We start from the raw sequence: 57,671 nt of genomic DNA on the forward strand, positions 1-57,671 counted from the left end.
GATTGGGGTGGCAAAGATCAACAGAGAAGCCAGTAAAGCCAGAGGAATTGCTTTAAATATCCAAGAAATTAGCTGTTGTTTATTCGAGGAATGATGTAATCGCAACCAGACAATTCTGAAGGCAATAAATACTAAAGCAATAAACACTAAAGGCTCTAGCTGCGGTTTACAGTTTGATGAACCAACCCCAGCCAAAAAGATAATTAATAAATCTCTGATACTGGGTAAATCTCGCTGCTTGAAAAGTAGATAAGCCATCATAATGATCATTGCCAAAAATATATTAGCAATCAGATCTACATAGCTATTGACCGCATGAGCCTGAATTAAAGGCACGGCTAAAAAAGCGATCGCCGATAGATAATAAGCAACCTGGAAATAACGCTTAAGAAAATAGCTATATAAAACTAAGCTAAAAAACCCGACTAAGTTGGCACTTTGGACTCTTTGAGTAATTAACCACAAAAAACCCTGAAAAAACTCGCCTAGCAGAGGAAAACCGCGAAATCTCTCTTCCATATTGATAAACTGCTCTGCTGGGACAATGCCCCAAATTCTCGCAGCATAAGGCAGATGATAACCCCAGGTATCAAAAGTACCGTCAACATCAATCATTCCTTTGAGAAATACAGAGATAGTTAAAATACAAGCGATCGCTTTTAAAACAGTTTCTAGCCTCAGTCGTGATTTTTGAGGCTTAGAAGTTTTGTTTCTAACATTCAAGTTCATAGCTGTAAGCCTTATCAAGTTTTTGCTATTAAAACAATACCCGTACCTATCATCACGCTACCAGCGGTAAGGTTTATTACTTTTTTAGCTTTAGCCCCTAGATATGCATAACCAATATAAAAATTTCTGAAAAGCTAAAAGCTAAAAGCTAAAAGCTGAGGCAAAACCCCTTTATTGATTATCAATTTGTCGATCGATAAACTCTTGAGCATTGGGGGGAATTACTTTCAAATCACCACAGTCTTTAGGATTTAGCGCAACTTTGATAGCATAGTCATATTTGATTTCAGGATGAAAATAAGAACTGTAATAAAAAACGTTTTGAATTTGAGCATAAGGCACGCTTTTTGGATTGGGGATGGCATGACGAGCAATTATACAGGTGCGCTTATTAGGTGTCATCTGCTCTAAAAGCTCTGGCTTGGCGATTCTAACTACAAACTTGTCTAATGATGAAAAGCTTGGTTTGAGGTAATAAGGTGTAATTTTGGTAAAGGCGATCGCCATAAACAATAAACAAACTAAACCTAGGTACTTTGGCTGCAACCATTTTGAGCTTTGATTTTGTAACGAGGTAACAACGCACAAGTTTAAAGAGACTAAAGTAATCATCCAAAACATGAAGTAGCGCAACTCGTGGGATTGAGGAAAATTTGCAGGTACAAAAGACACCAGCAGCATTACTACAAGTGCAGTAGTAGCATTGACAGATTTATCTTGAGTCGGCGATCGCTTGTTTTTTAATTGCTCACGAATAGTTAAACTCAATAGTAGCAACAGGTTAAACACTACGTAAGCACCAAAAAATCCCCCTGCTCGATCTAGATACTTTTTATCACCACCATTCCATTGATCCGCCGACCAATTAGGAGTATTAATTTCCAAGATTGATTGCAGCCATTTCTGAGGTCTATTTCCTTCACTATAGGTTTCAGGAGTCAGTTTATGGTTTAAAACAATTCCTGCAACTTCAATTTTGATCGGGTAAAAGGGATTGCCATAGAAAGCAACGTTTTTAATTGGGGTGGCAAAGATTAAGCCTGAAGCGACTATCGCTAGAGGCACAGTTAGCCACAGTCGGCGTTGACCAGATTTACTATGTTTAAAGTACAGCCAAACCAATCTAATTCCGACTATCCAGTAAAGTAAAAATACTAATGGCTGTAGTTGAGGTTTGATATTTGCTGCTGCTGCTGCACCTAAAAAGGTAACTAGCAGTTCATTTCTGTTGGGTAATTCAGACTGCTTAAAAAATCGATAGGTCATCAGCATCACGACCGAAACCCCAATGTTTCCTGGCAAATCTACAAAGCTAGTAGCAGCATGAATCAGTACCACAGGAATGGTAAAGAGCGCGATCGCTGACAGATATAGACGGACTTGGAAGTAGCTTCTTAGAAAAAGAAAATAAATAATCAGACTTAGATAGCCAACTAGATTCGTGGACTGAATTCGCCCTGTAATTTTCCAGAGAAAGCCCTGAAAAAAATTCGCCAACAAAGGAAAACCATCATAGCGATATTCAAAAAGAGATTCTGAGATAAAAGACTTTTCTGGAACTATACCCCAAATTCTGGCAGCAAAAGGCAGTTGATACCAACCAACATCATAGTTACTGTCAATATCCATAATGGCTTTGAGAAATATTGATGTCGCCACGACTATGGCGATCGCACTGAGAATTATTTCTAATACTTGCCTCTTATTTTTCTGCACTGCTCACCTCTTACCAGAATGGCTACTTTAAATTACTTGGTATCCTAGGGCGATCGCCACAGGCTTGGGGATCAAACGCCGTTTGAATCGAGTAATCATAATCTAATTCAGGATGAAAGTAAGAGCTATAAATAAAGGCATACTTTAAAGATGCTGTAGGTGCGGTTTGAGTATCTTCTCCCATATGTCTAGCTAACAAACAAACCTGTTCATTAGGCTTTATTTGTTCGATAAATTCTGATTTAGCCCCATGGACAACGTATTTGTCTAAGGACAAAAACAATGGTCTGGCGTAGAAGCTACCGATTTTGACTAAGACTATGATTAGGAAAACAACATAGACTAATCCCATATATGTTGGCTGTAGCCATCGTCCTAAAAGCTGTCTATTTTTGGGCAAAGAAATTAGATAAAGGTTGAGAGATACCAAACAGATCATCCAGTACATAAAGTATCTCAGTTCATGAGATTGAGGAAAATTCAAAGGAACTATAGAAATAACAAGTAGCGTCAAAAAAGCAACGATAGCCTCTCTAGATTTAGCCAAATTGCCTTGTTCAGTTTTTAATTGTGTAAAGTCAGTTCTGTTTCTATTAATTAACAGATATTTATTGAAAGTCATTTCTCTAAGCAGAAATCCTGCCAGCAGCAGTAAATTAAATACTACATAAGCTCCAAAGAAGCCTCCACGCCGATTTCTTTCAGGAAAATCGCTCCATTGATCTGGTTTCCAAAAATAAGGCGCATTTATTTCTAGTACTGAAGTAATCCAGTTTATTTGACGATTGCTTTCTTCAAAAGCTTCTGGATCTAGCTTATGGTTTAGTACAATTCCCGCTACCTGAATTTTGATGGGATAAAGAGGATTAGCGTAGACAACTGTGTTTTTGACTGGACTCGCATAAATAATTACGATCGCCAGTAAAGTAACTAGCAGAGTTTTGACTATTTGTTTGGCTGCTGGTTTTTGTTGCCAATAAAGCCAAGCAAGTCTAGAAATGGTAAAAATTAAAATAAATAAAACTAAAGGCTGTAGCTGAGTTTTAGTATTAACAGCGATCGCCGCACCGATAAAGGCAATCAGTAATTCTTGGAAATTTGGTAATTGCTTATTTTTATAAAAGCTATAGGTCATCATTACCAAAATAGATGTACCAACATTCCCAAATAAATCCACATAGCTAGTGGTAGCGTTAGTCAAAACTAAAGGAATCGACAATAAAGCGATCGCCGATAAATAAAAAGGAACTTTAAAATAAACTCTAAGAAAAAAGAAATAGCCAATAATACTCAAAAAACCAACTAAGTTAGTTGATTGAATTCGTCCTGTGATTTTCCAAAAGAAACCTTGCAAAAAGTGCGCCAACAAAGGAAAACCATCAAATCGCGGTTCAAACCATTTTTCATCTCCCAGAAACATTTCTCTAGGCAAAATGCCCCAAATTCTGCCAGCAAAAGGTAAATGATACCAGCCAGGATCGTAGTTGTTATCAATATCAATGATTGCCTTGAGGAAAAGAGAAATAACTAAGGGTATAACAACTAAATATAAGATTGTCTCTATTCCTATACTTGCTACTTTTTCTAGCTTGTATGACTTTGATTGTTCTTTTTTACTAACTAAATTCAACATCGGTAATGATTTTAAGGGATGAGGGATAAAGGATGAGCATGAGGAACAATCGCCCCACTAGTATTCATATCATCTATAACTGAAAGAATTTATGTGCAATATTGCTGATAATTGATAATTGACGAGCGACCCCCTAAAGGGTTCAGCAGTTCCTTCAAGTCGGGAAACCCGCCCAACGGACTGGCTTGGGAAGGCGCGAGTTTGATAATTGATTATTGGTTTTCCTTTGGTGTAAATAGAGCAAATCGCTCAACTAAAGCAACCACTGCAAACACGGCTAAGACAATTACTACCGCAACGATGTAAAGAAATCTTTGCATCAGAGAAAATTGAACTGCCATAGCGTCTGGTACATCAAATAGTCTTAATAAACCAATCCAGCTAAATTCCATTAGTCCCAAATTAGCTGGGGTAAAGCTGAGTAGCATTGCCAACTGCACAATGGGGGAAACAAACGCTACTGCCCAAAGCTTAATTTTAAAGCCTCCTGCGATCGCAATAAAAATTCCCCTAACAATCCAGACAATATAGCGAACTACCGAAATCCAATAAAGATAGAGGGTAAAGTCTTTGCCTAAAACAGAATCTTTTTCTGTTTCTACAGCAGGCTGGTTAGCAGCTTTGGCTTTGCCTGGCTTAAGTTTTTTAACCCAAGTCAAAGCCTTAATCACAAAAGTTATTAGGCGACGATGCCATCTATTGATCGCAAAATGAACCGCAATAATAGTGGCAATCCACATCCAAACCGCTACAGATAAAGAGATGTATTTGAGAACAAAAAGAATTGCAGCGGGAAAAAGCAAGAAAGGAATTAAAAAATTAAAAAATTGATCGTAAACAACTAATAAAAAACCCTTAGAAATTGAACTAACTTTATGAACTCTTAAAGCTAGGTTTTGTACCATCACCATGCCCAGATATTGAGGCATAAACTGCATGGTCAATGAACCTAAAGTTGTGTAAAAAAAATAAAACTTTAGAGGCTGTTTGCTTTCAGGAGTAAGCTTTTGGGTAACAAGACCCCATTTATATGCCGATAAAAAAGTATGTACGATTAATGCCGTAATTGCCAGTCCAGCATAAAGAGGATTTAAGCTGTAAAAAGTATTAACAACTTCCTCTACATCTACATTGGTAAAGCGCAGAATCAACCAGATTAAGAAAAATCCTAGACCCAGCGATAAGATACTAGATATAACGTTTTTCTTAGTTAACATTTGTCTTTTATTAGTTAATATTTGGCTATTGACAAAAACTGCACTGCGATTAAATTAAACACTCAAATATTACTTTAACTTAGAATCAAGACCGCTTTGAGCAACGGCTATATCGTATCCCCATTTAGCTTCTAAGTCTAAGCCAGTTAGTGCCGATATCTTGGCAACCTCTGGCTGATATTGCTGCATTAATTTAAGTTTGATTGCTTCAGGCATACTAGCTTTGGGTGCTTGATGCCAAAAGAACCTTTCGACGATATTATCCCGTATAAAATCATTAAATTCTTGAGAAAGCAGGTTTTTGGAAATGTTTTTAACCAGAGGATTATTAACTAAATTGTTGATTGCCTGAAACTTAACTTCTTTGTTGACATTAACTGCACCATATTCGGGAGTAAAGCTGGGATTTACGCCGAGAAATTCTAAAATTTCTCGATAGATACGCTCATTTTCTGACTTAAATTCCTCAAAAATTACTATTTTGATTTGCTCTGGTTTAAAGCGATCGCAATATCTTTTTACCTGCTGATAATATTTAACTCTTTGATCGTAGTAAAGATAGCTAGGGCTGGTAACTCTAGGACTAGGATACTTTTCCTGTTTACGCTCTTCTTCCTTTGCCAAAGCGGTCAGAAAGTCTGGCTCGTTTTCTTCTGTAAACTTGACGTAGTGGCTGTGAAGAGAATAAAGATATTTAGCTGGTTCACGCAGAATAATAATTATTCTAGCATCGGGATTAAAATTGTGAATCTTCTCTGCTGCTACCTGAGAATAGAGATAGTTAGTCGAAGATTCCCCGACAATTTTCGCTTCGTCTGTCCGTGCAAAAAGCTGTAGATAAGCCGACTCACTTCTAAAGTCAAAAAAACGCCGTTTGCCATAAAAGCGATCGCTTTCTAAATGAAAGTCAGAGCAAAAAAAATGTGGCTCTTTGATACTCGACATAAAGATCTCAGGATGCTGTCCTAAAAACTGATGTAAAGCCGTTGTACCAGATTTTGGTTGACCGACGATAAATAAATTAGGCTTCATGGATTTTGACAAGTTATGAGTAGAAAAGCTTATGTTTGGGTCTGTAGTTTCGCTTTCAGTCTGGCAGATACTCGCTCTTGAATCCGAGAATCTTGCCAATATCTGCGCCATCCCAGAGGACCTAATAAAACAAAATCAGTAGCTAGCTTAAATAGCTGAGTCGATTCACCATGAACCATTGCTGCTAAGGTAGTGTTGACCTCTGTGGAGAAGAAGGCTACTTTGGCAACTTGACTGGCTGATTGTGACTGAAGATATTTGTCTACTACCGAGCGCATCTGTTGACGAAACTCGGCTACGCTAGAGCTTCGACGAATGGTTTGAGAATCACCATGTACCCTAAAAGCTGCTAGAGGTTGAGAAATATGGTAAGTTTCTCCCGCTGAAGCAAGCTTGAGCCAAAAGTCCCAGTCGGCGGTATACCAAAGCTCGTTATTTAGTCCACCTAAATCAAGAGCAGCTTGGCGATTAAAGACGGGAGAAGGGATGGCAATAAAGTTTTGAATTACCAGCTTCAGGATCATTTCTTGAGCAGATACTACTTGGCTATCTTTGAGGGGACATTGCCAAAGACCCAGGGGTTTACCTTCTCGATCGATAAATATTGAGTCATGGAGGTAAAGACTGGCTTGGGGATAAGTGGCGATCGCTTTTTTAATAGCGTTCAAACGTCCTTGCAGCCAAAGATCATCCTGATGCAGAAAACAGGCATATTTTCCTCTGGCTACAGAAAGAGCATGGTTAGTATTAACTACCCAGTTACCCTGTCTGGCCTTAGTAATCAGCTTGATATTGAGCTTATCCTTGAAGCTCTCAACAATATCTAAGGTATTGTCTGTCGAGCCATCATCAATAACAACACATTCTAGTTCAGGATCTTGCTGCATCAATATAGAATCAAGTGCTGCTGCTAAATACTTACTACCGTTGTAGGTAGGAACAATTACCGATAACCAAGGCTCTTGAATCATCGTTTTAATCCTAAAATGCTTAAGAAAAAGCTAGAGAAGATTGTTTGGATACCCAAAGCTAAACAGGTTACCCCAGGAATGATAATAGGCATGGTTTCAGTGGGGTTTAGTGAACCAAAATTATTTTCTCCCCAAATACCAAAGGCATATACTGAGGCTGCTGTACCTATTAAAAAGAGAGCGCAACCAGCGATCAAACCTGTTTCAAGGTTGAGGTATTTTAACAGTCTGTTTAAGCGTCTATCTTCAGGTAATAGTCCTTCACTAATGCCAAATACTTTAGTAAACAAAGCAAACGTGACAATTTGAAAACCAATAGTCATTGCCGTGGAGGAATATAGCAGGCTATGCACTTTGGGACTTGGCAAAAGGGATAGAGTTGCTAGCAAACCACCCAAAATCAAAAAGATACCAGGATAGAAAAACAACCAGCGAGGGCTATACATTAATAAGAAACGTAGATGTCTCCAACCATCCCGCCAAGTATTAAGGTGAGGAGGGCGACTACGACCATCGGGTGATAGAGTAGTAGGCACTTCGGCAATCTGCATTTTATAGAGAGTAGCTTTGACAACCATCTCGCTGGCAAATTCCATGCCTGTAGTTTGCAAATCTAAATTAGTAATTGCATCCTTGCGAAAACCTCTTAAACCACAGTGGAAGTCGTCACAGGGACTATTAAACAAAAGCTTACCAATACCAGTTAAGACGGGATTTCCTAAATAGCGGTGAAGAAAAGGCATTGCGCCTGATTCGATACCACCTTTAAAGCGGTTACCCATTACTAGGTCATAACCATTACGTAACTTTTTGACAAAAGGATTGAGATTGCTAAAGTCATAGCTATCGTCGGCATCACCCATAATGATGTACTTACCTTTAGCCGCTTCAATGCCACCTTTGAGCGCGCTACCATATCCTTTTGTAGGGATATTAACTACTCTGGCATTAAGTCTTCTGGCAATTTCTTGAGAGCCATCGTCGCTACCGTTGTCAGCGATAATTACTTCTCCTGCAAGGTCGTTTTCAGCAATAAAACGCTGAGCTTTTTTAATGCAAGTTTCTAGGGTTTCTGCTTCATTCAAGCAGGGCATAATAATGGAAACTTCGATCGCATTGGCTTGCTCAATACGATTTATACGTCCACTAACTGGTGTTTCTCTTGTGCTTACGTTACCCAACATGATTAATCCCCTTGGTGATAATTATTAAAAAATCTTAGACTGAACTGACAATTTCCCTGGTAAATACTCGTTGTTTCAATGCACTTGATTTAATAGCTAAACTCAAAAAAATAAAATATGAGATAACTAGTAAATACAAAAAAGTAATTAATTGAAGTATTTGTTTGCAAAGGCTTGTTAGACAAGGTTTGTAGTAAACAATAGAGTTTGTTATAAAATCAGTACAGTTTATATCTAATTAGAATAAGAGCTAATCTAATCAAGACTTTTACATTTGCCCAGGTCAAAATGCTTTTATCAATGAGATTCATTGTCATTTTGGTAAAAAGGTTTTTCAACACAAAAAGTAAAAAAATCGGGTAATGAATAAGTTTGAGATAGTAATTAAGCTTCTCTTAATAAAGTACCTAATTAGTGTAAAAGTCTGGTGAATGAAATTTAAGTTAATTTGCGGTAATGATTGAGATTAAATCAGTCTATAAACTGGAGCAAATTTTTTCTTCTGCTCTTTTTGACAGTTGTAGATCTACCCAAAGGAAATAAAAGAGAATCTGGACGTTGCTATAAAAAATATAGTTGTGTACACAGGCAATGTAGATTAGAAAAATTGAGCAATAAAATATAAAATATGATGATTCTGATTTAGAGATATGTTTAGCATTGGCGCATTAATAAGCAATAAAACTGAACTACCTGTTGATAGTTGATGTTTAACTCACCTCTTACTAAATCTACCCAATCGACTAGGCATAGATTTTAATCAATAACTAACTATTGAGCAACAACATTCTTCAATGCAATTTAAGCAAAAGATAATCGTCACGCTGATATTTATAGCGATCGCAATTCTTACCTTAGTTTCTACCGCAGTCCACTTATTAACCGAGTCTTGGTGGTTTGCAGCAGTAGGTTTTGAGTCGATTTTTTGGCAGCGTATTATTTGGCAAGTAGCTATTTGGCTAGTCACTTTTACGGTTTTTGTAGGGTTTTTAGGCTTTAATTATTGGCTAGCGTTGAAATTTACAGGCGATCGCAGGTTTAGATTTCTAGAATCTAATGAATTTGAACCTTATACAGCCAAGATTGCTAACTACACCGCCACGCTGCTTATTTTCTTAACTTCTCTAACTATTGCTAATCTTAGCGCAGCATATTGGGAACAGATTCTGCAATTTTTCCATGCCTCTAAGTTTAATCGTCTCGATCCAATCTACCAAAAAGATATTGGCTTCTATTTATTCCGTTTACCTCTTTTAGACAATTTAGAAAATTGCTTTCTTACCCTGTTGATTTCAGGCTCAATCTTAGCAGCCTTAGTTTATGTATTTAAAGGAACTATTCGCTTTGATTGGCAATGGAAAAGCTTAATCGTTGAGGACAATTGGCAAAAGCTCTTAACTAAACCAATCAAGGTTCATCTGAGTTTTTTACTGGCAGCGATCGCTCTTGATATTGCCGTTGATTTTTGGCTAGAGCGTTATGAACTACTCTATTCTTCTCAAGGCGTAGTTTGGGGTGCAGACTATACCAGTACCCATGCTCGCTTGCTGGCATTTTGGGTGATGATTATCGCTTCGGTGTTATTAGGGCTATGGTTAATTATTTCTACCTGGTCTGATAAACTCCAACTTCCCGTATACGGTATTGGTATATACGCCGTAGTTCTAATTCTTTTTAATGGGATCTATCCTGAGTTGCAGCAGCGTTTTGTGGTCGAACCCAACGAATTAGCCAAGGAGATGCCCTATATTAAGCATAATATTGAGTTTACGCGCTCGGCTTATGACTTAGACAAGATCGATACAAAAGATTACCAACTAAATTTAGCAGGCAACTCTAATCCTAATGTTCAGCAAGAAAACCAAGCCACCATTGATAATATTCCCCTGTGGGACTATCGCCCCTTACTAACTACCTACAGACAGCTACAGGAAATCCGTTTTTACTATAGATTCCTTGATGTTGATGTCGATCGCTACACCCTCAATGGCGATTATCGTCAGATAATGCTTTCTCCTAGAGAATTTGATTATAGTCAAGTTCCCTCCTCTGCCAAAACTTGGGTCAATCGCCGACTCAAGTATACTCATGGTTATGGCTTAGTCATGAACCCCGTCAATGAAGTCACTACCGATGGTCTGCCAGTCTTATTTGTCAAAAACATTCCTCCCGTCTCCCAAACAGATTTAGCAATTAAAGAGCCAGGTATTTACTATGGTGAGTTGACTCAAGACTATATCTATACGGGAATGAACACCGCCGAGTTTGACTATCCCCGTGGAGATGAAAATGCCTTTACAAAATACGATGGTGTAGGTGGTGTCCCCATTGGTAATTGGTTACGTAAGCTGGCATACGCCTATGACCAAGGCAGTTTAAAAATTCTCATTTCTAATTACTTCACCCCAAATTCTCGCATCCACTATCACCGACAAATATCAGAGCGAGTGCGCCATGTTGCTCCTTTTCTGCAATTCGACAATGACCCCTATATGGTGGTGGTAAACGGTAGACTCAATTGGATTATTGATGCCTATACTACAAGCGATCGCTATCCCTATTCCGAGGCCGTGGCTCATGAACAAAAAACAGAATTAATCACCGATAAAAATATTAACTACGTTCGTAGTCCCGCTAAAGTAGTTGTGGATGCCAAAGATGGCACAATGCAGTTTTACGTTGTCGATGAAAACGAGCCTGTCTTAAACACCTACCGCAAGATATTTCCCAATCTATTTAAGGGCAAAGATACTATTCCTCCAGAAATTCAGGCTCATTTTCGTTATCCCCAAGATTTATTTAAAGTTCAAGCTAGGATGTACTTGAGCTATCACATGGAAGATCCTCAAGTATTCTATAACCGTGAAGACGACTGGCGTTTTGCTACCGAACTTTATAATGATCAACAACAGCAGGTTGAACCTGATTATCTAATCATGAAGTTACCAGAAGAAACTAAAGAAGAATTTTCCTTAGTTCTCCCTTTTACTCCCGTCAACCGCGATAATATGATCGCCTGGATGGCTGCTCGTTCGGATGGCGATAATTACGGCAAACTTAGCCTTTATGAATTTCCTAAACAAGAATTAGTATATGGTCCTTTTCAGATCGCAGCCAGAATCGATCAAGATCCTGAAATTGCCCAACAAATAACCCTGTGGAGTCAAACAGGTTCTAGGGTAATTAGAGGAGATATTCTGGTCATTCCCATTGATGGTTCAATACTTTATGTCCAACCTTTATATCTTCGCGCTGCCAAAGGTCAGTTACCCGAACTCACCCGCATTATCGTCTCCTACGACAAACAAATCGTTATGACTCCCTCTCTAAGTCAATCTCTAGCTGCGGTATTTAAACAAGTCCCCACCCAATTAAATCCCTCCATAAATCCTGCTACAGTAGATCCTCCCCAGCAATCTGCATTAGAAATATATCAGCAAGCTCAACAAGCTTTACAAGAAGGAAACTGGGTAGAATATGGACGCTATCAACAACAGCTACAGGATATTTTACAAAAATCAAATTGATTAAATATTAACCAATATCTTCTGTTGGCAGACCAGCATCTCTTAAAATGCTTTTTAGGATGCCAACAGGCAAATCTTGATTACCGTCGTGAACAACATCATCAGGATGACTGCCATTGCTCCAGAAAACAATCCCAGAGTACTTTGGGAAAAAATAAGTTTAGCGCGATCGATTAAAATCAAGACAATACACATATAGGGTAAATACCAAAGATGTGGTGATGGAGTCGAAAAAATGCAGCTTACAAAACTGTAATTTTCAGGACAAATTTGCCCAAGTCTCACAAAATTTAACAAACTGTAGGGGATAGTCCAGATAAGGCAGGGAACAATTAGCCTTTTTATTCTTTCTAAAGGCTTGTTCTGACGGTTAGATATAGTAGCAAAATAGGATGAAATAATAATAAAAAAGATTAATCCACCATAAGCAATCTCTCGTCCAGGTAAGTTTCCTGAATGAAACCAAACAATTCCTAAGGCACTAATAATCCTTAATGATTCAATGTCATTCCTCATATATGTAAAGCAGTTATATCTTGAACATATTCTTCTGTGCTTCCAAACTATAAGTGCTTTTTTCTCGATTTGGGCGTATCGTCAATGACAAGAAAGCGATCGCTGCTCTCAGTTCCTGATGATTAAAAGAAATCATTTCAGCTTTTTACTTTATGTTGTGGCTATAGAGCAGATCCAGACATTAAAAAAAATTAACCCCTCTTCAAGTAGAATTTTTTTATGTCGAATATCTGAAATATTAGTTATAAAGGACTAGTTATGTTAAATATTAAAAGTTATTCTGATGCATTCAATTCGTAAATTGCACCAAAACTTGGTAACGGGTGCTGTGTATTAGTATATTTTTTTCAAAATAGTATTAATTTATAAGATCAAAACTAAAGCCAAAGTGCTTAAAAATATTCTGTGTGACCTAGCTAACTATAATTACTGTTTCTTTTAGCAGCTAGCCCGAAACTTAAAACTGACACGAAGTTACTAATTATTTAAACTATGAACTCATCCAGCAATAGTAGCAGCGAGTACCTTTCAAGCAATAGCTTACCTCAACCCAAACGGGATAAATTGCTTAATCAAGGGCAATCTAATTATGAAAATGATCGGGCTGCCGATTCTTCTGATAGTGTAATTCGTGTTTTAATCGTTGACGATCAAAAAATGATTAGGGAAGGATTAAAAGCCCTAATTAAAACAGAAACAGATATTGAAATAGTTGGCGTTGCTGAAAATGGCGAACACGCTGTAAAACAAGTAGAGTCGCTCGAACCTAATATTGTCTTAATGGATATGGAGATGCCTGGAATGAACGGCATGGAAGCAACTAAAATCATTTGCCAAAAATTTTCTGACGTTAAAGTATTGGTGCTTAGTACCTTTGATACTGAGGAATATGTGGCTCGCTCCCTTAGCTCTGGAGCAATGGGGTATTTACTCAAAGGCACTCCCGCCAAAGAACTGACCGATGCGATTAGGTCGGTACATCGTGGTTATGCTCAAATTGGTCCTGGAATTTATCGCAATATAGCTTTGCCTCAAACACCAGAAGCTAATAAGCTCCCTACAATGTCTCCGCAGGCAACCAAAAGTCAGGCAGAAATCAAAGAACGCTCTTATCCCTCTGGACAACTTGTTACCACAGCCTCTGGGAACAATGGTTCTAATTTAGTTAAGCCGGGTCCTGCCTCAGCTAAATCTCGTAAGTTTGAACAAACAGTAATTTTGCGTCCTTCTCCTAGATGGTCTAGAGCCACTATGGCGGGAATCATGGGAGTCACTATTTTTACCATTGTCTGGTCTTTGGTTGCCAAGATTGAACAGGTAATTCCTGCTCAAGGTATAATTCAGCCGACTAATAAGCTACAGGAAATACAGGTGCCTACCAATGGTGTAGTCCAAGAAGTAAAGGTAGAAGAAGGGCAACGAGTAGAAAAAGGTGATGTTTTACTGGTCTTAGACTCCACAACCTCCAAAGCTCAGGTTGATTCTCTGGGTAAAGTGCGGCAGTCTTTGCAACAAGAAAACAAATTTTATCGCGCCTTGATGTCAGGAAAGCTCGACCTCGAAGATATTAACAAAGTCGCCACATCTTTGAATATTCCTAGAGAAGTAGCAGAACTCACTCGCAATAGAGCCGGGCTAAAAGCAGAAAACGAGATGTTTAATGCTCTTTTAGGCAATTCTAGTCAGAAACTAGCTCCAGAACAACAGGCTAGACTAGAGGCATCAAGAGCGGATTTGCAACAAAGAACCGCTTCAGCCAGACTAGAAGTTGAACAATTAGAAAAACAGTTAGAACAAACCAAAATTCAGCTAGGGGATAATCGGGCGCAGTTAGCTACAGGTAAACAAAATTTAAAAGAAATTACAGATCGTAACATTGAAGCAAGACAACAGTCTGAAGATAGCTTGAAAATTGAAGAAGGAACTTTAAAAGCTATTGTTCCTGTCTATAAACAAGGAGGAATTGCCAAACTTCAGGTAGACCAGCAAAGACAAAGAATCAATGACCGTAAGCAGACAATGGTTGATGATCTCAAGCAAGGTAATCTAGAGCGCGATCGCCAGCAACAGCAAGTAACAACCTTACAATCAGAAATCAATCGCCTATTGCAAGAAGAGCAGCGATTAAGCTTAGATATTTCTCAAGCTAGAGAGCAGTTAGATAATACGGGTACTCTCTCGACCAAAGATTTATACGATCGACGAGCCGAAAATAGCAAACGACTAGCGGATATTGACAGCCAACTCAATAAGACAATTGTTGAAAACGATAAACAAATGGCTGAAATCGATAGTCAAGTCAGCAGTGCCGCACAAAACCTCAAATATCAAACCATAAAAGCTCCTGTTACAGGAGATGTTTTTGACCTGAAGGCATATCCAGGATATGTTCCCCCTTCTGGTCAGGCAGCTAGTCCAGTATTGCAAATTGTGCCGACAGACAATTTAGTCGCCGAGATCTTTATTACCCCGAAAGATATTGGATTTGTTGAAAAAGGAATGTCTACAGACGTGCGGATTAGTACTTTTAACTATAGTGAGTATGGGGATATAAAAGGCAAGGTCAAGTTTATTAGTGCTAGTGCCTTAGAACCCGAACCTCCCTATGATTTTTTCCGTTACGTAGCCAAAATTGATTTAGACAAAGACTATCTCAATGTCAAAGGCGAAAAGAAATATCTTCAGCCTGGGATGGAAGTTCAGGCTAATATTCGTATCAATGAAAATCGTACTGTTTGGAACCTTCTAACCGAGCAATTCCTGGGAGGATTGGATAAATTCAAAGAATTGGAATAATTTCCATCATACAAATTGTGTTTGGGAGAAAATAAATCTTCAGGACGTTTGGCGATGCCCCTACACAAATTTTTAAAAAAAAGAATATCAATTTGTTAAATTATCTACTTACTTTGGGAACTATAGGGTTGTTAAGTTGATTTTATTAATATGGAAACAGCCCTCAAGCTTGATGTTAAAAAGCTATTAGAGCAGCTAGCGCAATCCCAAAATTCAGGTTGTCTGGAATTAAAGGAAGAGTTTGTCTCATGGAAAATCTATTTACAACAGGGAAACCTCAAGTATGTAGACTGTTCTATAGAAAACTTAGAGCAGCTTAAGTTCTATCTTCATTATCTCCAATTAAAAAAGGCTATAAAAGCTTTAGAAAGGCTACCAGATTTATTGGTCAAGCCACAATCTTCTGTAGAAAAAGAGTCAGATAGTCAAAATCTTTACGGTAATGTTATTCCTTGGCTGCTATCAGCAAAACAACTCGATTTATCTGAAGGTATTAAGCTGATTGAACAAATTTCCCAAGACGCATTAAGCTTTTGTCTTTGGCTTGATCGCGGAACTTCGTCATGGCACGCAGGACATTCTTTGCCTGCTTGGATTCCCTTACAGCTTCAAAATGCTATATCTTTGAATGTGCCAGAATTTTTGCGCTCAGAGCAAACTAGACTAAAACAATGGCAACAATGTAGTCCTGAACTACTTTCTGTTCATCAACGCCCTTATTTTGCCCCTGGTTGGGAAAATAAGTCTTTGCCAACTTCAGGCTCGTTAAATCTTAAAACTCTTCAAGAACTAACTCAAGTATTAAGAGGACGGACTAGCATTCGTCAGCTTTCAGTCTTGCTGCGTAAAGATGAGCTTAATGTAGGAAAAATTCTCTCACCATATATCGATTCTAAGATCGTTTACTTACATCATGCGCCAACGCCTTTGGACAAGTTACCAAGCATTCCTAGATTAGAGAATGATGCTGAAAATTTACTGTCTGGTAATTTGTTCAATGAAAATAATGCCCAAAAAACTGAGCTTAAAACCTGGAAAATAGTTTGTATTGATGATAGCCCGACAATCTTAAGTGAAATCAAGCGTTTTCTGAATCAAGAAAAGTTTGCCATTACAGCTATAGATGATCCTGTGCAGGCTGTATCGCAAATTTTTACGATTAACCCAGACTTGATTTTGCTCGACATTACTATGCCCAGAATTAATGGCTACAAACTGTGTGGGCTATTAAGAAGCAGTGGCAAATGCGATCGCATTCCCATCATTATGGTTACGAGCAATACTGGCTTAATTGATAAAGCCAGAGCCAAAATAGCTGGGGCAACTGATTATTTTACCAAACCTTTTACCAAAGAAGGTTTAACCCAAATTATTGAAAAGCATCTTAATTAATTTGCTTTTTTCAATTACTAATTACTAGTTAATTTTATTCACAATCATCAAATTAAACCAATGAAAACTATCCTAATTGTTGACGACGTACAATCTGAATTAGACATGATGGCAAATTACTTAACCAAAGCTGGTTATAAGGTCATCATAGCGATTGATGGCGATGATGCGATCGCCAAAACCATAGCCAACAAACCCGATGCCATTGTCACAGATTGGATGATGCCTAAAATGGGTGGCTTAGATATCTGTCGCCAACTGAAAAAAAATCCAGAAACGGCAAATATTCCTGTGATTACCTGTACTGCAAAAGACAGAGACGTAGATCGGATGTGGGCAACCAAGCAGGGAGTCAAGGCTTATGTGACTAAACCCTGTACTCAAGATCAATTGGTCAGCGCAGTTCAGATAAATACCAATGTCAAATCAGAGTGTAGCTGCCAAAGTTCAAGCCAATCTCCCAGAGCTATTTAAAAGTAATTTAGCTCCTGGTAATGCCTATATAAAATTTCAACTGACATCAGACATAACGGCTTTGCTATCGACGGATCGAGTAGAAGAATCTTTAATTGTCAAAGCAGAGCAAATAACTACTTTACCAAGTATGCCAAAGTCGGCAATCGGCATGATGGCTTCACGCGATCGCGTTTTTTGCGTCTTCGATCTGGCTCAATTATTAACCTTACCTTCTAAATTAATTACCCCTCGGCAATACCAAATTATCGTGCTGCAAACCACTGACCAAACACCTATTCAGGTTGGTTTAGCCGTTAATAGTGTCCAGGGAATTATGCGTTTGGCAACAAAACAAATCTCCTCATCCACAGATGCTGTTTCTCCTCAGATCGCTCCTTATATATCTGGGGCGGTCAACGTAGAGCAAACCACGATCCCCGTGTTGGAGTTTGAGCGCATCTTACAAGCTTTAGAAACACTATTGTAAGGTGAGAAAATTTATCTTTGTAGTGCATCTATCTTAGTTTTCAATAGCTGAACCCCAGCAAAATTTCCTGCCGAATAAATATAAATTATTTCTCATTATGAATCAGCAATCTCCAAACTATTCTACTTCTGACCCTAGTAAACTTGAAATGCCACGAAAAGAGCAGTCAAGTTCTTTCTGGCAGAAAATAACGCAAAAATGGAACAATATCCCTCTTAGAACTAAAATATCGCTTTTGTTGGTTACTGGAGCAACTATTCCTGTGGTAGCAGCAACTCAGGGAATTGTTAAATTTACCCAAAATGAATTAATCAGTAACTTGCAAAATACCTTAAATACTGAGTTAACTCTAATAGAAGAAGAAATTACGCTAGAAAGAGGAAAGCTAGAAGACAGCGCGCATAGTCTGGCACTAGCAGTAGAGGCTGCGGAAATTAATCTTAATAATACCGACAGCGTGCAGTCAAACAACCAAAAACTAGAATCTTTCATTGTCAAGACTCAAGCTCAAGCTCCAGATGCTAATTTTTACATTATTACTGATTCTCAGGGTCGAACGGTTGCCCAGTCATTGCAACAAGTAAATCATGATGGTGAAGAATATCCTTTACTTCCCGCAGAAGCAGACATGGATCGTACTGCCAGCAATACTTCGACTCAATTTAAATCAATCCAACTAAACAAGGGCATCAATCTTAAAAAACTCGGTATTATTAATGATTCTCTGCAACTATCCCGTCCCTTATCTGGTTTTGAATTATTATCTAATGACGTACTAAAATCTTTAGGACTAGCTCAACAAGCTGATATTGGCATCAGAGCGCAGAAAATAGAAGGACTAGCCGAACCAGAAAAGCCATATCCAGAGGCAGAGTTTAAGATCGACCAGGGAAAAGCTGGTCTGGTTCTGATGGCGGTAGAAACCATTGAATTAGGCAATAATGAACTAGGTACGGCGGTAGTTGGTACTTTAATCAATCGCAACTTTGACATAGTAGACCGCCTAAAAAACATAGCCAACGTTTCTACGGCAACTATATTTGCCCAAGATTGGCGGGTCAGTTCCAACGTACCTTATACCGACAAAAAAACTAGAGCAATTGGTACTAGAGTTTCTCGCGCTGTTGCTGATGTAGTACTCAAGCAAGGAGAAGTTTATCGAGGTAACGCCAACATCATCGGTACTGAATATCAAACGGGTTATGCCCCTATCTTTAGTTACCTGCAACAAATAGATAATGAGTCAGCCAAACCTATTGGCATTGCTTATGTTGGTGAACCTATGACTAAAATTAATTCTAATTTGGCAAGGATTGCTTTAATTGGTTATGCAATTGGCGGAATTATTTTAATTATTGTTGTTGCTATCATCCTTTTATCTCCTTTAGTTAAGTCTATTTCTCGTCCTATTAAAGAATTAACCGAATTTGCTACCAAAATTACTAACGGAAATTCTAAAATCAGACTTGAATCAAACCCTCGTCGAGATGAAATTGGAGTTTTAGCTCAAAATCTCAATGAAATGGCGCAAAGTATTGATGCCAACTTAGATGCAAAACAAAAGGAAGCTGAAGAACAACGCCTCGAAAAAGAAAAGTTAGAGTTAGCAATTTATACTCTGTTAGATGAAGTTTCTGAAGCCACAAACGGAGATTTGACCGTCAGGGCTAACTTAGACTCTCTAGAACTGAGTACGGTAGCCGATTTATTTAACGCCATTATTGGTAACTTACAAGACATTGCCATCGAAGCAAAACAGTCTACTGGTCAAGTAGGTTCTTCCCTCAAGCAAAACGAAGCAGAAATTCGGCTGTTAGCCGAACAAGCGATCGCCGAAGCTCAAGAAACTCGCGACACCTTGATGTCAGTCGAACAAATGTCTCAGTCGATTCAGGAGAGTTGCAGCCAATGCTAACCAAGCAGAACAAATTGCCGACGATACCTACAATACGGTGGTTAACAGTACCAATAATATGGACTTAACCGTAAGCAGTATTCTCGAACTGCGGACAACTGTTGGGGAAACAGCCAAGAAAATGAAGCGATTGGGAGAATCTTCCAGAAAATTTCTCAGGCAGTTTCGTTCATCGAAGAAATTGCCCTTAAAACCAACGTCTTGGCAATCAATGCTTCTGTTGAGGCTGGACGTGCTGGGGAGTATGGTCAAGGCTTTACTATCGTAGCAGAACAAGTGGGTGCATTAGCAGAACAATCGGCAGCAGCAACTAAAGAAATTGCTAGCATTGTGGCAGCAATTCAAGCCGAGACTCAAGAAGTAAACGAAGCGATGGAATCGGGGACAATTCAGGTAGTAGAAACCACTCGTTTATTTGAATCTACCAAAGCAAAGCTTTGGACTGGTACTAGAAAAATCACAAACAGATTAACCAATTGATGGAATTCTATTTCCCAAACTACCGTATCTCAAGCAACTACTTCCCAAAACGTGACTAATCTGATGCAGAAAATTGCCAACTTGTCTGAGGCTTCATCTCAATCTTCTACTAAGATTGTGCAGTCAATTTTGGAAACAGCCCTAGTTGCTCAAAAACTAGAATCGACTGTAGCCCAGTTTAAAGTCGCTGAATCAGTCTAATCATTTATCATTTACAACCGACATGGATATAGAACAACAGATTCGCCTCAATTTTCTTGATGAAGCTGAAGAACATTTTAATGCAATTGAATCTAATCTTCTGGGATTAGCCGATACTGAGATCGATACCCAAAAAGTAGATATTATATTACGTGCTGCTCACTCTGTCAAAGGTGGTGCGGCGATGATGGGTTTTGATATTCTTAGTCGAGTTGCTCACCGTTTAGAAGATTTTTTAAAAATTTTGCGGGTTCGCTATGCTGCTATTCGTATTGAGGCGGAAGTAGAAACACTATTGCTACAGAGTTCTGATTCTTTGCGTCACATTGGCGATCTTCATCGTCAGGGAAAAGAAGTTTTAGAGTCGGATATCAATCAACGCACCCAGCCTGTTTTAGATAAATTACGAGAACACTTAGGTGATTTAGAAGTTGCCGACGAAAATGCTTTGTTGGCACAGGATGAAGATATCGATCCTGCTGTATTAATCTTTGAAGAAGGAGTTGATGGGGTTTTAGATCGCTTTGAAACCAAATTACCAGCATTAGAAATTGATGAGTTGGCACAGGAACTATCTGCCACGGCTCAAGAATTAATTGGCTTTGGTTACATGGCAAGTCTCGATCCTTTTATCCAACTTTGTGAATCGATCCACCAACAGGCTGCAACTCTAACTTCATTAGAGATCGCTCCTTTTGCCGATCGCGCTTTAAAAACCTGGAGGCGATCGCACGCTTTAGTTTTAAGAGGCAGCATTGAAAAACTACCTTCTTATTTAGAAGGTTATGAAGATGTGGGTCAACAATCGAGTATTAGTAATGATACTGAATTTGAAATTGAACAGCTTGCTGCTGATAGTTTCTCCGAAGCAGATTTTGCTCCTGCAAGTGCTTTTGAGCTAAATGAATTGCAGTCAGCTTTTGAACCAGATACAGAAGATGAACAAGAATTTGACCCCTTAGCAGCATCTTTAGAATTAAGTGAATTACAATCTGCTTTTGACCTAGATATATCTGAAGATTCAGAGACTTTCGATCCACTTGCAGTAGATAGTTTAAAACTTGGTGAATTACAATCTGCTTTTGACCTAGATATACCTGAAGAAATACCCGTCAAAATTCAGCCAGAAGTCCAAAATCCTTCTCCTCTGCCAAAAAACGTTTCATCTGCCGAACAAGTAGAGAAAATGGTCAGAGTTCCCGTTTCCCAACTCCAACAATTCAATACCCTTTTTGAGCAGCTAGTTTTGAACCGTAACAGTATTAATTTGCGCGTAGATCAATTGCAAATTGCCATGTCTTTGATGGGTCAAAGAATGTTGCAAATGGAACGTTCTAATACTCAATTACAACAGTGGTATGGTCGTGCTTCGGTTGAAGGGCTTTTGAGCGAGAAAGAGCAGCTAGTATCGAGTTCAGTTGATACCGTAAACCAAAAGCCGAATCGCTTTGATAGTTTAGAAATGGATCGCTACAGTGATATTCATCTTATCTGTCAAGAACAAATAGAAACTATCGTTCAATTACAAGAGGTGGCAAGAGATATCGATCTGGGAGTACAAGAAGTTCATCAATCAGTGCGAGATCTTCACTACACCACCAAGTCCATGCAGGGCAACGTGACTCGTACTCAAATGTTACCTTTTGCCGATGCAGTTAAACGTTTCCCTAGAGTAATTCGCGATCTTAATCTTCAGTTCAATAAAAAAGTAGATCTCAAAATTGTTGGCGAAAGAACACTTTTGGATCGTTCTGTAATTGAGGCTTTAGGCGATCCTTTGATGCACCTGCTGCGTAATTCCTTCGATCATGGCATCGAAGACAGCCAAACTCGTATTGCTGCTGGCAAACCAGAAGCAGGAACAATTACGATCCAGGCAAGTAATCAAGGAACTTATAGCGTTATTACCTTAAGCGACGATGGCGGTGGAATTAAACTAGATAAAATTCGCGATCGCGTCCGTCAGATGGGCGTTTCTCAGTCTGAGATAGCGCAAATATCTGAAGCAGAGCTACTTAACTTTATCTTTGAGCCTGGATTTAGTACGGCACAAAGAGTTACAGAGCTTTCGGGCAGAGGCGTGGGTATGGACGTTGTTAAAACCAATCTCCAGGAAGTTCGCGGTGACGTTCAGGTGTCCACAGAACCAGGACAAGGAACAACTTTTACCCTGAGAATTCCTTTTACCTTATCTATTTTGCGGGTAGCAATTATTGAACAAGGAGACATAGTTTTTGCCATTCCCGCCAATAGCATTAGAGAGTTAATACCACTAGAGCTAGAATCAATCTTAACTTCAGAAAATACTAAAAAAGTAGATTGGAATCAGTCAGAAATTCCCCTGATCGAAATAGAAAAAATACTTACATATGGTCGTTCTCATAAAGCCCTCTATCTGACAGGAGAACCCACCATTAATCGCCCGATGACTTTAGTGGTCGGGAACAAACAATCTTATGCTGCCTTGAAAATTGCTCGCTTTTGGAATGAGCAAGAATCTACCATTAGAACCATAGAAAGTCCGATTCCTTTACCTCCTGGAGTAATTAGTTCGGTAGTATTTGGTGATGGTAGAGTTATTCCTTTAATCGACCCGATGGCATTAATCGATCGAGGTCAAATTAATTCTTTTGCAGACGATCCTGATTTAGATCTGCCAGAAATTAGTAATCTACCAACCACACCAACCATTCTGGTAGTCGATGACTCGATTAATGTACGTCGTTATCTAAGTCTGACTTTAGAAAAAGCAGGTTATCAGGTTGAGCAAGCCAAAGATGGTCAAGAGGCGGTAGATAAACTCACTGGCGGGCTTTTGGTACAGGCTGTTATCTGCGATCTCGAAATGCCAAGATTAAATGGCTATGGAGTTCTCGAAGAAATCAAAGAGCGACCTGAATTTGCCGATCTTCCTATAGCAATGCTCACCTCTCGTAGTAACGAAAAACACAAAAAACTAGCGATGAATTTAGGAGCTGCGGCTTATTTTTCTAAACCATATGATGAAAAAGAATTGTTAAATAAATTAAGCGAATTATTACAATTGGCAATGGAGTGATGCCATAACTTAAGTAAACATAATTTTACGCATCGTAAAAGCCATCAGACTAACTGCACAGACAACGGCTAACTGTCCTGGTAGAGGATGAATTGAATAAATGGCGATCGCCTGCCATAAAGATATACCTTCTTTCAAACCCGTTGAATAGTAAATCGCCGTTAAATAAATCAAACCGACTAAATGAATAACCATCAATCCAGCCAAACAACTAGCAATCAGAGAAGAGAATCGCACCAAAGTTTGAAATGCTAGCCAGCCACAAAGCCAAGCACCAAGTATAAATCCCAAAAGATAGCCAAAATTTGGCTGCTGTAAATAATTCAATCCCCCGCCTTGGTCAAATATAGGTAGTCCACTAATTCCCAACAGCACATAGGCAGTTTGCGAGATTAAAGCAGCATTTTTTCCACCTACACAGGCAATAAATAAGGCTGCTCCAATTTGATAGCTTACTCCTAAAGTATGAACTCCAAAGGTATCACCAAACCAAGACCAAGGGGCTGCAATAGTATAGGCGGGAATAAAAGTTCCGCCTATAGTCAAAATTAGACCAACTCCTGCCCACAGGAGCATCTCAGGCACAGAAGGAATATAAGCCCGATTTGGCTTATCTAATCTAATGTCTAGCTGATCTCGCAACCACTTATTTTCTTTTTGTAGGCTCTCTAAATTTTGCTGCTTTTGTTGAGTAAGTTTTTGTAATCGCTCAATGACTTCTTTAACTGTACGGGGAGTAATTTCCCATTCGTAATCAGTAATGTCAGCATTGGGCTTAGACGATTCTTTCAGGTTGGACATAGACTGAGGCTGTTGATGGCATTTCCCAGTTTAGCTTTTGATTAGTTATTTGTTGAGCAAATTGAACATTAAACATTAAACATTGAGCATTAAACATTAATACCAACTAATCAAGCGCAGCGTCGCCAGTCCACCAGCCTGATATTATAATAGTTCCTCTGTGGTGTTTGACTCTATCTACAGTCATAAAATAAGCCCAGGCTTTGCCTAAAAATCGATTATCTAAACTATAAACATCAACCAACTGACGATAGTATTCGTTTAGACTTGAATCTCGCCCTGGTTGATAACCTTCTAATCGGTCTAAGCTATTTAAAACACTAGGATCACTAAAAGTTAACAAGATTCCCCTAACTTTATTTTCTCCTGTAGTCATAGCAGGATAAGCAACGGGTAAAGCATATAAATTTCCCCAGGTATATGCAGGAATTTGTTTTTGAAGCTTTTTAAGGCAATAATAAGCAAAGTTGGCTTCTCCTGGCTTAAGAGTACCGTAAACAAAAACATTAAGAGTTAACGAGTCAGATTTCATTAGATAATTAATATCTGATAATTGATAATTAGGATTTAATCATTGAGAGTAGCTACCTGGAACATTAACTCAATACGGACTCGCCAGCAGATTGTCATTGACTGGCTACAGCAACATCGAGTAGATGTTCTTTGTTTGCAAGAAACTAAGGTACAGGATCGTGAGTTTCCACGATCGCCTTTTGCAGATTTAGGCTACAACACCTACATCTCTGGTCAAAAATCTTACAATGGTGTCGCAATTTTTAGTCTTCAGCCTTTGAGTGAAATTAGTTGTGGCTTTAGTCCAATTGTGGGAGATGAGGCGAAAGATTTTGATGAGCAAAAGCGAGTAATAAGTGGTGTGATAAATAATATACGAATTGTTAATCTCTATGTTCCCAATGGTTCGGCGATCGCTAGTGAGAAATATGAATATAAACTAAACTGGCTCAAGATCTTGCAGAAATACCTGCAAACACTACAGATTCAAGAACAAGAAATATGTGTCTGTGGCGATTTTAATATTGCCCTAGAAGATAAGGATATTTATACTTCCAAGGGCAGAGAACAACATATTATGTCTTCTCCTGTTGAGCGAGAAGCCTTGAAGCAAATATTGGAATTAGGCTTTCAAGATGCCTTTCGTAAATTTACCTTAGATGAAGGTCATTATAGCTGGTGGGATTACCGCGCTGCTGGCTTTAATCGCAACCGAGGTTGGCGCATCGATCATCATTATCTCACCCCAAAACTATATCAACAGGCTACAAAATCTTGGATTGATGTTGAACCCAGAAAGCTTACCAAACCTAGCGATCATGCCCCTGCGATCGTCGAATTTTAATCTGCAACAGCATTACGAACCCAGGTCATATTTGGGCGATCCGCAAACGTTCAATATCTTGAATTGGCGGCGCACCGAACAGACGGGAATACTCGCGACTAAACTGAGAGGGGCTTTCATAACCCACCTGGTAAGCTGTACTAGCTGCATCAGCATTCTCGGCCAGCATTAGGTAACGGGCGTTTAATAATCTTATTTGCTTTTGATATTGCAGTGGACTCATTGAGGTGACTGTTTTGAAATGGCGATGGAGTGAAGAAGAGGACAAATTAACCTGTTCGGCTAAATCTTCAATCCGCATCGGTTTAGCGAAGTTAGTTTTGATTAGTTTAATCGCCTTGGCAATATTCTGCATATTGCTGCCAGATGTGGCAATTTGACGAACCGCTTCGCTTTGTTCGCTGACTAAAAGGCGGTAATAAATTTCGCGTATAATTAATGGTGCCAAAAAAGGAATGTCTTGGGGTGTATCCAAAAGCTTTACCAGCTTGAGCGCACAGTCAATCAAGGGCAGCGTAGCATCGCTAACAAACCAGCCTTTAACGGATTCTTTTTTATCTGCACAGGTTGGAGTCTGAGAAATAATGTCGCAAAGCTGAACGGGGTCTAAATCAAGCTTGAGTCCCAAATACGGGCAATTTGGTGTTGCTTCTGTAACAAATCCACTATGGGGTAAATCGACTGAGATAACTAGATACTGAGCAACTCCATAACGATAGGTTTCCTCCCCTAGCAATGCTTCTTTTTGTCCTTGAACCACAATGGCGAGAATCGGCTCGCTAACATTGTGCATAGAGGTAAAAGTATCAGACTGTCGCGTAAATTCTAAAGGTGCGATCGCTGTTCCATGGATGCCATTACCTTTGCTATCGGTGCGCCTTGAGATTAATTGCGCTATCTCTTTACACTTGCTGATAGTCGTCTCATGTTCTAGTGCTTCAATGGTCATGTTTGATTCCTCACGAGTTTGGCTATATTTACCAGCTTATTACAAAAAAAACTACTCTCGTTAATCTGGTTGTTGAGAGGATTAGGCAATCATACGGGAGATTTAGGCATTCAAGAAGCAATTATTCAAGCCTATGATGAAACTGAGATTACAGATAATTAGGAGGAAAAAATTATGACTATCAAAGGTTATGGCTGTAAAGAACAAGGGGGACAATTGGAGTCCTTTGAATACGATCCAGGCGAATTAGCAGCAGATGCAGTCGAAGTTGAAGTCGAATACTGCGGTATCTGTCATAGTGATCTAGCAATGATCGATAACGACTGGGGAATTTCCAGCTACCCTTTTATTCCTGGACATGAAGCTATTGGCAAGATTGTGGCGGTAGGGACTCAAGTATCTCAAGATCGTATCGGTCAACGAGTTGGTGTAGGCTGGCAGTCAGCATCTTGTAATCACTGCAAAAACTGTGGCGTGGGCAAAGAATCTCTGTGTTTGAATCAAGGCGAAGTAGGTCAGACAATTGTCGGTCGTAACGGCGCATGGGCAAATAGGGTGCGATCGCAGGCTCATTGGGCTATTCCTCTTCCTGACCAATTAGACCCTTCCTTGGCAGGACCTTTGATGTGTGCAGGGACTACGGTTTGGTCTCCGATACGACATTATGGCGTGCGACCTGGGATGGAAACTGCGGTATTAGGAGTAGGTGGTCTGGGTCATTTGGCTGTACAGTTCCTTGCCAAAATGGGAACTCAGGTTACGGGTCTTAGCACTACTCGTTCTAAGGAAAAAAACACCCGAAAACTGGGGGCAACTGACTTTATTGCTACCAAGGAATCACCTGAAGATCTCGAAAAAGCTGTGGGGCGATTTGATTTTATCTTGTCAACGGTTTCAGCTAATGTAGATTGGAATGCTTATATCAATGCTTTATCACCTGAAGGAACTCTAGTTCTTTGCGGTGTTCCTGATGGTGCGGTTGAATTTATGCCTTTTCCCATAATCTTAGGGGAAAAAAAAGTGGGTGGCGGTCGGGCTGGTTCACCTTCTGATACCAAAGAAATGTTGGAGTTTTGCGCGGTTCACAATATTGCCCCGATGTGCGAACAATTTGCCCTGAAAGATATCAATCAAGCCGTTCAATACGTTCGGGATAATAAGGCGCGTTTTCGAGCAGTGCTTGCATATTAAGTAATCAGTCTATTTAATTCAAACTGATTCAAACTGATTTAACCAATAAATTTAGGAGTCAAAACCATAATGACGAAAAAAGTTGTTTTGATCACAGGTGCAAACAAAGGAATTGGGTACGAGGTTGCACGACAACTTGCAGATAATGAGTTACCTTACAACAATACCTATAGCTGGTATTTCAAAATGAAGGACGGTAAAGCGATCGAAGTAATTGCCTTTTTGGATATGCAGAAGTTCACTGATCTGTGGACTAATGTTTCAGTTTCACCGAAAAACTAATGTCGCTGGTTATGCCAATACTCGCTCTAAAGCGACTTGAGATCGAGCAGTATGTTTCTTTAATTAAAACTAACTCAAACAGGAAAGAAAATGATCATGTCAAAATTAATCGTAACAGGGATGATTTGTATATTGATGGCAACAGGGGCGATTTTCATCAGCTTACCGTTGCACGCTCAAAATTCGATTTCACCGTCTTCAAAAACGCTGACGCGACAGGAGCGTGGCGAACAAGTTTTCAACAGTCTTACTGGTAGCGAAGGACTTCCCCCGCATTTTCAGCAGCTTCAAAAAGATTTTCCAGAGCTTGCCGATCTAACGCTCAAATATGCTTTAGGAGATATTTGGGGTCGCGAGGTGTTAGACGACAAAACTCGTCAGCTAATTTCGCTAGCTGCATTCGCCGCCCAAGGCACAATGCCACAGTTCAAAGTTCATGCTCAGTACGCTTTGAACTATGGGGTCACACCCGAAGAACTAATGGAGGTCGTATATCTTACGACAGTTACGTCTGGCTTTCCTCGCGCTTTGATTGCAGCAGGAATGCTCAAAGAGCTGTTCCAAGAAAACGACGTCCGTTTTCCAGTAGCATCGCCGAACTAAATGCTTTTAAACGAGGTCATAATGCTCATTCACCAACGTCCAAGGTTTAATCAAGATAAACATTAACTTAAAGACAATTCCAGCGAAGGAAGTGCTTTAGCTGAAATAAAATTTTGCTCAATTAATATCTGATAAAGATCGACCTCGGTTTCAAGAAGGCACGCATGACCACTTTGAGGCAGTATTGCCATTTTTGCTTTGGGCATTAGGTTGACCAGCTTTTTGGCTTCTGCCACTGAAGGCAATAAACCATCGGCTGCACCAGCAAGAATTAAGCTAGGAATTTTCAAACTACGTAACTCCTCATCAGCGATTTTAAAATCTCTGAGCAGAGACAAACGCCAGCTAATTATATGAGGTGGCAAAGATTTCATGCTCTCTAGCAGATTGAGGCGATCGCATTCATTAATTCGATTTAGTTGCGCCAAGAAAGGTAGTAGCCCCGCAGCCGAGTAGCGATGTATCCAGGTAGGTAGCCAAGGAGCAATATCCGCGCCTAAACCTAACATAGGTAGCTGGTTAGAAGAAGAAGCGGGATTAACTAAAACTAGTTTTTTAATCAATGCTGGTGCAGCTAAAGCTGTTTTTAGTGCTAAACAACCACCAAAAGATTCACCACACAGATATACTTCTTTATTCGTCTTACAGTCTAATTCAGATTTAATCAGCCTTACCGTATCCCTAGCTAGATCTTGCCAGTTACTGTAGTTATCGCTGCGAATCTTAAAACAACGCAAATCAAAACGAGTTGCTAATTTATCCGCCTGATTCTGAAATAGCTTGCCTGTACCATCCATTCCAGGAAGATAAACGAATAATGGAGCATCTCGATTAACTTTTCTTGCCTCTATAAAATCTACGCTATATTCAGAACTCATAAATAATAAATACAATCAATATGTAAATTAAGAAAATTAAAACTTAAAATTACTTCATATACACTATTGTCGTACATTCCTCTTCAAAAATAAATTTATTTATACCTTTCTTTATATTGTGTTCACAGCAACCGATGAAGGGTTTACTTATGACATTCACTACTTTTTACTTCTTACTCATCCTTTATAAGTCCCTTCTTGTAATAAATCTGTGATCTGATTCTGGCAATAGTTAGTTAAGTCTGTAGCGAGTATTTTTGCCTGTTTACCTTTATACTCCTGTTTTTGTGCCGTATTTATCAAGTAGGGACGACCGATCAATACTTTAACGCGGTGGTAAACCAACATTGGATGTAACCCCTGGTGTTCAAAAAACGGTTCATGGCGATCAAACTGCTTAAGCCAGCTAATAGGAATACTGGAATAATTTGTTTCTGAAATTGAAGCGATCGCCACTGGCAAAACAGCTAAATTATTAACAGGAACTCTCCAGGCTAAATGAGCAAAACCACGCTGAAATTCGCCCATTTCGTTGGGTGCGGTAGGCTCAATCATTGGTTTAGTACCTTCAGGAAACAAACCAACCCACTGTCTATAAGCAAGAAGATTGCTTGCCTGGGCAAAAAACTGCTTTTGTCTTTGATTGGCTTCAGCCAGGGGAAAGCAGCCTAAAGAATCAACAATTTCTTTGACCACTGGAATTTCTCCCATGTAATGATGACAGGCAATTCTCAAAGAATAAGGAATTGTTTTAATCAGAATTGGTGCATCTAAAAAACTACGATGGTTGCTAATAACAATAGTCGGAATATCTTGGGGAATGCGATCGCCATAAGATAGAGTTAAATTTAAATTAACTGCCGATATTAAAGACTGAGCGATTAAACGAGGTGGAATAAATGGCATTTAAACAGATTATTAGCTGATCTAAGGCAAGGTGAATAATACCTTAATGTTGTTGCCAGTTTAGGCTTATCTATAGTATGAAGCACAGTCCAACAATTAACAAAGGTTTTATGTTTTCTCAATTTACAAAAATTATATTGAAGCTGCAATGATTAATTAAAGTTAATACAGTTTTTTAATCACTTTGTTAACGAAGTAGAAAAATTATTAAGTATTTTCCTCAACCCCAAATTAACCACCATTTTGTAATTGATATCATTTACATATAGTTATCATAATTTATTTAAACTAAACTAAAGCCCTTCAATCTATTAAGATAATTGTTTTAGAGAAGTTTAAAAGTTAGATTAAAGCGTATTGAACATCAATTTTATCGGCTATATTGCTCTCAAACCCAAAAGGCTATAAAACATATATCCTTTTGGTTTGGACAAAGCGATCGCTCTTTTTTAAATGAATAATACAGATCATCATAAATTTGCTTTAACTACTCCCCTTTATTATGTTAACGGCGTACCGCATATTGGTAGTGCCTACACTACTATGGTGGCTGATGCTGCTGCTAGATTTCAGCGTTTGCAGGGAAAATCTGTTTTATTTATTACTGGAACAGATGAACACGGACAAAAGATTCAGCGCACTGCTGTTGAACAAAACTTAGAGCCTCAAGTTTTTTGCGATCGCAATGTTGAAAGCTTTAAATCTCTGTGGTCACAATTAAACATCAAATACGATCGCTTTAGTCGTACCACTGCGCCTAATCATCAAGCAATTGTTAATGAGTTTTTTGAGCGTGTCTGGCAACAGGGTGATATCTACCTTGATCGCCAACAGGGTTGGTATTGCGTCTCTTGTGAAGAGTTCAAGGAAGAACGAGAATTAATCGATGATCGCCATTGTGCTATCCACACTAGCAAGCAAGCAGAGTGGCGGGATGAAGAAAATTATTTTTTTCGTCTTTCTAACTATCAGCAATATTTAGAAGAACTATATGAGTCCCAACCAGATTTTATCCAGCCAGCTACGCGACGCAATGAAGTTATCAACTTTGTTAAACAAGGTTTAAAAGATTTCTCTATTTCCCGCGTTAATTTAGATTGGGGTTTTCCTGTTCCTGTAGATAAAAAGCACACTATCTATGTTTGGTTTGATGCTCTTTTAGGCTATGTTACCGCTTTGCTTGAACCTAATCAAGAACCAACTTTAGATAATGCCTTGTCTCAATGGTGGCCGATTAATTTACATTTAATTGGTAAAGATATATTACGTTTTCATGCAGTTTATTGGCCAGCTATGTTAGCTTCTGCTGGTTTGCCTTCACCAAATAAAGTGTTTGGTCATGGCTTTTTGACCAAAGATGGACTCAAAATGGGAAAAACTTTGGGCAATACCGTCGATCCCTTTGAGCTAGTAGATAAGTATGGTGCAGACGCTGTACGCTATTACTTCCTCAAAGAAATTGAGTTAGGTAAAGACGGCGATTTTAATGAAACTCGTTTTATTGAAGTGCTTAATAACGATTTAGCTAATGTCTTGGGCAACTCGCTTAACCGAACTCTGGGGATGTTAACCAAATATTGCCAAAGTAAAGTTCCGCAGTTAAACAGTGATGACTATGATTCAGACCATCCACTTTTTAGTATTGGCATGGATTTAGGCGATCGCGTGGCTTTAGCTTACGAAAATCTGCAATTTAGTCGAGCTTGCGAAGAAATATTAACTTTGGTGCGCTCTTGCAATAAATATATTGATGACAGTGCGCCTTGGAGTTTATTTAAGCAGCAAAAACAATCTGAGGTAGAACATATTTTATATGCCGTCTTAGAGTCTGTACGTTTGTCGGCTTACTTGTTGTCTCCTGTGATCCCCGACATCAGCAGCAAAATTTATCAACAGTTAGGGTTTGACTGGGATTTTAACAGTAGCGATCGAGTACAGACAAAGGAAGATTTTCTGATTCATTCACAGTGGGGCAAACTATCTATTAATAAAAAACTAGATAAGGCTAGTCCAGTCTTTTCTAAATTAGAATTACCGTCGAAAGATTAAATTATGACGATTAACTTAACACAGTATATTTTTTTACTGATATAAGATTACTAGCATAAACGACAAGCCACAGTGACATTATCGTTGATATTGAAGCATATCTATACCAATTAATTATAGATAGAAAATTGATTATTTACTTTAACAGTCAACTTTACACCGCCTTACGCGGTCAAAATTTTAAAAGCTTGAGCTTAACTTATAAAACTAGAATACTCGGTTTGGCTGCTTGATGCGGTCAGTAATTACAGGGTTAATCCACCCAAATAGAAAAACTTTTTTGGATAAAAAACGAGGCTTAATAAAATGTTGGACAACTTCGGAAGTGACCCTATCTTTACATCTGAACAGATTTTAGAAAATAGAGGACGGGTGGGAATTTTTATTGATGGTTCAAATTTATTTTACGCTGCACTACAGCTAGGTATTGAAATTGATTACAGCAAACTCTTGTACCGTCTTACGGGAGGTTCAAGATTACTCAGATCGTTTTTCTACACGGGAGTAGATCGCACTAACGAAAAACAACAGGGCTTTTTACTGTGGATGCGCCGTAATGGTTATCGCGTCATTGCCAAAGACTTAGTACAGCTACCAGATGGCTCTAAAAAAGCCAATCTAGACGTAGAAATTGCCGTGGATATGATGGCTTTGGTATCTGCCTATGACACTGCCGTATTGGTCAGTGGCGACGGGGATCTTGCTTATGCAGTAGATGCAGTTAGTTATCGTGGTGCAAGAGTAGAAGTTGTCAGCTTGCGATCGATGACTAGCGATAGCTTAATTAATGTAGCTGATCGCTATATTGATTTGGATCAAATAAAAGAAGACATTCAAAAAAATACCAAACATGGCGATCCCTATCGCAGTTTTTCTGGATTTGGCATCTTGGATGATTAGAAAATCTCTGAGGAGGAAGGCATTGCTTTTCTCCTACAGTTTATTGTTAATGTTATTGCTGGTTATTTTTGTAGGCTGTCAAACATCGCCTCCCAATCTCAAACCTAAACCCGAACCTAAAAGTGCAGAGAAGACTAGATTAAATACTCAGTTAGTTTTAAACAACGCTATTTTAGAGCAGTCTAATCCGCAAGATAATACAGTCTGGAAAATTAGGGCTGATACTATTACCTACAGTGAAGACAAAGAGATCGCTAATTTAAGTCAGGTTGTGGGCAATTTATTACAAGATGGCAAGATAATCTTGCAAATTAGTGCCAACAATGGAGAAGTTCGAGATAATGGCAACGTCATAGTTTTAAAAGAAGATGTAATTGCCAGCGATCCCCGCAACCAAAGCACCATTGAAAGCAACATTGTAGAATGGCGACCTCAAGAAAATTTGTTGTCGATTGAAGACAGCTTAAAAGCTATCGGTTCTAATTTAGAAGTTACTGCCAAATCAGGCAAGTATTTTACTGACCGTGAAAGCTTAGAAATACAGGGCGATGTTATCGCTACGACGGATAAACCTGCCTTGCAGTTAAAGTGCGATCGCCTGATCTGGAATGTTGCTCAAAACCAGATTAAAAGCCCTGGTGCGGTTGAAATAGTAGGCTTCGACCAAGCTGAAACCGTTACCGATAAATTAGTAAGCGATCGCGCTGAAGTTAATTTAACTCAAAACATTGCTACTCTACACAACAATATTGAATTTAGATCGCTTCAGCCAAAATTACAGGCGGCTACCAATTTTTTAACCTGGGATTATCAAAAGCGGATCGGTAAAACAAATCAGCCAATTGAGATTTTAAATCGCGATCGCCAAACTAGCCTTACAGGTAACGCAGGCGAAATTAACCTTCAGCAGCAAATAGCTAAATTACAAGATGGAGTGCGGGGAATCAATCAGCAAAAGCAATCAGAATTGTATGCTCGTCAATTAACCTGGAAAATCGATACAGAAGAAATTACAGCAACCGATAATGTAATTTACGAGCAAACAGATCCAAAAGCCAGATTAACTGGAGAAAAAGCAGTAGGTACTTTGGGCAACAACAACATCGTCGTTACTAGCAATGGCAAACAACAAGTTACTTCAGTTATCGATAACTGAGTCATTTTGAATTTATAGTCATTCCAATTAATTTCCTCATGATTGACTGGTTTTAAGTCAGAGGTCACAGATCGGAAGAGTTATAGCTGTTTCAAGGAAAAAGTATTTTTATCCTAAGCAGATTGAGCCAAAATCTTGATATATTCTTTAACCGTGGTGGCAAATCCCATTTCCAGAGCCTCCGCTGTCAAAGCATGACCGATAGATACTTCTAAAATGTTAGGAATGGTACAAAACTTGCCCAAATTGTCAAGGTTAAGATCGTGTCCTGCATTTACTCCCAAACCTAACTCTTGAGCTTTTTGTGCTGCATCGGCAAACTGTTGCCAAGTAACTTCTAAATCTTTATTTTCCCGATATGCCGTAGCGTAAGGTTCAGTATAGAGTTCAATTCGCTCTGCACCAGTAGCAGGGACAAGACTAATTTGCTCAACATCTGCATCCATGAACAAGCTAACTCGACTTCCCAGACTCTGTAACTCTTTAATGATTGGAATCAATCGCTCTTGATCTTTAGTTAGATCCCATCCGCTATCAGAAGTAAAGGTGTCAGGGGTATCAGGAACAAGAGTACATTGTGTCGGCTTTACTTGGCGGACAATTTCCATGAAAGAAACTTCCAAAGGATTCCCTTCAATATTAAATTCCACGGGAGTTACCACCTCTAGCAAATCATAAACATCCTCTGGTCGAATGTGCCTTTGATCTGGGCGAGGGTGAACCGTAATTCCTTTAGCACCAGCATCAATACATATTTGTGCCATTTTTGTAATGCTGGGAATACCAATATTACGAGTATTTCTAATTAATGCCACTTTATTTAAATTGACGCTGAGATTTGTCATTTGCTAATTATGTTAATTGCTAATTTAGGCTTTTTTACCCTTCATTAAATATTAAACAACGAATTAACTGACAAATGCAGTGCGCGGAGTGCGATCTCGCGTCAAGAGTAATAAACGAAGGCAGAACAATCATGAAGCGATGAAGTATACGACATAAGCGCCCTCTGCACGTCGCGCCTCTGCCTTCAAGGGCGAAGCCCGATAACCTTTACAGATTCAATCTTATAAACTCAGCCTTGACCAAAACATCTATAAAAAGTAAACCAGTGGAGTCGAGAAATACTCAATAAACTAGCTCTTAAGTCATACAATAGAACAATTGTTTCATAACGATATCAACGCTTAATAGACTAGATGCGGTAAGCGTTGTAATTACCAGCAAACTCAGATTAATTTTTAAGAGTTTAACATTCTGCGTCTTGAGGTAAGTTGTTCATCATCCTACCTGATGCCTAGAATTTAAATAATGATATTCAGTCATTGTCAATTGTTAATTCTATGAAACGGCTTTATAAATCAGTATTAGGCGCGATCGCAATTATTGTAGGCTTGTGGCTGATATTTGAGTTTTCGGCACGGTTGTTTGCAGAAATTCTTTGGTTTAAGGAAGTAGATTACCTGGCAACTTTTCTAATTCGTCGGCTGAGTCAATATCTACTTTGCTTTGTAGTCACTAGTATTTCTATACTATATTTATGGCTAAATCTCAGGCAGACAAAGCGTTGGCAGTGGCAATGGTTACCAAAAGACGATTGGTATGATGCGGGTATTCCCTATACTCCTCAACAAAAATTAGCTTTGCCAAAGGCGGATAAAGTTACCTGGGGCAAACAAATACCTAAAAGACGTTATCCAGACAAAAAGACTTATTCTCCTCGTTTAAAATTACCTTTATTATTATTTGCAGCGATCGCTCTTGCTGTTGGCATTACCTGCATTATTTTAAACTATGCTCAATCTGCTTTGACTATATGGCAGACCAGTTACCAGCTACCGCAAATTGCTGCCACCTTAAAACCGCCTTTAGATGCCTTTAATTTGGCTAATGTTACGGGCTTTCTTTTAAGTTATCTACGGCAGTTAGCAATAGTTGTTATCTTTGTCGGTTTGCTGTTGTGGAAACCTCAAGTTAGTTTAAGAGCGATCGCCATTTTAATTAGTCTGATTTTTGGCTTGATTGCTGCGGGCAAGTGGACAATATTTTTGCGTTTTTTAAATCTATCTAACTTTGATTTTATCGACCCACAATTTAATCAGGATATTGGTTTTTATATCTTTCGCTTACCTTTGTGGCAGTTAGTAGAATCTTGGTTAACTGGCTTATCCTGCTTTGCTTTGATATCTTGTGCCTTATTTTATCTACTATCGGGCAATAGTTTATCTGAGGGTCGCTTTCCTGGTTTTGCCAAAATTCAACTGCGTCATCTGTCTTTTTTAGGTGGAGTAGTAATGATTGCCTTGGCTTTGCAACACTGGCTTAATCGCTATGATTTACTCTATAGCTCTCGTGGAGTAGTTTATGGTGCAGGATATACCAATATCAAAGTTCAGCTACCTATTGAAATATGTTTAACTGCTGTATCTCTTATTGCTGCTGTTTGGTTGTTTTATAAAAGCTGGACTGGCTATCAAAATCTCCAGATCCAACAGCGCAAATTTAAACGAATTGTTTTTCTGGTTTTACCTTTTGCAGCTTATCTATTGATTTTTTCTCTTAGCAGTGTTTTGAGTTCCACAGTGCAGCGTTTAGTAGTTCAACCTAACGAGTTAGTCAAAGAACGACCTTATATTCAGCGTAGTATTAAGATGACCCGCAGGGCTTTTAATTTAGATAATATTGAGGCACAGACATTTAACCCTCAAGGTCAATTAACTGCTCAAGATATACGAGATAACGATTCGACGATTAAAAATATTCGTCTTTGGGATACTCGCCCCATCCTGCAAACTAACCGTCAACTCCAGCAAATTCGTCCTTACTATCAATTTTATAATGCGGACATCGATCGTTATTTACTAGGTAAAGATGCAGCAGCCTACAAACAGCAGGTAATTATTGCCGCTAGAGAGTTAGATTATCGTCAAGTTTTAGATATCGCCAAAACCTGGGTTAATGAGCATCTAATTTACACTCATGGCTATGGTTTTACTTTGTCTCCCGTTAATCGCGTAGCAGCAGGAGGTTTGCCCTACTACTACGTTAAAGATATTGGTACAGGTAGCCAAGAATCAGGCACTTTAACAATATCTGATGAGGTAATTCGTCAAAGTATACCTATCGGTAAACCCCGCATTTATTACGGTGAATTGACCAATCCTTATGTTATGACCTCTACTAAGGTTCGGGAATTAGATTTTCCTAGTGGTGAAGAAAATGTTTATACAGTTTATGAGGGTACAGGAGGAATTAAAATTGGCAACTATTTCCAACGGGTATTGTTTGCCCAATACCTTAAAGATTGGCAGATGCTGTTTGCCCAAAACTTTACTGCTGATACCAAGCTACTATTTCGACGCAGTATCAAACAACGGGTAAAAGAAATCGCCCCATTTCTCAATTATGACCAAGATCCTTATTTAGTCGCTGCCAAACCCGATAATCAAACTAATAATCGGGATTATCTTTACTGGATCATTGATGCTTATACTACCAGCGATCGCTATCCTTATTCCGATCCAGGCAAAAATAGTTTTAATTATCTTCGCAACTCCGTTAAAGTTGTTGTGGATGCTTACAATGGCAAGACAGATTTCTATATTGCTGACCCTACAGATCCTATAATTCAAACCTGGGACAAGGTTTTTCCTCAGCTATTTAAACCTCTTTCGGCGATGCCTTTAGAATTGCGTCAACACATCCGCTACCCCGAAGATTTATTTAGTATCCAGTCAGAAAGGCTACTTACTTATCACATGACAGATCCCCAGGTATTTTACAACCGAGAGGATCAGTGGCAAATTCCTAAAGAAATTTATGGCACAAAATCCCAGGCGGTAGCACCCTATTACCTAATCATGAAGCTACCTACCGCTACCAAAGAAGAATTTATTTTACTGCATCCTTACACTCCTACTAGTCGTCCTAATCTAATTGCTTGGTTAGCAGCCAGATCCGACGGCGCAGAATACGGCAAACTCTTACTCTACAAATTTCCTAAGCAAAAGCTAATTTACGGACCAAATCAAATAGAGGCTTTAATCAACCAAGATCCCGTAATTTCTCAACAAATATCTCTCTGGAATCGACAAGGATCGAGAGCAATCCAAGGAAATCTTTTAATTATTCCCATCGATCAGTCCTTGCTGTACGTCGAGCCTTTATATATTGAGGCAGAAGAAAATAGTTTACCTACTTTGGCGAGAGTAATTGTCGTTTACGATAATCAAATCGTGATGGCAGAGACTTTGGATAAAGCTATTGAGACAATCTTTAATGGCAAAAGCGATCCTAAAGCTATTATCCGACCTTTAGAGAATGTAAACACTAATCAGTAAAGCCAGAGGTCAGTAGGGGCGAACGGCCCTTCGGGTTCGACATCGCAAAGCATTCCCTTGCTAGCGGGTGTGGAACATGGCTCCTGGACGGAGCCGTTTCCACCCGCTCTGACGGCGACGCGGGGTCTCGACCCACCGCAACTGTCTCACCGTTCGTCCCTACAATAATCTTTATTTTTTACAAATCTCATATTCCCCTAATTTAGATTTGCTATTAATACAACAAAAAGCGGTTATGGAATAAACGCCAATTTACCTTAGCAGGATCGGCAAAAACTCTTGATAATATTGAGCATGATACTTTGCGTCAAAATTTTAATGAACCTCGGATTCATGTAGCTTTAGTTTGTGCAGCTATTAGCTGTCCTCCTTTGCTTAATAAACCCTATTTTCCAGAAGAACTGGATACTCAGTTAAATAATCAGACCGCCAAATTTGCCTCTAGTCCTCATGGTTTGCGTATCAATAAAACCAATAATAAGGTTTATTTATCTTCTATCTTTAAGTGGTATGGCAAAGACTTTATCAAAACCTACGGTGTTGAAGATCAATTTGCTGGCAACGAACAACAAAGAGCAGTTTTAAATTATTTTAGTACTAAATTAAATTCTGTAGATCGCCAATACATAGAACAAAATGACTATCAAGTAAAGTATTTAGATTATGATTGGTCATTAAATAAGCAATAACAAATGCAAAATTTTATTTTACATCACAAATATTGGTCTAAAATTTTATTTTCTAAAAAAATAGTTGCATAGTGTTGCCTACTATATATTACTTAGCTAAATTTGTAGACTATTAACTTATGGTCTTATAAAAGACCATCATGTCTGAAGAAATACTTGCTAAATTTAGTTAGTAGGTGCATCAAAAATTGCGACAAACTGTGACGAAAATGTCAATGTATTTGCTGCTTTTAGTTTTTTAAATTAAATACCTAATATTACTAAGTACTTTTAATTTTTCTCTGCATCTAATACAAGGTATGTATTTAAGTAGCTTTTTGTATGTCAATTGTTTTGAAATGTTTTTGTAAATTTAGAAACTAAAATTTACGACTCATAATCAATGTGTTGAAATTCATTCAATTTACCTGCTGCAAATTGAATTTTTGGTAACCGCACGCTTTTAAGATTTAGTTAATTAAATTCAGCTAACGCTCAAACTATAAAAAGTAAAAAACCAGATAAAGTGAGCAACAGCTACCCTTGATAAAATTGTATATTAACGAGAAATTTACATATCCTTTGTTAAGCTGTGGCTACTTGAATAGGTATAAAAACTCTGATAAATAATGCAAACCATCAAGCCAGTCTCAGGAGCGAAAAGAAGAGTTTACGTTGCTAGGAAGTCATTGAGAAGATTCCCTTTGCGTATCCCTACTTTGCTGATTTTATCTGTGTCGGGTTGCCTAGGAGCGATCGCAATTTCTTGGTTACTAGGTAATAGTCATGTAACTGAGCTATTTATTCAATTACACTTAATTGAACAAAATTCTCCTAGTTGGTTAAACCCTCCTCAAGTAAGCAATAAGTACTATTTATTAGTGCCTACCCTAGTTTTATTTCTCCTGGCACAAGTTGTAATTAAGTTATCTCCTCAGCCTAAACCTTGGTCAAGACGCTTAGTAGCGACTATTCTGCTGGCATTATTTATCCGCTACTTTTTGTGGCGATCGCTTTCTACTCTCAATCTAGCCGATCCAGTAGACGGCATCTTTAGCATTTTGTTATTAGGGATGGAACTACTAGCTATGACTGGTAGCGCATTGCAAGCATTACTGTTTTTTACCGTCAAAAATAGAGAAGGAGAAGCAAACAAGTATAGCGTGGCTGTTAAAGAAAATAGATACAGTCCCAGCGTGGATATCTTGATTCCTACCTATAATGAGCCAGACTTTATTCTTAAACGAACCATTATCGGCTGTCAGGCAATAGACTACTCTAATAAAAAAATTTATGTTCTCGACGACACTAATAGACAAAGCATTAGGCATTTAGCTCAAGAGTTGGGTTGTCACTACATCACCAGATCTGTCAATTCCCATGCTAAAGCGGGTAATTTAAATAATGCCTTGAGGAAAACCAATGGCGAATTAGTAGTGGTTTTTGATGCTGATTTTGTACCTACAACTAATTTTTTAGAACGTACCGTTGGTTTTTTCCAGCAAGACAAGGTTGCTTTAGTCCAAACTCCCCAAAGCTTTTATAACTACGATCCTATTGCTCATAATCTTGGGTTGCAAAAGGTTCTAACTTCCGAAGAAGAGCTTTTTTATCGTCATTTACAGCCCATCAAAGACGGTGCTGGTAGCGTTGTCTGTGCAGGTACATCCTTTGTTGCCAGAAGAAAAGCCTTAGAAGAAATTGGTTACTTTGTTACCGAATCATTGTGTGAAGATTACTTTACGGGTATAAAATTATCTGCTAAAGGTTACGACTTAGTTTATCTAGATGAAAAACTGAGTGCTGGTTTGTCAGCCGAAAGTATTGGCGCACATATCGAACAGCGTCTACGCTGGGTGAGAGGAACTTTACAGGCTTTCTTTATCAAATCCAACCCTCTAACTATTCGCGGTTTGAATTTGTGGCAAAGATTAGGGCATTTTGACGGCATATTTCACTGGTTTACCTGCATTCCCCGCGTTTTCTTTTTGATTTTTCCTTTAGTCTGTATTTTTATTCGAGTTAATCCTGTTTTAGCCAGCTTATCAGAACTTGTTTATATCTTCTTGCCTTATTACGTAATGCAGCTAACTGTGTTTGCTTGGATGAACAAGCGATCGCGCTCTATTTTACTATCTGATGTGTATTCACTAGTTCAGGCTATCCCCGTTACCATTACCGTATTCAAGGTAATGTTTAGTCCCTTTGGCAAAGGATTTAAAGTGACCCCTAAAGGTATGGCTAGAAACAGATTTAACTACAATTGGTCATTGGCTTTACCCATGACTATTTTGTTTGTTGCCACTGTCATTAGCTTTAGCATGAGTATTCTTAATCCTCCTGATGCTAGTTTCAATCTGGCTTTGTATTGGAGTAGCTATAATTTGCTAACCATTACCGTTGCCATGATGACGTTGTTAGATTTACCCAAGCCAAGTTTTTATGAATGGTTTGACCGAAAAAAAGAAGTCAATATCTATAGTGGTAACTTTGCCTACTCAGGAATTACTCAAAAAGTATCAGAAGAGGGAGTAGAAATATTCTTAGAACAGACAACCAACTTAGCCACAGATGTAGTAGTTGAACTAATACCAGAAATATTATTCCTCTCAGGAAAAATAACCCGCAGCTATACCCAAGATGGTTCTTTACGAGCGGTTATTAAGTTCCAGAATCTCAACATTGAGCAGCAGCGAGAATTAGTTCAGATGTTGTATTGCCGTCCTGGTCAATGGCTGATACGAAACACTCCTAATGAATTACAGTCCGTATTGATTTTATTCAAGCTTTTACTAAGACCTTTGATGTTTTTGAACTCCAAGAAAGTTAATCAGCTAAAAATACAGTATTAACTAATAGACTTCTTGCACAAATCACTATGAACTGCTTATTTAAGAGGGAAAAGGGGAAAGTAATTCGAGCATTCCCTTGCGCCTAACGGCGACGCGGGGTCTCGAATTTAAAGGGAAAAAGCGCACCGCCCCGCTTGAGGAAACCTCAAGCATAGGGACGGAGCAAGAATGATTAATCTTCTATTCATGCAAGAGGTTTAATGGTTGACGATTACCAAGAAAAGCTATAGACTCTCAACTTTAAGCTTTAAGCCTTTTGATTGGCTATCTACATAGTAGCTTTATTAAAGAAGTCACGTCTTTGGAGGAAACTTCCAAAGCGCGTGATGAGGGTGTTGTTGGGTTTTAACGCCCCTTCCAAATTTATGTATGATCCCAGTCAGGCTTGATTGTTTTGCGATGGTTTAGATAGCGATCAATAGCCATAGCAGCAATACACCCATCTCCCGCAGCTACCACAGCTTGCTTATAGGGAGTATTGCGTATATCTCCAATTGCCCAAACCCCAGGAACGCTAGTAGACATATCATCATCCACCTTCACACCACCGTCAGGATTAATTTCTACCTGATCGCCAATAAAGTCTGTAATCGGCTTAGAGCCGTTTTGATAGACAAAGACCCCCTCTACTTCTAGGGGTAATGGTTCTTCTTCACCTTTTGTTTTTACTTTAACTCCTGTTACCCCAGAATCATTACCCTCAATAGACGCTAAACGGGTACGTCGCCAATGTTTGACATTAGCCATAGCCAATAGATCGTGGGCATGATGGTCTTCTTCTTTGGGATCTTTAAAAGTAATCCAGTGAACTTTAGAAGCAAACTTAGTCAAAAACTGCGCCTCTTCAACAGCCTCCTGGTTTAAGCCGACTACAGCCACTTCGCGATCGCGATAAAATGCTCCATCACAGGTAGCACAATAGCTAACGCCACGACCTAAAAACTCTGACTCTCCTTCAAAAGATGCTCCACTGCGACCCATTGCCCCTGTAGCTAGTACTAGAGATCTACCGACAAAAGTGCCTTCTGGCGTGTAGACTTTTTTCATCTCGCCACTAACGTCAATACCAAAAACTTGAGCGCGCTGATAGACAGTACCATATTCAACTGCCTGTTCTCTCATGCTTTTAAGCAATTCATCCCCACTCATTTCGCCAGATACCCCAGGGTAATTAGCAATTTTGTGGGTAATAGCCAATGCGCCAACCGCAGGATTCTTGTCTATAATAACCGTTTTGAGGCTGGCTCTTGAGGTATACAGCGCACAGGTACAGCCCGCAGGACCGCCTCCAATAATGACAACATCATATTCGTGTGTATCCAAAATGCCAATCCTCAGTTAATAGTTAATCTATATTTATTATATTTATTCAGGATACATCTGAGATGGATCTGGTTACAAATATTCTGATTGAATTTGCGTACTTTTGTGACAAAATAACTCTAGGTTAGCTTTCCTGTCAAAAATTTTCTCAAAAGGCGATCGTAATTCAATTTCAAGTTATCGTTAGGAATAATAAATCTCAAGATAGTCAAAACTTCTTAGCATTTAATTGAGCTTACAAGATATAAGTATTCAAGATCATTATCGAAGCGATCGCTACAAAGATATGATACTTCATTTGCATATTTTTACTTAATTAAACAAAGTGGTATATTTTAAATTAATTTTTTGGGAAAATTAGATATTAAGAGTAATTTTTCTATTAAAGGGGTTAATTTGAGCTTAAATGAGCTAACTATTCAAGATGAATATCGTAGCAGTGACTGTTCGATAGTACAGGACTTTTATATTCCCTGTTTAGAAAAATCGATAGTTTATAAAAGAGCAGTCGGTTTTTTTTCTAGCACTTCAATGGCTATTGCTGCCAAAGGTTTGAAAGCTTTAATTCATGCAGGTGGAAAAATGCAGTTGATTGCATCACCCAAATTATCTGACGAAGACGTTGAAGCGATTATCAAAGGACTTAAACAAAGAGAAGAAATAATTGCTGAAGTTACTAAAAAAGAGTTAGAGCAAGAATTTAGTGAAGTAGTTAAAGATCGTTTAGCTTGTCTGGCTTGGTTATTAAGTCAGCAACTACTTGATATCAAACTTGCCATTCCTAAAAATATTCGACACAGAGGAATCTATCATGAAAAACTTGGTATTTTTGAAGATACTAGGGGGAACATCATTGCGTTTACAGGTTCAGCTAATGAAAGTGCAACTGCTCTAATTAACAATTTTGAATGTATTGATGTTTTTTGTTCTTGGCAAACAGCAATTAAAGATAGAACGTTACGCAAAGCAGATAACTTTAACAAGTTATGGGATAATCAAACGAATAATTTGGATGTAATTGAATTACCTGAAGCAGCTAAAAAATCTTTGCTTCAATTATGTCCAAATGAAAAACCAGAATTAGAACTAAATTTTGTCTCTCAATCTAATTTTAAATCTAAATCGGTATCAGAAAATAGAGATCGAGGATATCAAATTGAAACTCAAGCAAAAAATCGTTGGCAACATCAAATAGAAGCAAAAAATGCTTTTCTCAAATATCGTTGCGGAATTTTGGAAATGGCGACAGGCACGGGTAAAACTCATACCGCAATTTCTATTTTGCAGCATTTGGTGAATGTCAGAGAGATTAATACTATTATTATCACTACCACTGGCACGGATTTATTAAATCAGTGGGTAGAGCAGTTATACACAGTTGCTAGTAATCTAAATCCTCAGTTTAGAGTTTTAAGACATTATGACAAATTTTATGAAAAGGATGAATACGAGCTAGAGTCAGAGAATAGCATTTTGGTTATATCTTCTAAGTCTTTACGTAATGTTTTAAGAACGCTCACTTATTCTACTAGAAAGAACTTATTAGTTATTTATGATGAAGTTCATGGATTTGGCAGTCCACAAATGATTGAAGATTTAACAGGACTTTCAGATGGAATTGGTTATCGATTGGGATTGAGTGCTACACCAGAACGTGAATACGATTCGGAAGGGACAGAATTTATCGAGGAGCATATTGGCTCTGTAATCTATCAATTTGGTATTGAAGAAGCTATTCGTCGCGGTATTCTTTGTGAGCTTGATTATTATCCAATAGAGTACGAACCTTCTGATGAAGACAAAGGTAAAATACAGTCTCTTTACAGAAGTCAGTCAGCCAAGAAAAGAGCGGGTAATCCCATGTCTAAAAAAGATTTTTGGACTGCTTTAGCCAGAGTTCATAAAGTCTCGATTGCTAAATTGCCATATTTTGAACAATTTATTGTCAATAATTTAGAGATACTAAAGCAATGTATTATATTCGTTGAAGAACGTCAGTACGGAGACCAAGTTATTGATATTATTCATAAGCATATTCACAATTTTCATACTTATTATGCTGAAGATAATCAACAAAACCTAATAGATTTTGCCGATGGCAAAATTTCTTGCTTAGTTACCTGTCATAAAATTTCTCAAGGTATTGATATTCAATCTTTACGCTCAGTAATTTTATTTTCATCATCTAAAGCTAAATTGGAAACAATACAAAGAATAGGGCGTTGCTTACGTAAAGATCGTAAAAATCCTAATAAGAAAGCTATTATTGTCGATTTAGTTAGAAATCAAGATGAAAACAAGACAGAATTGAATAGCGACCAGCTTCGCAAAGAATGGCTAACTGACTTATTGAAAATTCGTTGTGAAATTATTTAATTATGGCTATAGATATAAAAGTTAGAGAATCAGTTCTAGAAGCAGTACACAATAGCAATCAATCAGATAAAGTTGCTCAAAAAATAGTTAATCTACTTGAAGAATTATCTAACGGCACTTTCGATTTAAACAATCGAGAAGAAATTCAAATTTATTTGAACACTATCTTAGAAGCGATCAATATTAATATTACTAAATAGCAATGAGTTTAAAACTTAGTATACTGGGGTGGTCGGCTTTAAATTTACGCTGTCCAGACCATCAAATATCTTTATGTCCCGAAAATAGTCAAACTCCTTACAAAGTTACTCTCATCCAAATGCCCAATGGCACTGGGAAAACAACCACTCTCGATCTTTTAAGAGCTACTTTATCAGGTTCGGCAAAGCAATGGACACCAGAGCATATAACAGAATTTCGCAATAATAATAATTCTGCTCCATCGGGTTCATTTATTGTCAAATTGTCACTCGACGATAAGCTGCTCACGTTTGAGCTAAATTTCGATTTTAATCGAGAAAAAGCAAGTTACAGAACTACTTATGGTTCTGCTGGAATTAAAGATGGATTTTTACCACCACCAAGTATTAAAAAATTTTTGAATCCAGAATTTGTCAGTCTGTTTGTTTTTAATGGAGAACTAGCTCGTAATTTACTAGATTCCAAACAAACACGCGCCCGTGATGCTATAGATTCTTTGTTTCAATTGTCTTTACTTGAAGACATTTCTAACGAATTTCAACAAAATTGGGAAAACCATACAAAAAATGCTGGATTTAAAACAGAACAAGCATTAAAACAGAGGAATAATAAATTAAAAGATTTAAAAGAAAGGAAGAAAGCAATAGAAGCCAAAAAAAAGGAACTGCATTCACAAAAATCGTATCTAAGCACAGAAATTCAGAGAGCAGAACAAGAATACAATATTGCTTTCAATAAAGATAAAGATTTGGGGGCGCAGTTAAAAAAGCTACAGCATGATTTTACACGCGCAGAAAAAACTGTAAGCTTAGAGCTTCAGCAAACTATTGAACAGATGCGTAGTCCACAAAAACTATTTGCAGATTTTGGTATATCTCTTCTCAATTTTAAAGATAATTTGGATAGTCTGAAATTACCTAGTTCAACATCACAAGAATTTTTTAAAGAATTATCAAGAGCAAACAAATGTGTATGTAATCGCCATATTGATGAAAAAGCGAGTAAGGCTATTTTAGAGCGTGCCAGTCAATATCTAGGAGAAGATGAAGTTGGGGTTCTAAATAGTATTAAATCAGATATTGCTAATTATTGCGATCGCAATACAATAAAATCTTATCAAGAACTCGAAAAAAATTTAGAACAATTAAGAGATTCTATTAGACTAAGAGACAATCTTAATACAGAAATTTATGCCACAGAAAAGCAGCGTTTCGAGCAAGGCGATTCAGAATTAGAAAGCAAGCAACAGCGTCTTAATAAATTTAAACATCAACTTGAAACTTGCGAGGCAGAACTGAAAAAAATAGAGAGATATCCACTAAGCAATCCTAGTGATGACACGAAATGTTTAAAAGAATTAATAAATTTGATTAAAAAAGCTGAATATGATGTTGCTGAAGCAACAAATACTATCGCATTAAAAAAGAAAACAGAAATTATTCGAGACATACTAACCTTATCTCGTAAACAAGCTAGGGAGAAACTGAGAAAATTTGTTATTGATGAAACCAATCAGCGCATCTCTCAATTACTAACCCGCAATCCAGTTATTTTGGAAGATATTCAAGATTTTCTTCAGTTAAAAAATCGCAGAGGAGCTAGCGAAGGTCAAACGCTATCTGTTAGTTACGCTTTCTTAGCAACTCTTTTTAACCAAAGCACCTATCAACTGCCCTTTATTGTTGATAGTCCTGCTATTTCCCTTGACCTTAATGTTAGAACAGAAGTAGCAGGTCTTGTTCCTTCTCTTTCAGAACAATTTTTGGCTTTTACTATTTCTAGTGAAAGACAAGGTTTTATAAGTACACTGTATCAAGCAGCAAACCAAGAAGTTAAATATTTGACCTTATTTCGTCAAACATTGGAAATGGAAGATATTTGGCAAGGCCTAGATACCAGAATTGTTACAGAAACAACTGATGGAGTATTAGTAGAAGGGAAAGAATTTTTTGAGCAATTCGATTTAGATGATGAGGTTTAAAAAAATTGGGCTTTGAATTACGTCAAGATGCTAGGAAGTGGTTCAGAGATATAGAGAACAATTATCCTGATTTATTCGATCTTTATTATCTGTGTGTAATACCTGGTTTTATTACAAGACGCAGAAACACAGAAGTGAATTTAGATAATGTCAAGGAAATAACTAGATATTTTCCTGGTGCTTTTCGTTCTCGTGGAAAATTGTTAGTAGGTCTTTTAATTGAAACAGAGCTTTCTCGCTTAGGTATAGATTTGCAAGAGCGTACATCTGTCTATAGTAGAATCTCAGAATTAGTTGTAACGACTCCACCATATCTATCTGATACAGGTATCAAGCTAATGAATCAATATGCTCATGGAGGTTTTGATATCTTGTGTGAGAACATTGATGAGCGACCTAGATCAATCGAAACTTTTGTTAGAAAGTATTATTCTTTGATTCAAAACTTAAAACAAGATTCGTACAATAATTAATTTTGCACAATTTATTAAAAAAACTAAGCATTTTCCTGTTATCGTCAAATTGAGTTGTTTAATAGTTTTGATAAATACTGGTTAGATAACATGGCACAGAAACAAACCTCATTGCCAGCTTCACGTAATGTACCTGAATTGTTTACTCACATTGACAAATTAATTCAGGAAATACAAGCATTATATTGTCTTGATGCTGTGCCTTGGGTCATTGGTTATTCAGGTGGTAAAGATTCTACAGTTACCTTGCAGCTTATTTGGAATGCTTTATTCGCTTTACCCAAAGAAAAAAGAACTAAAAAAGTTTATGTCATAACTACAGATACTCTTGTAGAAAACCCCATTGTGTCCCATTGGGTGAGTAAATCTTTAGAACAGATGAAGACTGCTGCCCAAGAGCAAAACTTACCCATAGAACCTCATTTGCTTGCCCCTGATGTTAAAGATACGTTCTGGGTAAATTTAATGGGAAAAGGTTATCCTGCGCCTCGTCATGGATTTCGTTGGTGTACTGAGAGATTAAAAATTCATCCCACAAATCACTTTATTCGTAATGTAATTAGGATTAGTGGCGAAGCTGTTTTGGTTTTGGGAACTCGTAAAGCTGAGAGTACAAATCGGGCAGCAACAATGGCTAAATATGAAATAGGCGAGGTCAGCGAGTTACTACAGTCTGATTCTAATTTATCTAATTCATTGCGCTACAGTGATACGTTACCTAATGCCGTGATTTACAGTCCGATTCAAGAATGGCGAGATGATGAGGTTTGGATGTACCTTATGCAGTGCCAGAATCCTTGGGGAAAAAGTAACCAAGATTTATTTAGTATGTATCGTGGTGCGACTGAAGATAATGAGTGTCCTCTGGTCGTTGATACTTCGACACCCAGTTGCGGAGATTCAAGATTTGGCTGTTGGGTCTGTACTCTAGTAAATAAAGACAGGTCAATGGAAGCTATGATTCAAAACGATGAAGAGAAAGAGTGGCTGCAACCTTTATTAGATATACGTAATGAACTGGATATTCATCAAGACCGCCATCGGCGAGATTTTCGTCGTCTTCGTGGTAAGGTACAACTTTTTGAACGTGAACAAAGAGGAAAAACAACTATTAAAAATATTCCTGGTCCATATGTTAGAAAGTGGCGAGAGATTTGGCTGAAAAAAGTATTAGAAGCACAAGTAGAAGTTAGACAAAATGCGCCAGAAGAATTTAAAGATATTAGTTTAATTACTGATGAAGAATTAAGCGAGATCAGAAGGATTTGGCTGGAAGAAAAACATGAATTTGATGATAGTCTGCCTCGCATATATAAAGAAGTAACAGGAGAAGAGTTCAAAGATATTAGAATTGGTGCGGATGAGAAGCTATTGGGTAATGATGAGTGGGAAACTTTAGAGGAAATATGTGATGATGAGATGCAGTTGGAATTGATGTCAAAGCTGTTAGATACAGAAAGGCAATTTCATACTAAGAATCGTCGTCTGGGTATCTATGAAAGCTTAGAAAAGTGCTTTGATACTAGTTCTAGAAGTCAAGAAGATGCGATCGCAAATGCTCATCAAAAATATAACTTAAAAACTGCTGCTGAACAAGGTGATATTCAAGCGGTAAGAGAAAAAGTAGAACAGTTAAATAAACCAAGCAATGATTTAGAAGAAGATAAAATTGGTTGGGGAAGTATCAAATTTGCTCCCAAATCTTAATAGTTATGGCGATTGTAAATCACTCTTACACGGACAATAACCGCCTGCGCGGTTTTAAATTTAGTAAATGAGAAATAACTATACGCAAATGTATATCCACTGCGTTTGGGCAACTTGGGACAGATTACCTTTAGTTACTGCTGATATTAAGCAGCAGATTTATGCTGTAATCATCAATGAATGTAAAAAAATGAAATGTACCGCAATTGCTATAGGTGGAATTGAAGATCATGTTCATCTATTAGCGGGATTTCCCACAACAATTACTATTGCCAGTTTGGCCAAGCAAGTTAAGGGTAGTTCATCTCATTGTGTCAACCATGTTATTAGACCAAATCAATTCTTTAAATGGCAAGGAAGTTATGGTGCATTTACCGTGAGTCATAGCGGAATCAATCGCGTTGCTAACTATATCCGAAATCAAGAAGATCATCACAAGCAAAAGTCTTTTATTAGTCATTGGGAAATATAGTCCGCGCAGGCGGACATTGTATGTATAGCTGCAAATTCTATTTGCCTATTTACGGAAATATATTTTAATTAAATATGATTTTTACCGAATTAGTTATTGAGAATTTTGGTGCCTATGTAGGAAAGCAGACGATCAATTTGCGTCCAGAAAACGATGGCAGTATTCGTCCTATTGTTCTAATAGGAGGGATGAATGGTGGCGGTAAGACTACCTTGATGGATGCAATTCGTTTAGCTTTATACGGACAAAGGGCTAAATGTTCTACTAGGGGTAATTTAGGCTATAGTGAGTTTTTATTTCAGTCGGTAAATAGTCAGGCTACTTTAGCAGATATAACTAAAATTGAGTTATCTTTTGAAGATATTTTTGAAGGACATTGGCAACAGTTTAAAATTATTCGTGCTTGGAATAAAGAGCTTAAAGACGGCAAGGATAGTCTTAGTATTGAGAGAGAAGATAGGTTTGATAGCAACCTAGAAGATAACTGGGATGAATATATCGAAAATATTCTACCTTTAGGTATTTCTAATTTGTTTTTGTTTGATGGAGAACAAGTTAAAGAGTTAGCTGAATTAGATACTCCTCCTCCTGCCGTAGTTGAAGCAATTAATAATTTATTAGGCTTAGAATTGGCAGAGAGGCTATCTGTCGATCTGTCAGTTTTGGTTAATCGAAAACGCAAAGCAGTAGCTAATAAAGCACAGTTGTTAACTATAGAAGAAATTGAGCAGAAGCTAGTAGTTAAAAAGGAGAATAGGCAGCAGTTACAAAAAGATTTTGCTGAGATCGAAAAAAAATTAAAGCAGGCACATAAACAACGCGATCGCGCTCAAAGCAAATTTAATCAGCAAGGTGGTAAAATTGCAGCGACTAGAGAAGTAATTGAAGCTAAAATTCAAGATTTCAATAGTCAATTGGAACAGAAAAGACTGGAATTGATTAAAGTAGCTGAAAGTAGTCTACCTTTGGGGTTAATTACACCTTTATTAGCTGATGCAAGGAAGCAGGGAGAACAAGAAGTTAAATCGCAGCAGTTTAAGCAAGCACAAGTTGTTTTAGAGGCTAGAGATCAAAGGTTATTGAATTATTTAAGTGATATTTCTTTATCGTCAGAATCAATTAATAAAATAGAATTTTTTATCGAAACGGAAAATAAAACTATTGCAGATTCTATTAAAGCTACAGCAGATAATTATCTGGATTTAACGGAAAAACAATTACAGCAGTTAATTAGTATTCCTCAAGATCGTTTGGCAATAGAAACTAAGCTATCTCAGAATATTATCAAGGAAATTGAACAGCTAAAAACTAAGATAAATATTACTGAAACTCAATTAGCAAGTGCTGCATCCCCAGAAGATTATCAAAAATTGGTTGATGCAGTAGAAGATGGAAAAGCAGCAGTGAGTAGGTATAAAATCTTATACGATTTAGCTCAAGAGAAACTACAAAACATAGATAAAGAAATCGATCGCATTCAACAAGAATTAAACCGCAAGCTCAAAAACTATAGTGAAGAAGCTATTGATAAAATTGGCGATGAACATATTATAAAGTCGGCAACTAAGGTACAAGAAACCCTCAAGCTGTTCAAAGAAAAACTTACCCTCAAAAAACTTAATAAGCTTGAAACTGAAGTCAAGGACTGTTTTCTATATCTGCTGCATAAATCTAATTTAATTAACCGCGTGACAATTGATAGCGATCGCTTTAAACTAGAGCTATACGATCACAATGGTCAACTGTTTCCTAAGCAACGATTATCGGCAGGGGAAAAACAACTACTGGCAATAGCCTTTTTATGGGGTTTGGCTAGAGTCTCAGGACGTAATTTACCGATTGCGATCGATACTCCTTTAGGCAGATTAGACTCCTCTCACCGTCATAACTTAGTCGAGCGATATTTTCCTACCGCATCACATCAGGTAATTCTGCTGTCCACCGATACAGAAATAAGCGAAAAGGAAGTAACCATGTTACGTGAACAAGAAGCTATTTCCCAAGAATATTTACTTAAATATAATCCTGATAGCCGTCAAACCATTGCAGAGAAAGGATACTTTTGGTAAAGCTTTCCTGTGGCAATGCTGATTATAAAGTTATTAAATAAAGGTCTATTTAATTTTAGGTATACCGTTTAAACTACGAATCTCTGGCATATCGCTTAAAACAACAATAATTCCTGTTCGACCAGTATTTAAAGTAGCATCACTTAATATATCAGCAACTTTTTCTGCGGTTATTTCTTCAATTAATTCTTTTAGTTTTGGTTGAATAGCCTCATCTAGATTGAAGCGCACTTTTTTGGCTAGCTCATTTTTCCCTTCATCAATTAAAATTAGTTCGGCATTAGTGATTGAATTTTCAAGAATTAAGGCAATTTTGTTACTAAAAATTTGACAAGTTACTTTGGAAGGTTGATGTCCTAGATAGCAACGGTAAAATGCTTGGATCTCTTGAGATATTTTTCTCTCTAGTTGTCCGCGAGTTGGCAAACCACCCATTTTATTTTTTTCCTAAACAAAAATTATTATTCGCAAGTTAATTTAGTTAGTCACGAAAAATAATGTAAATATGTAATAAATATACATAGAAAATATTTTAAGCAATTTATTATTGGCTTTTTTTGTAATTCTATCTATATGAGAAAGCGGTATATATAACCTACTAGTTCTAATTAATAATTGTTATCTATCTTTGGACATAACTAGCTTTAAGGCATTTTACACACTGCTTACATTTAACGCTGGTTAACTTTTCTTTACTTAATTTTTGAGGGCTGAAAATTATAAAATTGTATTGGATTTATGGTACATATTTAGTTACCTGAATATCAAAATCATGATTTAAGTCATACATAATATCGTTTATAAGATGAATTTGGTTGCATTTTTTCGCCAATGTTGTTTTAATGGGATATCGTTTATTACGAAACTGTTGGCTTTTAGCTATCATCTACTAGCAACTGCAAAAGAGAACTTTGTTCTTGGTCGCAGGAAAAACCTCGAATCAAGAAGCTTTAGGACGCAAAAACCTATTTTTGCCTTTAGTACTTAAGATTACGATAGGAAGCTAGAACCCGCAAAGCGATTTACGCAGGTCTTGCTGGTTTGTGATTGAAATCTAAGAACAGTGATTTAAAAGCTCTTACTACCTGAGTTTTGCTGCTATGTTCAGCAATGCTCGAACTTAAATGCACAATAATTAAACTAAACCAGACGATATGCACATTACTCCATCACTACTTATTCCTTTCCTTAGTGGAATCTATCTTTTAAGCGTTCACATTTTACTTAAATTTTGTCAGCTAAGTAGTTCTGAGAAACTGTTTAATTATTTTTTGGATAATTAACGATAAGCCAAGATTTAAAAGAGAATATCAGCATCAAGCTGGTTATGCTCTTAGACAGAGACTATTAAAGAGTCTAGACCTACAAAGTCTCGATAAAATAAGAGTTTAAGTTAAATTCTTTTAGTCTGGCTCAAAATTTAGTATCTAATGTCATATTCATTTTCTATTTTTAAAGGATTAAATATTCGTGCCAAGCGATCGCATTTTGCTCTAATAGCAATGGCGATCGCTTTTTCAGTTTTTTTTGCACCTATCGCTCTAACTCAAGAAGAAGAAAGCATTCCTACGCCAACTGAGCCTGCCCCAATAGCTATCCCTAGCGACGGGCTTTATTTTGCCGATATTTTAGTCAGAAACCGCCCTGTGTTTCAAATTGGTAGCTTACCTCAAATTGATGCTAGTGCTAGAGCAGAAATTATTAATCGCCGTATAGCCAGTCTTTTAGCACAAAACGAAACCCCAGACAAAATAGAAATTACCCCTGACAATCCTCGTAAAATTGCCACCCTGAGAATTAAAAACCGCATTTTGATGACCGTTACCCAGCAAGATGCGGAGGATTTCGGCTTAAGCACTGAAGCCTTGGCTAAAAGATGGTCGCAGCAGCTAGATACGGCTTTTGATAAACCACCCCTGGCGATCGACGTTACTCAGCGTTTATATACAACTACCAGGGAATTGCTGCGAAATATCGTCAGCAATTTACCTTCATTGGTAGGTGCAATTATTGTAATTGGCATCACCTGGGTTGCTGCCAAAATATTACGCTATCTTGCTTATACCTGGGCAAAGCAAACCGAGGGAGATTCAAATACTGAACTTTTGATCGGCAAACTTAGTTATGGTGCAGTCTGGGCAATTGGTTTTATAGTTGCTCTAGGTGTTATGGGACTAGACTTTGGGGCGTTGTTGGGTGCCTTAGGACTTACAAGTGTGGCAATTGGTTTTAGCCTCAAGGATGTATTAAGTAACTATATTTCTGGAGTTATTTTGCTAGCTGCTCGTCCGTTTCGGATTAACGATCAGGTTGTTATCGGCGAGTACGAAGGCACAATCACTCAGGTTCAACTAAGAGCAACAACTATGAAGACTTATGATGGTCGGCTAGTTTATATTCCTAATCAAGAAGTGTTTCAGGCAAGCATTATTAATAATACTGCTTCTCCTCGCCGTCGTAGTTCGGTAATGGTAGGAATTGACTATGGAGAAGATCTTAGTGACGCGATCGCGGTAATTAGCCAGGTATTAGAAAACTTTCAAGAAGTAGAAACAAATCCTGCACCAGATGTATTAGTTAGTGAACTTGCTGCTAGTACGGTTAATTTAGAAATCCGCTTTTGGGTAGACTCCCGCAGATCTGGTTTTTTGGCAACCACTTCTAAAGTTGCTCAGAGGGTTAAAGAAGCTTTAGAAGCAGCAGATATTGATATGCCTACAGATATTTACACTTTAATTTTGCGTGAGCTACCTGGGCAAATTCAGTTGAAAGAGAAATAGATTAGTTAGTAGTTAGTAGTTAGTAGTTAGGGGCGAACGGCCGTTCGCCCGTACAGTAGTTATACCATTTCTCAAAAGTAGTAAGAGAGATGCAATAGTTTTGAATCACTAATAAAAAAAACGAAAAGCTACAGGGAATCGCTTTCCCCAATCCCCAGTCCCCAATCACAGTAATCATCGAAGTCTTTCGTTACTAAAGATAAATGGTATTAGTAGTTACTGCCAAGAGTATCAGGACTTAGCTGTATCTCGAAAGATATATATCGCGATCGAGATGTTCATGAGCTGATGATAAGCTATCGTTGACTTATTATAGTTAATCAGTGACAAAGTTTGTGTGTAGATCTATTTTGGTGGTGGAAGATAATGATGATATTTCGTTGTTGTTGATTTTGGTTTTAGAATCAGCAGGATATCAGGTAAAAGCCATAAGCAACGGTAAAAATGCCCTGGAAACTGTTGCTCAAATCCAGCCAAACCTAATACTAATGGATATCATGATGCCAGAAGTTAGTGGCTTAGAGGTTTCTCGTGAAATAAAGACCAAGCCTAACTATCAATCTCTGCCTATTTTGCTTGTCTCTGCTGTTGATCGCCTTCAAGAAAAGCAGTTTGATGATAGCAAAGCAGACGGCATAATTTATAAGCCATTTGATTTAAACTACTTAGTTTCTAGAGTTGATGAATTGACAAACGTTCGTCAAGCAGTAGCTAGTTAAAGCAAATATCCACGATTTACTTAGCTTTAAGTTCTTCAACGTCTAAAAGATGAGGATAAGCAAGATGATGTTTTGCAAAAGCCTTTTTTGCTCTGGCGATCAGATCGGTTTTGTAAGTGAACTCATCTCGTGCATCAAGGGGATAAGATTTGAGCTTGAACAAACTCCCCCAAGATTTTTCTTCCATAACCACAACAATAGGCAGCTTGAGATGAGTATATTTGCTCGTTTGAGCTACTCGGTATAGAATTTTTTTGACTGTATTAATATCGATTTCGTGGGCAAAGTAAAACTTAGTCACTACCTGAGCTTCTAACGCTCCTGCATTAGCGTTGGATATTGATTCTGTCCAAATTTTACTATGGGGAATAGTAACAGTATTATCATCTGGAGTTTGAATCTTGATGGAGCGTACACCGTAACTTACTACCTCTCCATAGTAGTCTCCAATTTCAATGCGATCGCCTACTCGATAGGGAGATTCAAATAAGCCGACTATTCCCGCAATAATTGAACTTGCAAAATCCTTAAACGCAAATCCTAACGCTACGGCTACCGTCCCAGTTACTGCTAGGATATTACTCCTAGACAAATTAAGAAATAAATTCATCAGAAATACGGTGACAAAGACAAGCAACAGCATTCTTAACAAAGGTAAAAACTGCTTGACTCGGAGTCGCCACTCTTTGGCAATTCTTTCTGAAAGCCAATTAACCAGCCAATCTAATAGCTTTAAAATTACGTAAGTGGCTATTAAGACCAAAACTGCTTGGGCTATTTTTCCTGTAGTGATTTTGGCAACGAGATCCTTGGTTTGCTCGGCTGTTTCATTGGCAGCATCTCCAGCAGATTGAGCCAACCAATAAAAATTTATTTTAGTAAAATGATTCATTTAGTTGTTGATTATTAGTTATTGCCTGTATCTTTTCTGTACAGGGTATACGTCAGACGATAAGAAGCTTAACTGTGAAACAGCTAGTAAAAGTAAAATACTGTTTCACCTATTTAATTAGCAGCATCTTTAGTCCCTGTTAATGACAAAGTTATTTTGAGCTAATTCTCGTTTAATCTTGGGATAGTGAATGGGATTTATCTTGATAACTTTTTCCTGTTGTTCTACTACACCCTTATTACGCAGCACTTGGACTCGGTTTTGTACTTGGGATTGCTCGTCTCCCAGACTTTCAGCTAAGGCAGATATGGTTATGTCTCCATGAAGCAAAAGAGAGTACAAAAGATATTGGTCTGCTGACTCTAGATCGGCTAAATCGGGTAGGTGAGGAGTTTGAGCCACTACAACTTTTTCAGATAGCTTGTGTTCTACATCT

Annotated in this window: 46 protein-coding genes and 1 pseudogene (2 of these 47 only partly in view); 29 read left to right on the top strand and 18 right to left on the bottom strand. The window is 38.0% G+C overall.

The genetic code is table 11. The features are described 5' to 3' along the window. The 7 genes from SLP02_RS05120 to SLP02_RS05150 form a co-directional block, all read right to left on the bottom strand. Positions 1–729 carry the start of a hypothetical protein gene (locus SLP02_RS05120; protein WP_319419572.1) on the bottom strand. The gene continues 729 nt to the left of window position 1, outside the view, so the window shows 729 of its 1,458 coding nt (coding positions 1–729); its start codon is at positions 727–729; the stop codon falls past the left edge of the window. A 171-nt stretch (positions 730–900) separates the two neighbouring features. Beyond that, positions 901–2,445 carry a hypothetical protein gene (locus SLP02_RS05125; RefSeq protein WP_319419573.1) on the bottom strand — a complete coding sequence of 515 codons (1,545 nt, stop codon included), beginning with the start codon at positions 2,443–2,445 and terminating at the stop codon, positions 901–903. 22 nt (positions 2,446–2,467) lie between these two features. Further along, complete coding sequence (locus SLP02_RS05130; protein ID WP_319419574.1) at positions 2,468–4,078, bottom strand: glycosyltransferase family protein; 1,611 nt, start codon at positions 4,076–4,078, stop codon at positions 2,468–2,470. Positions 4,079–4,290: 212 nt separating this feature from the next. Beyond that, complete coding sequence (locus SLP02_RS05135) at positions 4,291–5,295, bottom strand: lysylphosphatidylglycerol synthase transmembrane domain-containing protein (protein ID WP_319419575.1); 1,005 nt, start codon at positions 5,293–5,295, stop codon at positions 4,291–4,293. A 69-nt stretch (positions 5,296–5,364) separates the two neighbouring features. Then, positions 5,365–6,327, bottom strand: coding sequence for a sulfotransferase family protein (locus tag SLP02_RS05140; RefSeq protein ID WP_319419576.1), 963 nt, complete (start codon positions 6,325–6,327; stop codon positions 5,365–5,367). Positions 6,328–6,356: 29 nt separating this feature from the next. Beyond that, positions 6,357–7,298: a glycosyltransferase gene (locus SLP02_RS05145; RefSeq protein ID WP_319419577.1), complete on the bottom strand. Its 942-nt coding sequence runs from the start codon at positions 7,296–7,298 to the stop codon at positions 6,357–6,359. Further along, positions 7,295–8,482: a glycosyltransferase family 2 protein gene (locus tag SLP02_RS05150; protein WP_319419578.1), complete on the bottom strand. Its 1,188-nt coding sequence runs from the start codon at positions 8,480–8,482 to the stop codon at positions 7,295–7,297. Before SLP02_RS05150 ends, SLP02_RS05145 begins: the two co-directional genes overlap by 4 nt. 794 nt (positions 8,483–9,276) lie before the next feature. Between SLP02_RS05150 and SLP02_RS05155 the strand changes: the two genes are divergently transcribed. Next, positions 9,277–12,009, top strand: a complete 2,733-nt coding sequence (locus SLP02_RS05155; protein ID WP_319419579.1) for a UPF0182 family membrane protein — start codon at positions 9,277–9,279, stop codon at positions 12,007–12,009. A 54-nt stretch (positions 12,010–12,063) separates the two neighbouring features. Here the strand turns inward: SLP02_RS05155 and SLP02_RS05160 are convergent, their stop codons facing one another. Next, complete coding sequence (locus SLP02_RS05160) at positions 12,064–12,525, bottom strand: acyltransferase family protein (RefSeq protein WP_319419580.1); 462 nt, start codon at positions 12,523–12,525, stop codon at positions 12,064–12,066. 492 nt (positions 12,526–13,017) lie between these two features. On the opposite strand from SLP02_RS05160, the gene SLP02_RS05165 reads away from it, so the two are divergent. From SLP02_RS05165 to SLP02_RS05200, 8 genes are all read left to right on the top strand, one after another. Beyond that, positions 13,018–15,321 carry a response regulator gene (locus SLP02_RS05165; RefSeq protein ID WP_319419581.1) on the top strand — a complete coding sequence of 768 codons (2,304 nt, stop codon included), beginning with the start codon at positions 13,018–13,020 and terminating at the stop codon, positions 15,319–15,321. Positions 15,322–15,471: 150 nt separating this feature from the next. Further along, positions 15,472–16,713, top strand: coding sequence for a response regulator (locus tag SLP02_RS05170; protein WP_319419582.1), 1,242 nt, complete (start codon positions 15,472–15,474; stop codon positions 16,711–16,713). 60 nt (positions 16,714–16,773) lie between these two features. Then, positions 16,774–17,187 carry a response regulator gene (locus tag SLP02_RS05175; RefSeq protein WP_319419583.1) on the top strand — a complete coding sequence of 138 codons (414 nt, stop codon included), beginning with the start codon at positions 16,774–16,776 and terminating at the stop codon, positions 17,185–17,187. Continuing rightward, positions 17,132–17,656, top strand: a complete 525-nt coding sequence (locus tag SLP02_RS05180; protein ID WP_319419584.1) for a chemotaxis protein CheW — start codon at positions 17,132–17,134, stop codon at positions 17,654–17,656. Before SLP02_RS05175 ends, SLP02_RS05180 begins: the two co-directional genes overlap by 56 nt. 97 nt (positions 17,657–17,753) lie before the next feature. Continuing rightward, the gene (locus SLP02_RS05185) at positions 17,754–19,571 is read left to right on the top strand and encodes a cache domain-containing protein (RefSeq protein WP_319419585.1); all 1,818 of its coding nucleotides are present in this window, start codon (positions 17,754–17,756) and stop codon (positions 19,569–19,571) included. Between the two features lie 129 nt (positions 19,572–19,700). Next, positions 19,701–20,051 (top strand): methyl-accepting chemotaxis protein, encoded by a 351-nt coding sequence (locus SLP02_RS05190; protein ID WP_319423656.1) that lies wholly within the window; start codon positions 19,701–19,703, stop codon positions 20,049–20,051. Positions 20,052–20,102: 51 nt separating this feature from the next. Continuing rightward, positions 20,103–20,252 (top strand): hypothetical protein, encoded by a 150-nt coding sequence (locus SLP02_RS05195; protein WP_319419586.1) that lies wholly within the window; start codon positions 20,103–20,105, stop codon positions 20,250–20,252. A 22-nt stretch (positions 20,253–20,274) separates the two neighbouring features. After that, positions 20,275–23,310: a hybrid sensor histidine kinase/response regulator gene (locus SLP02_RS05200; protein WP_319419587.1), complete on the top strand. Its 3,036-nt coding sequence runs from the start codon at positions 20,275–20,277 to the stop codon at positions 23,308–23,310. 9 nt (positions 23,311–23,319) lie between these two features. Here SLP02_RS05200 and SLP02_RS05205 read toward each other — a convergent pair whose 3' ends face one another. Further along, positions 23,320–24,111 carry a biotin transporter BioY gene (locus SLP02_RS05205; protein WP_319419588.1) on the bottom strand — a complete coding sequence of 264 codons (792 nt, stop codon included), beginning with the start codon at positions 24,109–24,111 and terminating at the stop codon, positions 23,320–23,322. Positions 24,112–24,217: 106 nt separating this feature from the next. Next, a complete protein-coding gene (locus tag SLP02_RS05210; RefSeq protein WP_319419589.1) occupies positions 24,218–24,643 on the bottom strand; it encodes a gamma-glutamylcyclotransferase family protein in 426 nt (141 codons plus the stop codon). A 42-nt stretch (positions 24,644–24,685) separates the two neighbouring features. On the opposite strand from SLP02_RS05210, the gene xth reads away from it, so the two are divergent. Next, a complete protein-coding gene (gene xth / locus SLP02_RS05215) occupies positions 24,686–25,468 on the top strand; it encodes an exodeoxyribonuclease III (RefSeq protein ID WP_319419590.1) in 783 nt (260 codons plus the stop codon). 25 nt (positions 25,469–25,493) lie between these two features. On the opposite strand, the gene SLP02_RS05220 is transcribed toward xth, so the two are convergent. After that, the gene (locus tag SLP02_RS05220; RefSeq protein ID WP_319419591.1) at positions 25,494–26,417 is read right to left on the bottom strand and encodes an AraC family transcriptional regulator; all 924 of its coding nucleotides are present in this window, start codon (positions 26,415–26,417) and stop codon (positions 25,494–25,496) included. Positions 26,418–26,435: 18 nt separating this feature from the next. Between SLP02_RS05220 and SLP02_RS05225 the strand changes: the two genes are divergently transcribed. The 4 genes from SLP02_RS05225 to SLP02_RS05240 all read left to right on the top strand — a co-directional run bounded on the left by SLP02_RS05225 (position 26,436) and on the right by SLP02_RS05240 (position 28,493). Then, positions 26,436–26,579, top strand: a complete 144-nt coding sequence (locus tag SLP02_RS05225) for a hypothetical protein (protein ID WP_319419592.1) — start codon at positions 26,436–26,438, stop codon at positions 26,577–26,579. 12 nt (positions 26,580–26,591) lie between these two features. After that, positions 26,592–27,608, top strand: coding sequence for an NAD(P)-dependent alcohol dehydrogenase (locus SLP02_RS05230; RefSeq protein ID WP_319419593.1), 1,017 nt, complete (start codon positions 26,592–26,594; stop codon positions 27,606–27,608). A 69-nt stretch (positions 27,609–27,677) separates the two neighbouring features. Next, complete coding sequence (locus SLP02_RS05235; RefSeq protein WP_319419594.1) at positions 27,678–27,890, top strand: nuclear transport factor 2-like protein; 213 nt, start codon at positions 27,678–27,680, stop codon at positions 27,888–27,890. A 96-nt stretch (positions 27,891–27,986) separates the two neighbouring features. Next, positions 27,987–28,493, top strand: coding sequence for a carboxymuconolactone decarboxylase family protein (locus SLP02_RS05240; protein WP_319419595.1), 507 nt, complete (start codon positions 27,987–27,989; stop codon positions 28,491–28,493). Between the two features lie 62 nt (positions 28,494–28,555). On the opposite strand, the gene SLP02_RS05245 is transcribed toward SLP02_RS05240, so the two are convergent. Continuing rightward, a complete protein-coding gene (locus SLP02_RS05245) occupies positions 28,556–29,371 on the bottom strand; it encodes an alpha/beta fold hydrolase (RefSeq protein ID WP_319419596.1) in 816 nt (271 codons plus the stop codon). 177 nt (positions 29,372–29,548) lie between these two features. Beyond that, positions 29,549–30,277, bottom strand: coding sequence for a lysophospholipid acyltransferase family protein (locus SLP02_RS05250; RefSeq protein ID WP_319419597.1), 729 nt, complete (start codon positions 30,275–30,277; stop codon positions 29,549–29,551). A 453-nt stretch (positions 30,278–30,730) separates the two neighbouring features. Here SLP02_RS05250 and metG point away from each other — a divergent pair, with 453 nt between their 5' ends. From metG to lptC, 3 genes are all read left to right on the top strand, one after another. Then, the gene (gene metG, locus SLP02_RS05255) at positions 30,731–32,326 is read left to right on the top strand and encodes a methionine--tRNA ligase (protein WP_319419598.1); all 1,596 of its coding nucleotides are present in this window, start codon (positions 30,731–30,733) and stop codon (positions 32,324–32,326) included. A gap of 306 nt (positions 32,327–32,632) precedes the next feature. Beyond that, entirely contained in the window at positions 32,633–33,226 is a 594-nt protein-coding gene (locus tag SLP02_RS05260) for a LabA-like NYN domain-containing protein (RefSeq protein ID WP_319419599.1), read from the top strand. Continuing rightward, a complete protein-coding gene (lptC, locus tag SLP02_RS05265; RefSeq protein WP_319419600.1) occupies positions 33,177–34,382 on the top strand; it encodes an LPS export ABC transporter periplasmic protein LptC in 1,206 nt (401 codons plus the stop codon). The genes SLP02_RS05260 and lptC overlap by 50 nt, the downstream gene beginning before the upstream one ends. Positions 34,383–34,495: 113 nt before the next feature. Here the strand turns inward: lptC and SLP02_RS05270 are convergent, their stop codons facing one another. Next, the gene (locus SLP02_RS05270) at positions 34,496–35,227 is read right to left on the bottom strand and encodes a pyridoxine 5'-phosphate synthase (protein WP_319419601.1); all 732 of its coding nucleotides are present in this window, start codon (positions 35,225–35,227) and stop codon (positions 34,496–34,498) included. Positions 35,228–35,725: 498 nt separating this feature from the next. Between SLP02_RS05270 and SLP02_RS05275 the strand changes: the two genes are divergently transcribed. From SLP02_RS05275 to SLP02_RS05285, 3 genes and pseudogenes are all read left to right on the top strand, one after another. Continuing rightward, on the top strand, positions 35,726–38,722 hold the full coding sequence (locus SLP02_RS05275) for a UPF0182 family protein (RefSeq protein WP_319419602.1): 2,997 nt from the start codon (positions 35,726–35,728) through the stop codon (positions 38,720–38,722). A 242-nt stretch (positions 38,723–38,964) separates the two neighbouring features. Then, a pseudogene (locus SLP02_RS05280) lies at positions 38,965–39,411 on the top strand (DUF547 domain-containing protein); the annotation flags it as partial. Between the two features lie 608 nt (positions 39,412–40,019). Continuing rightward, on the top strand, positions 40,020–42,242 hold the full coding sequence (locus SLP02_RS05285; protein ID WP_319419603.1) for a glycosyltransferase: 2,223 nt from the start codon (positions 40,020–40,022) through the stop codon (positions 42,240–42,242). Between the two features lie 363 nt (positions 42,243–42,605). Here the strand turns inward: SLP02_RS05285 and SLP02_RS05290 are convergent, their stop codons facing one another. Further along, entirely contained in the window at positions 42,606–43,565 is a 960-nt protein-coding gene (locus SLP02_RS05290; protein WP_319419604.1) for an NAD(P)/FAD-dependent oxidoreductase, read from the bottom strand. Between the two features lie 552 nt (positions 43,566–44,117). Between SLP02_RS05290 and SLP02_RS05295 the strand changes: the two genes are divergently transcribed. The 7 genes from SLP02_RS05295 to dndD all read left to right on the top strand — a co-directional run bounded on the left by SLP02_RS05295 (position 44,118) and on the right by dndD (position 52,844). Continuing rightward, complete coding sequence (locus SLP02_RS05295; protein WP_319419605.1) at positions 44,118–45,941, top strand: DEAD/DEAH box helicase family protein; 1,824 nt, start codon at positions 44,118–44,120, stop codon at positions 45,939–45,941. Positions 45,942–45,943: 2 nt separating this feature from the next. Next, positions 45,944–46,141, top strand: coding sequence for a CxC ATPase DNA modification system associated small protein (locus tag SLP02_RS05300; RefSeq protein WP_319419606.1), 198 nt, complete (start codon positions 45,944–45,946; stop codon positions 46,139–46,141). 2 nt (positions 46,142–46,143) lie between these two features. Next, positions 46,144–48,123, top strand: coding sequence for an AAA family ATPase (locus tag SLP02_RS05305; RefSeq protein WP_319419607.1), 1,980 nt, complete (start codon positions 46,144–46,146; stop codon positions 48,121–48,123). A 5-nt stretch (positions 48,124–48,128) separates the two neighbouring features. Further along, the gene (locus SLP02_RS05310; RefSeq protein WP_319419608.1) at positions 48,129–48,596 is read left to right on the top strand and encodes a hypothetical protein; all 468 of its coding nucleotides are present in this window, start codon (positions 48,129–48,131) and stop codon (positions 48,594–48,596) included. 90 nt (positions 48,597–48,686) lie between these two features. Then, a complete protein-coding gene (gene dndC, locus SLP02_RS05315) occupies positions 48,687–50,303 on the top strand; it encodes a DNA phosphorothioation system sulfurtransferase DndC (protein ID WP_319419609.1) in 1,617 nt (538 codons plus the stop codon). A 67-nt stretch (positions 50,304–50,370) separates the two neighbouring features. Further along, complete coding sequence (tnpA, locus tag SLP02_RS05320) at positions 50,371–50,775, top strand: IS200/IS605 family transposase (protein ID WP_319419610.1); 405 nt, start codon at positions 50,371–50,373, stop codon at positions 50,773–50,775. 74 nt (positions 50,776–50,849) lie between these two features. Continuing rightward, on the top strand, positions 50,850–52,844 hold the full coding sequence (gene dndD, locus SLP02_RS05325; RefSeq protein WP_319419611.1) for a DNA sulfur modification protein DndD: 1,995 nt from the start codon (positions 50,850–50,852) through the stop codon (positions 52,842–52,844). A 45-nt stretch (positions 52,845–52,889) separates the two neighbouring features. On the opposite strand, the gene SLP02_RS05330 is transcribed toward dndD, so the two are convergent. Then, the gene (locus SLP02_RS05330; RefSeq protein WP_319419612.1) at positions 52,890–53,279 is read right to left on the bottom strand and encodes a DUF2294 domain-containing protein; all 390 of its coding nucleotides are present in this window, start codon (positions 53,277–53,279) and stop codon (positions 52,890–52,892) included. 995 nt (positions 53,280–54,274) lie between these two features. Between SLP02_RS05330 and SLP02_RS05335 the strand changes: the two genes are divergently transcribed. Beyond that, positions 54,275–55,624, top strand: a complete 1,350-nt coding sequence (locus SLP02_RS05335; protein WP_319419613.1) for a mechanosensitive ion channel family protein — start codon at positions 54,275–54,277, stop codon at positions 55,622–55,624. A gap of 335 nt (positions 55,625–55,959) precedes the next feature. Continuing rightward, a complete protein-coding gene (locus SLP02_RS05340; RefSeq protein WP_319419614.1) occupies positions 55,960–56,343 on the top strand; it encodes a response regulator in 384 nt (127 codons plus the stop codon). Between the two features lie 16 nt (positions 56,344–56,359). Here the strand turns inward: SLP02_RS05340 and SLP02_RS05345 are convergent, their stop codons facing one another. Together SLP02_RS05345 and SLP02_RS05350 are read right to left on the bottom strand one after the other, a co-directional pair. Further along, the gene (locus tag SLP02_RS05345) at positions 56,360–57,235 is read right to left on the bottom strand and encodes a mechanosensitive ion channel family protein (protein ID WP_319419615.1); all 876 of its coding nucleotides are present in this window, start codon (positions 57,233–57,235) and stop codon (positions 56,360–56,362) included. Positions 57,236–57,364: 129 nt separating this feature from the next. Next, positions 57,365–57,671, bottom strand: partial view of a winged helix-turn-helix domain-containing protein gene (locus SLP02_RS05350; protein WP_319419616.1) — the 3' portion only. It continues 896 nt past the right edge of the window; only the last 307 of its 1,203 coding nucleotides appear in the window; its start codon lies off the right edge, out of view; the stop codon is at positions 57,365–57,367.

Origin of the sequence: Pleurocapsa sp. FMAR1 (genome assembly GCF_963665995.1) — a bacterium.
Classification (GTDB): Bacteria; Cyanobacteriota; Cyanobacteriia; order Cyanobacteriales; family Xenococcaceae; genus Waterburya.

Bases quoted from the DNA above. Each gene is read 5' to 3' on its own strand.
- SLP02_RS05130 (WP_319419574.1), bottom strand. From the start codon at position 4,078: ATGTTGAATTTAGTTAGTAAAAAAGAACAATCAAAGTCATACAAGCTA.
- SLP02_RS05135 (WP_319419575.1), bottom strand. From the start codon at position 5,295: ATGTTAACTAAGAAAAACGTTATATCTAGTATCTTATCGCTGGGTCTA.
- SLP02_RS05140 (WP_319419576.1), bottom strand. From the start codon at position 6,327: ATGAAGCCTAATTTATTTATCGTCGGTCAACCAAAATCTGGTACAACG.
- SLP02_RS05145 (WP_319419577.1), bottom strand. From the start codon at position 7,298: ATGATTCAAGAGCCTTGGTTATCGGTAATTGTTCCTACCTACAACGGT.
- SLP02_RS05150 (WP_319419578.1), bottom strand. From the start codon at position 8,482: ATGTTGGGTAACGTAAGCACAAGAGAAACACCAGTTAGTGGACGTATA.
- SLP02_RS05155 (WP_319419579.1), top strand. From the start codon at position 9,277: ATGCAATTTAAGCAAAAGATAATCGTCACGCTGATATTTATAGCGATC.
- SLP02_RS05160 (WP_319419580.1), bottom strand. From the start codon at position 12,525: ATGAGGAATGACATTGAATCATTAAGGATTATTAGTGCCTTAGGAATT.
- SLP02_RS05165 (WP_319419581.1), top strand. From the start codon at position 13,018: ATGAACTCATCCAGCAATAGTAGCAGCGAGTACCTTTCAAGCAATAGC.
- SLP02_RS05170 (WP_319419582.1), top strand. From the start codon at position 15,472: ATGGAAACAGCCCTCAAGCTTGATGTTAAAAAGCTATTAGAGCAGCTA.
- SLP02_RS05175 (WP_319419583.1), top strand. From the start codon at position 16,774: ATGAAAACTATCCTAATTGTTGACGACGTACAATCTGAATTAGACATG.
- SLP02_RS05180 (WP_319419584.1), top strand. From the start codon at position 17,132: ATGTCAAATCAGAGTGTAGCTGCCAAAGTTCAAGCCAATCTCCCAGAG.
- SLP02_RS05185 (WP_319419585.1), top strand. From the start codon at position 17,754: ATGAATCAGCAATCTCCAAACTATTCTACTTCTGACCCTAGTAAACTT.
- SLP02_RS05200 (WP_319419587.1), top strand. From the start codon at position 20,275: ATGGATATAGAACAACAGATTCGCCTCAATTTTCTTGATGAAGCTGAA.
- SLP02_RS05205 (WP_319419588.1), bottom strand. From the start codon at position 24,111: ATGTCCAACCTGAAAGAATCGTCTAAGCCCAATGCTGACATTACTGAT.
- SLP02_RS05210 (WP_319419589.1), bottom strand. From the start codon at position 24,643: ATGAAATCTGACTCGTTAACTCTTAATGTTTTTGTTTACGGTACTCTT.
- SLP02_RS05220 (WP_319419591.1), bottom strand. From the start codon at position 26,417: ATGACCATTGAAGCACTAGAACATGAGACGACTATCAGCAAGTGTAAA.
- SLP02_RS05230 (WP_319419593.1), top strand. From the start codon at position 26,592: ATGACTATCAAAGGTTATGGCTGTAAAGAACAAGGGGGACAATTGGAG.
- SLP02_RS05235 (WP_319419594.1), top strand. From the start codon at position 27,678: ATGACGAAAAAAGTTGTTTTGATCACAGGTGCAAACAAAGGAATTGGG.
- SLP02_RS05240 (WP_319419595.1), top strand. From the start codon at position 27,987: ATGTCAAAATTAATCGTAACAGGGATGATTTGTATATTGATGGCAACA.
- SLP02_RS05245 (WP_319419596.1), bottom strand. From the start codon at position 29,371: ATGAGTTCTGAATATAGCGTAGATTTTATAGAGGCAAGAAAAGTTAAT.
- SLP02_RS05250 (WP_319419597.1), bottom strand. From the start codon at position 30,277: ATGCCATTTATTCCACCTCGTTTAATCGCTCAGTCTTTAATATCGGCA.
- metG (WP_319419598.1), top strand. From the start codon at position 30,731: ATGAATAATACAGATCATCATAAATTTGCTTTAACTACTCCCCTTTAT.
- SLP02_RS05260 (WP_319419599.1), top strand. From the start codon at position 32,633: ATGTTGGACAACTTCGGAAGTGACCCTATCTTTACATCTGAACAGATT.
- lptC (WP_319419600.1), top strand. From the start codon at position 33,177: ATGGCGATCCCTATCGCAGTTTTTCTGGATTTGGCATCTTGGATGATT.
- SLP02_RS05270 (WP_319419601.1), bottom strand. From the start codon at position 35,227: ATGACAAATCTCAGCGTCAATTTAAATAAAGTGGCATTAATTAGAAAT.
- SLP02_RS05275 (WP_319419602.1), top strand. From the start codon at position 35,726: ATGAAACGGCTTTATAAATCAGTATTAGGCGCGATCGCAATTATTGTA.
- SLP02_RS05285 (WP_319419603.1), top strand. From the start codon at position 40,020: ATGCAAACCATCAAGCCAGTCTCAGGAGCGAAAAGAAGAGTTTACGTT.
- SLP02_RS05300 (WP_319419606.1), top strand. From the start codon at position 45,944: ATGGCTATAGATATAAAAGTTAGAGAATCAGTTCTAGAAGCAGTACAC.
- SLP02_RS05305 (WP_319419607.1), top strand. From the start codon at position 46,144: ATGAGTTTAAAACTTAGTATACTGGGGTGGTCGGCTTTAAATTTACGC.
- dndC (WP_319419609.1), top strand. From the start codon at position 48,687: ATGGCACAGAAACAAACCTCATTGCCAGCTTCACGTAATGTACCTGAA.
- tnpA (WP_319419610.1), top strand. From the start codon at position 50,371: ATGAGAAATAACTATACGCAAATGTATATCCACTGCGTTTGGGCAACT.
- dndD (WP_319419611.1), top strand. From the start codon at position 50,850: ATGATTTTTACCGAATTAGTTATTGAGAATTTTGGTGCCTATGTAGGA.
- SLP02_RS05330 (WP_319419612.1), bottom strand. From the start codon at position 53,279: ATGGGTGGTTTGCCAACTCGCGGACAACTAGAGAGAAAAATATCTCAA.
- SLP02_RS05335 (WP_319419613.1), top strand. From the start codon at position 54,275: ATGTCATATTCATTTTCTATTTTTAAAGGATTAAATATTCGTGCCAAG.
- SLP02_RS05345 (WP_319419615.1), bottom strand. From the start codon at position 57,235: ATGAATCATTTTACTAAAATAAATTTTTATTGGTTGGCTCAATCTGCT.